Raw genomic sequence first — 57,671 nt, 5'->3', positions numbered from 1 at the left:
TACAAGGAGCTGGAGGAAAGGATCGGCTATTCGCCGTCGCCGCTCCAGCACATCGTCCGGTTCGGCCGCAAGCTGGGCTGGTTTGCGATCGCCGGACCGAACATTCTCTTGACAATTCTCGCAATGGTCGCCGTCTACGCCTTCGTCAGCCCGATGGAGATCCCAAACGGCGCCAAGCTGATCATGCTGCTGCTTTTCGCGTTGCCGGCTTCGGAAGGCGCGATGGGGCTTTTCAACACGCTGGTCACGCTCGTCGTCAAACCGTCGCGGCTCGTCGGCTACGAGTTCCTCAACGGCATCCCGGCGGATGCCCGCACACTTGTCGTCGTCCCGTGCCTGATCGCCAAGCGTGACCATGTCGACGAACTGGTGCGCAATCTGGAGGTGCACTATCTCGCCAACCCCCGCGGCGAGATCTATTTCGCCCTGCTCAGCGACTGGGCCGACAGCAAGTTCGAGGAAACGCCCACCGACATGGATGTCCTCGAATATGCGAAGCGTGAAATCGCCGGGCTCGCGGCCCGCTACGCCTATGACGGCAAGACGCGCTTCTTCCTGTTGCATCGCCGCCGGCTCTTCAACGAGGCCGAGGGCGTCTGGATGGGTTGGGAGCGCAAGCGCGGCAAGCTCCACGAGCTCAATCTCCTGCTGCGCGGCGACCGTGATACCTCGTTCCTGCCGGGCGCCAACATGGTTCCGGACGGCGTCCAATATGTGATGACGCTCGATTCCGACACCCGCCTGATGCGCGACGCTGCGACGAAGCTGGTCGGCAAGCTCTACCACCCGATCAACCGGCCGGTCGTGAACACCAAGACGCAGGAAGTGCTGACCGGCTACAGCCTGCTGCAGCCGCGTGTGACGCCATCGCTCACCACGGGCAGCGAGGCCTCCGCCTTCCAGCGCATCTTCTCGATACACCGCGGTATCGATCCCTATGTCTTCACGGTCTCGGACGTCTATCAGGACATCGTCGGCGAAGGCAGCTTCACCGGCAAGGGCCTCTACCATGTCGACGCATTCGAGGCGGCGCTGAAGAGCAGGATCGAGGAGAATGCCGTGCTCAGCCACGACCTGCTCGAAGGGTCCTATGCACGTTGTGCGCTCGTCACCGACATCGAGCTCGTCGAGGATTTCCCGACCCGCTACGAGGTGGAAATGTCGCGCCAGCATCGCTGGGCGCGTGGTGACTGGCAACTGCTGCCCTATATCTTCAATCCGTCGAACGGCCTGTCGATGCTCGGCCGCTGGAAGATGTACGACAACCTTCGCCGGTCACTCATCCCGGTCGCATGGCTCGTCGCTTCGGTCATGGGCTGGTACTACATGGAGCCGACCGAGGCCTTGATCTGGCAGCTCGTGCTGATCTTCAGCCTCTTCGTTGCACCGACCCTGTCGCTGATCAACGGGATCATGCCGCGCCGCAACGACATCGTCGCACGGGCGCATCTGCATACGGTGCTCTCGGATATCCGCGCCGCCAACGCCCAGGTGGCGCTCCGCATCGTCTTCATCGCTCACAATGCCGCAATGATGGCAGATGCGATCGTTCGTTCGCTCTACCGAACCTTCGTCAGCCGCAAGCTGATGCTCGAGTGGCGCACCGCCGCGCAGGTTCAGAGCGCCGGTCATGGCTCGATCGGTGATTATTTCGGCGCGATGTGGACGGCGCCGGCCTTGTCGGTCATTTCGTTGGCGCTTGCCGCGGTGTCCGATACCGGACTGCCCTACATCGGCATCCCCTTCGCGCTCATCTGGGCGACTTCGCCTCTGGTTGCGTGGTTTGTCAGTCAGTCGGCCGAGACCGAGGACCAGTTGGTCGTGTCGGATGATGCGATCGACGAGATGCGCAAGATCGCCCGGCGCACGTGGCGCTACTTCGAAACCTTCGTGACCGCCGAACAGAACTTCCTGCCGCCGGACAATTTCCAGGAAACGCCGCAGCCGGTGCTGGCGGAGCGTACGTCGCCCACCAATATCGGCGTCTATCTCCTGTCGGTGATGTCCGCGCGCGATTTCGGCTGGATCGGCTTCGAAGACACGATCACGCGGCTCGAGCAGACGATCGCGACGATCGACCGCATGCCGAAATATCGCGGCCATCTCTTCAACTGGTATCGGACGCGATCGCTCGAAACGATGGAGCCGCGCTATGTCTCGTCGGTCGACAGCGGCAACCTCGCCGGCCACCTGATCGCTGTTTCGTCCATGTGCCGGGAATGGGCCGAGGCTCCCTCCGCCCATGTACAGGGCAATCTCGATGGCATCGGCGACGTGGCCGGCATTCTCTCGGAGGTGCTCAACGAACTGCCGGACGATCGCAAGACCGTTCGGCCGTTGCGCCACCTGATCGAAGAGCGCATCGCCGGCTTCCAGAACGCGCTTGCCGCCGTCAAGCGCGAGCGCGAATTCGCATCGATCCGCGTGATCAATCTGGCGGTGCTTGCGCGTGACATGCACAAGCTTGCCGCCAACCTCGATCACGAAGTACGCACCGCCCAGAGCGCCGAGGTGGAGAAATGGGCGGGCTCGCTCGTCTCCACCTGCGAGGCGCATATCGCCGACGGCGTCTTCGATCTCGGCGCGATCGAGGCGCTGCGCCAGCGTCTCATGGTGCTCAAGGAGCGCGCGCGCGACATCGCCTTCTCTATGGATTTCGGCTTCCTGTTCCGGCCGGAGCGGCGGTTGCTGTCCATCGGCTACCGCGTCAATGCCAACGAACTCGACGAGGCGTGCTACGATCTGCTTGCCTCCGAAGCGCGGCTGACGAGCCTTTTTGCGATCGCCAAGGGCGATCTGCCGACGGAGCACTGGTACAAGCTCGGGCGCCCGATCGTGCCGATCGGCGCACGCGGCGCTCTGGTCTCGTGGTCCGGCTCGATGTTCGAGTATCTGATGCCGCCGCTGGTCATGCAGGAGCGGCAGGGCGGCATTCTCAACCAGACGAACAATCTGGTGGTTCAGGAGCAGATCAACCACGGCCGGCGCCTTGGGACCCCGTGGGGTATATCGGAAGCCGCCTTCAACGCGCGCGACCATGAGCTCACCTATCAGTACACGAACTTCGGTGTGCCGACGCTCGGCCTGAAGCGCGGTCTTGGCCAGAATGCGGTGATCGCGCCCTACGCGTCGATCCTCGCCTGCATGTACGATCCGAAGTCTGCGCTCGCCAACCTGGCGCGGCTCCGGGAGGTGGGTGCTCTCGGCGCCTACGGCTTCCATGACGCCGTCGATTTCACGCCGACGCGCGTTCCCGAAGGGCAGAAATGCGCCGTGGTGCGCAACTACTATGCCCACCACCACGGCATGTCGGTCGCGGCGGTCGCGAACGTCGTGTTCAACGGGCGCCTGCGCGAGTGGTTCCATGCCGATCCGGTGATCGAGGCGGCCGAACTGCTGCTGCAGGAGAAGGCACCGCGCGACATTCCGGTGATGAATGCCAAGCGCGAGCCGGAATCGCTCGGCAAGGGCCAGGCCGATCTCCTCAGGCCGGAAGTCCGCGTCATCGAGGATCCGCTGACGCAGGACCGCGAAACCGTCTTCCTGTCGAACGGGCACTATTCGATCATGCTGACCGCGACCGGCGCCGGCTATGCGCGCTGGAATGGCCAGTCGGTTACGCGGTGGAAACCGGATCCGGTCGAAGACCGGACGGGTACGTTCATCTTCCTGCGCGACACCGTCACCGGCGACTGGTGGTCGGCCACGGCCGAACCGCGCCGGGCGCCGGGCGAAAAGACCATGACCCGTTTCGGCGACGACAAGGCGGAGTTCGTCAAGACCGTCGGCGATCTGACAAGCGAAGTCGAATGCATCGTCGCGACCGAGCACGATGCGGAGGGCCGAAGGGTCATCCTGCTCAACACCGGCACAGAGGACCGCTTCATCGAAGTCACATCCTATGCGGAGCCGGTGCTTGCGACGGACGATGCCGACAGCGCCCATCTCGCCTTCTCCAAGATGTTCGTGCGCACCGAGATCAGCCGACAGGGCGACGTCATCCGTGTCTCGCGCAACAAGCGCGGCGCGGGCGATCCGGACATGGAGGTTGCGCACCTTATCACCGACAATGCCGGCAGCGACCGCCACACCCAGGTGGAAACCGACCGTCGGCGCTTCCTGGGGCAGGGCCGCACCCTCGCGGAGGCGGCGGCCTTCGACCCCGGCGTCACCCTTTCGGGAACGGAAGGCTTCACGCTCGACCCGATCATGTCGCTACGCCGCGTCGTGCGCGTTCCGGCGGGCAAGAAGGTGAGCGTCATCTTCTGGACGATTGCCGCACCCAACCGCGAGACCGTCGATCGGGCGATCGATCGCTACCGGCACCCGGAAACCTTCAACCACGAACTGATCCATGCCTGGACGCGCAGCCAGGTGCAGATGCGCCATGTCGGGGTGACGTCGCAGGAGGCGGCAAGCTTCCAGATGCTTGGCCGTTACCTTGTCTATCCGGACATGCACCTGCGTGCCGATACGGCGACCGTCAAATCCGGGCTCGCCTCTCAGTCGGCGCTATGGCCGCTGGCGATTTCCGGCGATTATCCGATCTTCTGCCTGAGGATCAACGACGACGGCGACCTCGGCATCGCGCGCGAGGCGCTGCGGGCGCAGGAATATCTGAGGGCGCGCGGCATCACCGCTGATCTCGTCGTCATCAACGAGCGGGCATCCTCCTATGCCCAGGACCTGCAGCACACGCTCGACTCGATGTGCGAAAACCTGCGGTTGCGTGGCCTTTCCGACGGTCCGCGGCAGCATATCTTCGCCGTACGCCGCGATCTGATGGAGCCTGAGACCTGGTCGACGCTGCTTTCGGCCTCGCGCGCCGTCTTCCATGCCCGCAACGGCACGATCTCCGACCAGATTGCCCGTGCCACGGCGCTCTACGCGAGGCCTGCCGCGAAAACCACCGAGAGCACACAGATGCTGTTGCCGGTGATCGAGGAGGCGGGCGAGCGTCCCGCAGCCGAAATCAGCGGCGACGGGCTGGAGTTCTGGAACGGCTTTGGCGGCTTTGCGGATGAAGGGCGCGAATATGTCGTGCGGCTGCGCGGCGGTGAAGCGACACCGCATCCGTGGATCAACGTCATTCCCAACGAGCACTTCGGCTTCCACGTTTCCGCCGAGGGCTCGGCGTTCTCCTGGAGCCGAAATTCGCGCGACTACCAGCTCACACCGTGGACCAACGATGTCGTGGTCAACCGGCCAGGCGAGGCGATCTTCGTCCGCGACATGGCGAGCGGCTCGGTGCTGACCCCCTATGCCGCGCTTTCGCGGCGCAAGTCGGCCGTGTTCGAAGCCCGTCACGGCCTCGGCTATTCGAGCTTTGCAAGCACGCAGGACGAGCTCGAAATCGAGGCGATCCATACCGTACACAGGACATTGCCGGCGAGACTCGTGCGGCTCTCGATCCGCAATCGCGGCGCCTCCGCGCGCCAGTTGCGGATCTACGGCTATGCCGAATGGGTGCTCGGCAACAACCGCGGCCGGACGGCTCCGTTTGTCCTGCCCGAATGGCGCGAGGAAGCCCAGGCGCTCGTCGCGACCAATCCGTACAGCCTCGACTATGCCGGCCGTTCGGCCTTCCTCGCGATCGACGCTGAGGTCGCCTCCTATACGGCGAGCCGGCGGGAATTCCTGGGGCAGGCCGGCGGAATTCTGGCGCCGCAAGCGGTCATCGCCGGTGCTGCACTGGCCGGCTTCACGGAGACCGATGGCGATGCCTGTGCGGCCCTTTCGTCCGATCTCGTTATCGAGCCCGGTGCGGAACGGCAGATCACCTTCTTCCTCGGCGACGCCGACAGCGGCGAACAGGTGCAGTCGATCCTCACCGAATTGCGAGGGACCGCCTTCGACACGACGCTCGAAGCGGCGAAGGCGTTCTGGAGCGAATTCACCGGCGTCGTGAAGGTCGAAACGCCCGACAGGGCCTTCAACCACATGGTCAACCATTGGCTGCCTTATCAGAGCCTCGGCTGCCGCATCATGGCGCGCTCCGCCTTCTACCAGGCAAGCGGGGCTTACGGTTTCCGCGACCAGTTGCAGGATACCCTCGCCTTCCTCTTGCATCGGCCGGAGCTTGCGCGCGCGCAGATCCTCAACGCGGCCGCCCGGCAGTTCGTCGAGGGTGACGTGCAGCACTGGTGGCTGCCCGGCACCGGTGCCGGCGTCCGCACGATGATTTCCGACGATGTCGTCTGGCTCGCCCACGCGGTCGCGCATTACTGCGCGGTCACCGGCACCACGGACATCCTCGCGGAGAAGGTGCCGTTCATTGTCGGACTCGCCCTCGAAGAGGGCCAGCACGACAGCTTCTTCACACCGGAGAGCGCGGACGAGACGGCCGATATCTACGAGCATTGCGCCCGCGCACTCGATCTCGCGATCAAGCGGACGGGGGCGAACGGTCTGCCGCTCATTCTCGGCGGCGACTGGAACGACGGCATGAACCGCGTTGGTATTGCCGGGGAGGGCACGAGCGTCTGGCTCGGCTGGTTCCTCGCCGGTGCGCTGCGCGCCTTCCTGCCCCATGCCCGCGAGCGGAAGGATAATGCGCGCGCCAAGCTTTGGGAGACGCATCTCGAGATGCTGAAAGCAGCGCTCGACGGGCCAGGCTGGGACGGTGATTACTATCGCCGCGGCTACTACGACGACGGCACGCCGCTCGGATCCGCCGAAAATGTCGAGTGCCGGATCGACTCCATCGCCCAATCGTGGAGCGCGCTCTCCGGCGAAGGCGAGGCCGAGCGCTCCAAGCGTGCGATGGACGCAGTGATGGCGGAACTCGTCGATCCGGAAAAGCGGATCGTGCGGCTCTTCACGCCGCCGCTCGAAAAGACGCAACATGACCCGGGCTACATCAAGGCCTACCCGCCGGGCGTGCGCGAAAACGGCGGCCAATATACGCATGCGGCCACCTGGGTTGTGCTCGCCTTTGCCGCTCAGGGACGGGCGGAAGAGGCGTGGCGGACCTTCCAGATGCTCAACCCCGTATCGCACGCGCTCAGCCGCGACGATGCCGAGCACTACAGGGTCGAGCCCTATGTTGTCGCCGCCGATGTCTATGGCGAAGGCGAGCTCGCCGGGCGTGGCGGCTGGACCTGGTACACAGGCTCTGCCGGCTGGCTCTATCGCGCGGGCGTCGAGGGCATACTCGGCATTCGCATGAAGGGAAAGAAGCTGGTGATTCGACCCGTGCTGCCCGCGGATTGGGCGGGCTATTCCGCCGAGGTCCGGCTGAACGGCGCGACGCATCGAATTTCCGTGGATCGCGATTCAAAAACCGGTGAACCGATCGTCAGCGTAAATAATAGTGTCACAAAAAACGCGCATGAAGGCATTTTGCTGTAACCGCCGGAATTGAGCATGGGAGGAAGCCGGCTTTGTACCAGACGGGCAAAGCCGGTTTTCGTTTGCCGCACAGTTTCAGCCGCGATCCCCTGTCGCACTTTGCAGTGTTCGGGATCGCGCTTCATCGACGGTGCCGAAAGCCACTCGGAGATCGCCTGGGCGCGTTTTCGGCATCCTGTTTTCAACAGGGGTAGGGCGGGGCGCCAAATCCCGGATACCAGACCGCATGCTGCAAATGACATTTGGCAAGGAACCGATCAAGGCTGCCGGCTCGGATCACCAAGATCCCGGCTCCAACCAGTCCAGGATCAGCGTTCCTCGCCCTGTGCCGGCTACCGAGCGCGACACACGCCTCGACGTCTTCCGCGCACTCTGCCTGCTGACGATCTTCATCAACCACGTCCCAGGCCAGTATCTCGAATATCTGACGCACAAGAACATCGGCTTCTCGGATTCCGCCGAGGCCTTCGTGCTGATCTCAGGGCTGGCGGTCGGTGCTGCCTATGGCGGAAAATTCGTCGCCGGCGCAAGACTGGCCCTGACCCTGAAAATGTGGCGGCGTGCGCTGACGCTCTATGTCGCCCATATCATGACGAGCGTCGTGACGCTGGCGATTTTCGCGGGCGGCGCGCTCTATTTCGGCCGCCAGGACCTAATCGGCGAAATCAACATCCGGCCGATCGTCGAGCAGGCCGAGCAGGGCATCGTCGCGATGGTCCTGCTTGGGCATCAACTCGGCTACAACAATATCCTGTCGCTCTATGCAGCACTGTTCCTGATGCTGCCGGGTATCCTGTGGCTGAATGTGGTGGGGCGCTGGCTGCTCCTTGCGCTATCGGCGGCGCTGTGGCTCGCCGCCGGCTGGTTCAAGCTGGTGCCGTCCAACTTCCTCGACGAGGGCTATTGGTTCCTCAATCCCTGGTCTTGGCAGTTCCTATTCGTCATCGGCATCCTCTCCATGAATCACGTCCGCGCCGGCGGGCGCCTGCCGCGACACTGGTTGCTGATCGGGGTTTCCGCCGCCTATCTCACCGTCTCCGCCTTCTGGGTCCTGTTCTCCTGGTGGAACATCGACTTCTCCTTCGGGCTGCCGGCGGTTCTGACCGGCTTCGACAAGACCTTCCTGTCGCTGACGCGGCTCCTGCATGTGCTTGCGCTCGCCTATCTGCTCGCGATCACCCCTGTCATCAGCCGGCTGACCAGACTTGAGAACAATCATCCGCTGGTGATGATCGGCCGGCATTCGCTGGCCGTCTTCATCTTCGGGACGATTCTTGCGATGGCAGGCCAGGTGCTTCTCTTCGTCACCGGCAAAAACCCGATCATCGGCTCGCTCTTTGTCATCGCCGGCATCGGGCTCCACTTCGTCTATGCCTATTACCTCGAATGGCTGAAGGACGTGGCGGTGGCAAAGCCGCTCAGAGCTGTGTAGCAGAGTTGTCAGCGGCGTAGCGCGGATCGCCACGATCCGCGTTAACATGCCCACGCGATCATTGATTCGCGTGCAATAGGGCATTTCGGTTGAAAGTAGCGACAGCACAGAGTGACGTCTCGCCGGAGATTGCGGTGAATGGAGCAGTGATACGCGAGCTGATCAACAGCGCCGCGCGTCAGGCCGCGCGTGTGATCAACTTCTGCGAAGGTGCGCTGTCGGGCTATGCGAAGCCGCAAATAGGAAGTCCTGATCGCTGGCGGGATTTCGATTGGGATCGACAGGAAGCCGAGCTTCGGTCCATAGCCGAGGTCTGCCGACAACTCCGCATCTTTGCCGTCGTCGGTGCTGCGCATCGGCTCTCGGGGGGTTATCCGCCCCACAACAGCCTCTACGTGTTTGCGGACGATGGAAGGCTGCTTACGAGATACGACAAGAGATATCTTTCGAACAGCGAACTCGGCGGCTGGTATACGCCGGGAGTACAGCCGATCACGTTCGAGGTCGATGGCCATCGTTTCGGCTGCGCGGTATGCATCGAGTGCCAGTTTCCGGAGGTATTCGCCGAATACGAGCGTCTCGGCGTCGATGCGGTTCTGTTTTCCTCCTATGGCATTCCACCGCACTTCCAAATCGCGCTGCAGGCACATGCGGGGCTGAACTGCCTTTGGATCGCCGCCGCGACACCAGCACAAAAAGCCCACAAGGGCGTCGGAGGCATGATCGGCCCCGATGGACAGTGGATCAATCGATGCTCGCAATCGCTTGAGCCCAGCCTAGCGATCGCGACGCTCGACCGGGCCGATCCGGCTTACGAAGTCCCGCTTCAAAAGGCCCGTCCCTGGCGGGCCAGGGCAAGGCAGGGAGAGATCTACCGGGAGAAAATGGTGAATGATCTCAGAAGCCTCAACAGAAGCAGATACTGAGTCCCATTGACTAAAAACAAGAATGCCCCGGCATGGCCGGGGCATTTAATCTGACGTCTACCGATATCACGCCGCCGTGAGGCTCTTGCGGACATCCTCGTCCGTGAGAATACCGCTGGCGCGCAGCAGCGCGGCGAAGCGGCCGTTGCTCTGGCTGAGCTCGTTGAAGCCGCCCATTTCGACGACCCGGCCCTGATCCATGAAGACGACGAGGTCGGCCTCGCGCACCGTCGACAGGCGGTGGGCGATGATGAAGGTGGTGCGATCCTTGCGCAGCATATCGATCGCGTCCTTCACGCGGGCCTCGGTCTCGACGTCGAGCGCGCTTGTCGCCTCGTCGAGTACCAGGATCGGCGAGTTCTTGAGGATCGCGCGGGCGATGGCAACGCGCTGGCGCTCGCCACCCGAGAGGCGGTTGCCGCGCTCGCCGACGAGGGTGTCGTAGCCGTTCATGCGGCTTTCGATGAAGTCGGCGGCGGCTGCGGCTTCGGCGGCGGCCATGACCTCGTCGAGCGAGGCGTCGTCGCGGCCGAGGCGGATGTTGTCGCCGATCGAGCGGTTCATGAGGCCCGCATCCTGGAAGACCGTGGCGATCGACCGGCGCAGCGACTTGCGGGTGACCGTCGAGATGTCGACGCCGTCGATCAGGATCTGGCCGTGCTTCGGATCATGGACCCGCTGCAGCAGGTTGACGAGCGTCGTCTTGCCGGCGCCGGTGGGGCCGACGATGGCGATCGTCTGGCCGGCCTTCGCCGTGAAGGAGACGTTATGTACGCCCTGGTTCGTATTGGCGAAGTCGAAGGACACGTCGCGGAATTCCACCTCGCCGACGACGCCGGTCAATTCCTTGGCGCCGGCCGGCTCTTCGCGTTCGCGGACCGAATCCTCGAGGTTATAGAAGTCCTCGAGCTTGGCGCGCGCCTCGAAGATCTGGGTGGCAAAGGCCTTCATCTGGTCGAGCCGGCCGATCAGGAGGTTGGCAAAGCCGATGAAGGCAACGACCTTGCCGACGCCGAGCTCGCCGCTCTGCACCAGAACCGTGCCGATGACGAGGATCGCCATCATCGAGATGGTCGAGGCCATGCGGTTGAGCGCGCTGGCGAGTGCCCACCAGTCGAGCACCGGATACTGCGCCGACAGCAGCCGCTCGGTGAACTTCTTCAGTTCGTGCGTTTCAGCCTCGATGCGGTTGTAGCTGTGCACCACGGAAACGTTGCTGATCGCATCGGAGACGTGGGAGAAAACCGTATGGTAGTGGTTCTCGACGGACGCCTGGCCGTCCTTCGTGCGGTCCATCACGACCTTGCTGATCGCCACATAGGCCACGCCGAGGATGACGAGGACGATCGACAGGCGGACGTCCATGGAGAAGGCGGTCGGCACCAGGAGCGCGAGTGCGACGACGGTCGACAGGTGCTGCCGCATGCCTTCGAGCCAGAGACCGAAGAGGGTCTCGCAGGCGCGAAGCAGCGTGTGCAGCGCGTTGGAGGTGCCGCGCTGGCTGTGCCAGGAGAGCGGCATGGAGATGATCCGCCCGAAGGCTTCGGTCAGGAGCGACGCCCGCCGGCCATGCGCAAGGCGGTCGGCCCCGCGGGAGACGAGCACGAAGGCGACGGTATTGAAGATGCCGAAACCCGCCCACAGGAAGAGCACCGGCGCGACTTCCTTTTGCGACGAGATCGCGTCGATGATTCGGCCAAAGAGAATCGGCTCGGCAATCGTGACGACGGCAAGCACGATGTTGGCGATGACGATCGCCCCGACGCGGAATTTGTGAACGGCAAGATACTGAAGCGCTCTTGCATACACCTGGAACAAAGACACTGTCTCACCCCTTCTGGGCATCGGATGTTGCGCCGCAGCAATGTTTCGATGCGGCAGTGCATTTGCGCCTTTGGCGATCCGGGGTGGGGGAATTCTTCCCACCGTGCCGGGCCGTCAAAGCCCCACTGGGCGGCCTGTGAAATTCCTGCCGAAAACGTGGAGGCAAAACTCTGCTGACTTGCGGGAAGATCCGGTGCCAAGGGAGGATTGGCGGGATAATCCATAGTCCGCTATCTTTGCCTCCATTCCGATATTTTGCAGGTTTCGTACAAGACCGGGCGTGATAAGAAGAATTATCGCGGTTGCAACATGAATGGCTTCTGAACGGCGCGTTCATGTGAGGTCCTCATGCGCTGCGACCCTCGCATTCTCGACCTGAAGGTGTTCCATGAATATCACGTTGCTCGTTCAGTTTCTGGCGCTCCTGGAGGAGATGAAGACGCGCGAGGAGATTCTGCCCGAGTTCGAACGGCTGCTCGATCGTTGCGGTTTCGACTTCTACGGTGTCGTGCGCCAGCCCAAACCCCATGAGAACCCACTGAGGCTGCTCCTTGCCGGCCGCTGGCCGGACGGCTGGCCGCAGATCTACATCCGCAAGAAATATGTCGTCATCGATCCGACGATCCGCTATCTCGGCCATGCCCAGCGCGGCTTCCGCTGGCGCGACACGCTTGCGGCCTTCCGCTCGGATCCGCATCGCAAGCGCATGGAAAGCATGATGGTCGAGGCCCGCAATCACGGCCTCTTCGACGGCTATATTTTCCCGGTGCACGGCCGGCGCGGCCTGATGGGCAATCTCACGGTCGGTGGCCGCGTGGTGGACCTCAGCCCGGTCGAATTGAGCCTTTTCGACGCGATCGCCAAGAGGCTCTTCTGGAAGCTGCTGGAGCTCACCGATCCGGAAATCATGGCCGAGCTTATCTCGCGCGTCGAAGTCCAGATGACGCGGCGCGAAATGGAGGCGCTGAACTATCTTGCCGACGGCATGACGTCGAACGACATCAGCAAGGTCCTCGACATATCGAGCCACACGGTCGACTGGTACATGAACGGCATTCAGGAAAAGCTCGAAGGCGAAGAACCGCCATCACGTCGTCGCCATCGCCTTCCGTCTGGGGCTGATTTCTTAGTCCGTTCTCAACCAGGCGCTGAGCCAGACCCCCTTTGGCCTGCCGGCCATCTCCCCCACAAGGGGGGAGAATACTTGCGGCCTGCTCCTCGCTCCAAACAATACGGTGCTGCAACTGGGAACAGTGCTGACGAAGCGCAAAGGGGTGCCACATCTGTTCTCCCCCTTATGGGGGAGATGGCCGGCAGGCCAGAGGCGGTGGCCTCCGGCCCCGGGTGGGAACTGTTCCGACCTGGAGCCGAGTGACCGAATGGGCCAGGTTCGGTGTCGCATCTGAAATTGCACTTCCTCAAGTGACTCGCTAAAACTTTATTTCGCGGGTGCAGCATTCCCGCGTTTCAAGTCTTGAGGAGACCGACTTGCCCATCTCTAAGATCCTTGTTGCCAACCGTTCCGAAATTGCCATCCGCGTCTTCCGCGCGGCCAACGAACTGGGACTTAAAACGGTCGCGATATGGGCTGAGGAGGACAAACTGGCGCTGCACCGCTTCAAGGCGGACGAGAGCTATCAGGTCGGACGCGGCCCGCATCTTGCCCGCGATCTCGGCCCGATCGAAAGCTATCTGTCGATCGACGAGGTGATCCGCGTCGCGAAACTGTCCGGCGCCGACGCCATTCATCCGGGCTACGGTCTCTTGTCCGAAAGTCCGGAGTTTGCGGAAGCCTGCGCCGCCAACGGCATCACCTTCATCGGCCCGAAGCCGGAGACGATGCGCCAGCTCGGCAACAAGGTGGCGGCGCGCAACCTGGCGATCTCGATCGGCGTGCCGGTCGTGCCGGCGACCGAGCCGCTGCCGGACGATCCGGAGGAGGTGAAGCGGCTCGCCGCCGAGATCGGCTATCCGGTGATGCTGAAGGCTTCCTGGGGCGGCGGCGGCCGCGGCATGCGGGCGATCCGCGACCCGAAAGACCTGATCCGCGAAGTGACCGAGGCCAAGCGCGAGGCGAAGGCCGCCTTCGGCAAGGATGAGGTCTATCTCGAAAAGCTGGTCGAGCGTGCCCGCCACGTCGAAAGCCAAGTCCTGGGCGACACCCACGGCAACGTCGTGCATCTCTTCGAGCGCGACTGCTCGATCCAGCGGCGCAACCAGAAGGTCGTCGAGCGTGCGCCGGCGCCCTATTTGACCGACGCGCAGCGGCAGGAACTCGCCGACTATTCGCTGAAGATCGCCAAGGCCACCAATTATATCGGCGCCGGCACGGTCGAATATCTGATGGACGCCGACACGGGCAAATTCTACTTCATCGAGGTCAATCCGCGCATTCAGGTCGAGCACACCGTAACCGAGGTCGTCACCGGCATCGACATCGTGAAAGCCCAGATCCACATCCTCGACGGCTTTGCCATCGGCGCGCCGGAATCGGGCGTGCCGCGCCAGGAGGACATCCGCCTCAACGGCCACGCGCTGCAGTGCCGTATCACGACTGAAGATCCCGAACAGAACTTCATCCCCGACTACGGCCGCATCACCGCCTATCGCGGCGCCACCGGTTTCGGCATCCGGCTTGACGGCGGGACGGCCTATTCCGGCGCGGTGATCACCCGCTACTACGATCCGCTGCTCGAAAAGGTGACCGCCTGGGCGCCGAACCCGGACGAGGCGATCAAGCGGATGATCCGCGCGCTCAGGGAATTCCGCATCCGCGGCGTGGCGACCAACCTCACCTTCCTCGAAGCGATCATCAGCCATCCGAATTTCCAGGACAACAGCTACACGACGCGCTTTATCGACACGACGCCGGAGCTGTTCCAGCAGGTGAAGCGTCAGGACCGCGCCACCAAGCTACTCACCTATCTCGCCGACGTCACGGTCAACGGTCATCCGGAAGCCAAGGGCCGGCCGAAGCCCAATGACGACATCGCCGCGCCGGTAGTGCCGTTCATCAATGGCGAGGCGAAGCCGGGCACGAAGCAACTGCTCGACCAGCTCGGACCGAAGAAGTTCGCCGAATGGGTGAAGGCGCAGCCTCAGGTACTCCTGACCGATACGACGATGCGCGACGGCCACCAGTCGCTGCTCGCCACCCGCATGCGCACCTATGACATCGCCCGCATCGCCGGCACCTATGCCCGGGCGCTGCCCAATCTGTTTTCGCTCGAATGCTGGGGTGGCGCGACCTTCGACGTGTCGATGCGCTTTCTCACCGAGGATCCGTGGGAGCGGCTGGCAATGGTGCGCGAGGGTGCGCCGAACCTGCTCCTACAGATGCTTCTGCGCGGCGCCAACGGCGTCGGCTACAAGAACTATCCCGACAATGTCGTCAAATACTTCGTCGCGCAGGCGGCGAAGGGCGGCATCGACGTCTTCCGCGTCTTCGACTGCCTGAACTGGGTGGAGAACATGCGCGTCGCGATGGACGCGGTGGCGGCGGAGAACAAGATCTGCGAGGCAGCGATCTGCTATACCGGCGACATTCTGAATTCCGCCCGGCCGAAGTACGACCTGAAGTACTACACGGCGCTTGCCGCCGAACTGGAGAAGGCCGGCGCCCACATCATCGCCGTCAAGGACATGGCGGGACTTCTGAAGCCGGCCGCCGCTCGCGTGCTGTTCAAGGCGCTGAAGGAAGCGACCGGCCTGCCGATCCATTTCCACACGCACGACACTTCGGGCATTGCCGCCGCGACCGTGCTTGCGGCGGTCGAATCGGGTGTCGATATCGTCGATGCGGCAATGGATGCACTCTCCGGCAACACCTCGCAGCCCTGCCTCGGCTCGATCGTCGAGGCACTGGCCGGTTCCGAGCGCGATCCGGGCCTCAATCCGGAATGGATCCGCCGCATTTCCTTCTACTGGGAGGCGGTGCGCCACCAGTACGCGGCCTTCGAAAGCGACCTCAAGGGGCCGGCCTCGGAAGTCTACCTGCACGAAATGCCGGGTGGGCAGTTCACCAACCTCAAAGAACAGGCCCGGTCGCTCGGGCTGGAGGCCCGCTGGCACGAAGTGGCGCAGGCCTACGCCGACGCCAACCAGATGTTCGGCGACATCGTCAAGGTGACGCCGTCGTCGAAGGTCGTCGGCGACATGGCGCTGATGATGGTTTCCCAGGACCTGACGGTGGCCGACGTCGAGAACCCGGCGAAGGACATTGCCTTCCCGGAATCGGTCGTCTCGATGCTCAAGGGCGATCTCGGCCAGCCCCCGGGCGGCTGGCCGGAAGCGCTTCAGAAGAAGGTGCTGAAGGGCGAAGAGCCCTACACCGCCGTGCCGGGCTCATTGCTGCCGCCTGCCGATCTCGACGCGGAGCGCAAAAGCATCGAAGAGAAGCTCGGGCGCGAGGTCACCGACTTCGAATTCGCCTCTTATCTGATGTATCCGAAGGTCTTCACCGACTATGCGCTCGCCGCCGAGACCTATGGCCCAGTCAGCGTGCTGCCGACCCCGGCCTATTTTTACGGCATGGCGCCGGGAGAGGAGCTCTTCGCCGACATCGAGAAGGGCAAGACACTGGTCATCCTCAACCAGGCGCAGGGCGAGATCGACGAGAAGGGCATGGTCAAGATGTTCTTCGAACTGAACGGTCAGCCGCGCTCGATCAAGGTGCCGGACCGCAACCGCGGCGCTTCCGCGGCCATCCGCCGCAAGGCGGAGGCCGGCAATGCCGCCCATCTCGGCGCGCCGATGCCGGGTGTCATCTCGACCGTCGCCGTCATCACCGGCCAGCCGGTCAAGGCCGGCGACGTGCTGCTCTCGATTGAGGCGATGAAGATGGAGACGGCGCTGCATGCCGAAAAGGACGGCGTGATCGCCGAGGTGCTGGTCAGGGCCGGCGACCAGATCGACGCCAAGGATTTGTTGATCGTGTTTGGCGGATGAGGCTGCTCACCTTGTTGGATTGAAGGGCCGGCGTTCCAGGTGCCATTCTGCTGTGGATGTCGGCGTCGGGTTCCAGCCTGGACTTTGCCGGCCAAGTGCTTCTGAAGCTGCCTCTCAATGCCCCTTCGCACGCGAATTATGTTATTGTTGTGCGTTCCACGGAGCCTTTGAGGGGGGAACCGATGTCAAATGCATCCGCACTTCTTGGAACCTGGCGTATGCTGTCCTGGAAACGGAAGGCCGTCGCCACCGGCGAGGTCAGCGACGCCATGGGCGCGGACCCTGTTGGATACCTTTCGTACCACGCGGACGGTCGCATGATGGCGTTCGTGGCCAGTCGCGGACGTCCCATGCCCAAAGGCGCGAAGCCAACGGATGGCGAAAAGATCACTCTTTTCGATTCCATGCTGGCCTATTGTGGCTCTTACACCGTGGAGGGTGGCAGAGTCATCCATCATGTCGATGCAAGCTGGAATCCGGCGTGGGGAATATCCGATCTGGTCCGGCCGTACTCGGTCGATGGTGACAGGCTCGTCATCAGCGATGCTCCGGGGGTAGACCCTGGGACGGGCGAGGAAGTGCTTTACCGGATAGAGTTCCAAAAGGTCTGAGAAACTTTTATGTAGGTCCGCCTCGGCCGGCCTCGGGCGGCTGGGAGATGCTCCAGCCGCACGACGTGCGAGTCCGGCCAAGCGCGTCGCGTTCAATCGGACTCATGCGACGCGATTTAGGTCATTACTTTTATGCATGTCGTTGTCCCAAAACCGCTGCACACTTTTGGGCGACATGCATTAGATCAAATATCATAGCTCATCGGCGCGCTGAGCGAGGCGATGAACTTCTTCGTACGCTCGCGCTCGGGCGTCGAGAAGATCTTGCGCGGCGGACCGCTTTCGACCACGACACCGCCATCGAGGAAGATCACGTGATCAGCGACGCGAGAGGCGAGGCGAAGGTCGTGAGTCGCCATGATCATCGTCGTGCCTTCGCGGGCGAGGCGGCTCAAGACTTCCACAACCTCCTCGGCGAGTTCCGGATCGAGCGCGGAGGTCGGCTCGTCGCAGAGAAGGACGCGCGGTGAGGGCGCAAGCGCACGGGCGATCGCCACGCGCTGCTGCTGGCCTCCGGAAAGCGTCGAGGGCCAGGCATCCGCCTTGTGCGCCATGCCGACCTTTTCCAGGAGTTCGAGCGCGCGGGCGCGGGCGCGGTCGGCCGGCCATTTGAGGACGGTCACGAGACCTTCCATCACGTTGCCGAGCGCGGTCTGGTGGGGGAAGAGCTGAAAATTCTGGAACACCATGCCGGTTTGCCGGCGCAGCTTTTGGATCGCTCTCCAGCCGACCGTGCGGTGAGGTGCGAACTCCAGCCGTTCGTCGCCAAGCCGGATCGTCCCGTGTGTCGGGATCTCCAGCAGGTTCACGCATCTGAGCAGCGTGCTCTTGCCGCCGCCGGATGGGCCGACAAGCGCGGTTACCGAGCCTTCGGCCATCGTCACGCTGATTCCCTTGAGCACCAGGTTGGTGCCGAAGCGCTTTTCGATATCGGTGAGTTCGATCATGCGCGCGCCTCCAGGAAACCGCCATAACGGGCGAAGCGGTGCTCAAGCCTGACCTGCAGGGCCGACAGTACGGAGCTCATGGCAAGGTAGATCAGCGCCGCCTCGATATAAAGGATCAGTGGTTCATAAGTGGTCGCGACGATGCGCTGCGCCGTTTGAAAGAGCTCGGGCACGGTAATGGCTGCGGCGAGCGAAGTGTCCTTCACCAGCGAGATGAACGTGTTCGAGAGCGGCGGGATTGCGACCCGGGTCGCCTGCGGCAGGATCGTGCGTCGCATGACCTGGCTCCAGCTCATGCCGATCGAATAGGCCGCTTCCCACTGGCCGCGCGGCACGGAGGAGATCGTTGCGCGGATGATTTCGGATGTATAGGCGCCGATGTTGAGCGTGAAGCCGATCAGCGCGGCGGGGAATGCATCGAGCAATATGTTCATGCTCGGCAGGCCGTAGAAAATGACGAAGAGCTGGACGAGGAGCGGCGTTCCGCGGATCACCCAGACATAGAACCGCGCCACGGCGACGAAGGGGGCCGGCGCGAAGAGACGGACGAGTGCAGTGACGAGGCCCAGCAAAAGCCCGAGGGCGAAGGAAAGCAGGGTCAGCGGGACCGTGAAGATCAGCCCGGCCCAAAGCAGGGTCGGCAGCGATTCCGCCATCAGGTGAAGCCAGTTGGGCAAGGGAAAGCCTTTCAAAAAAGCGCGATCCGCTCCGGGGCCGGAACGGACCACGATTCATAAAGCAGGTTGGGGAAGGGTGTGAAGCCCGCATTCTCTGCAACTGCCCGTCGGGACCCCGGCCCTGCGGGCTGCCGCTCACCCTAGCCCTCTCCCCGCACGCGGGGAGAGGGGAATCTGGAGCGAGCCGCTTGTCCCTTCGCCCCGCTTGCGGGGAGAAGGTGCTGGCAGGCCGATGAGGGGCGGACGCGGCGCGTTCCCCAAGCTATTTTGAGACGTCGGCGCCGAAATACTTCTGCGATATCTTGTCGTAGGTGCCGTCGGCCTTGATTTCGGCAAGCGCCTTGTTGATCGCGGCCAAAAGGTCCGGCTCGTTCTTGCGGATGATGATGCCGGAATAATCGGCGTCGGCCTGTTCGGCGGCGATCTTCACGTTGGCGTCCGGCTTCTGCTTCTTGAAGTCGAGGAAGGATAGGCTGTCATTGATCGTCGCGTCGGCGCGCCCGGTCAGCACGAGCTGGATCGACTGGTCGAAGCCGTCGGTGCCGACGAGCTCGGCCCCGGAGGCCTGAGCGAGCTTGCCGAAGTTGCTGGTCAGCGACTGGGCGGATTTCTTGCCCTTGAGATCGGCGAAGCCCTTGATCTCCTCGTTGTCGCCCTTGACGATCAGCACGGCCTTGGAGGCGATATAGGGTTCGGAGAAATCGTATTTCTTCTTGCGCTCTTCGGTGATGCCGACCTGGTTGATGACCGTGTCATAGCGGTTGGCGTCGAGGCCGGCGATCAGACCGTCCCACTTGCCTTCGAGGAATTCGGCCTTGACGCCAAGACGCTTGGCAACTTCCTGGCCGATTTCGACGTCGAAGCCCACCAGCGTTCCGCCGGCATCATGATAGGTGAAGGGGGCGTAGGTGCCCTCGGTGCCGATTTTGAGAACACCGGCAGACTTGATCTGATCGAGGTTCGATTCCGCATGGGCAGGAGCGAAGGCGGCGACTTGCAGGAGCGCGGCGGCGAAAAGCGTCGGAAAGAGTTTCATTGTCTTGTTTTCCATCTCTTGTTCTCCGGCCCGTCGTCCGGATTGCGGCGACATTCGCACAAATCCGGGCGCGCCTGAGCGCATAAAACACCAATTCATCCGGCTTTCGATGAAGATTTTTCCTCAAACAGCCTCGAAATCCCAGCGAAAACACTCCGTTGGGGAATGTGTTGAGGCAATTGAAGTTCCACGAGCGGGCGAAGTTCCACGTGCGGGGCAATTGAATTCTTCGCGAAAGACTGCTATTCACGTTTTGACCGATTCATGCACGTTTATGCACGATTTGAGATATGGCGACCGACCTGCTGCTGCGCGAGAGGAAATTCCTGATCCAGGAACGGCTGAAAACCGACGGCCGGGTGCTGGCCGCCGATCTCGCGCGCGAATTCGGAGTCTCGGAAGACACGATCCGTCGCGACCTGCGCGAGATGGCTGCGGCTGGCCTCTGTGAGCGTGTCTATGGCGGAGCCCTGCCGCTCGCGCCGATGGCCGGCTCGCTCAGCCAGCGCGCCTCTCTGGCGCCGGAGCGCAAGGCGGCGCTTGCCCGCGCCGCGGTCGGCTTTATCCGTGAGGGCATGACGGTTTTCCTCGACGCCGGTTCAGCCAATCTGGCGATTGCCGAGGCGATCGAGCCGAACCTTTCGGTGACGATCGTCACCAACACGCCGCTTATTGCGGCTGCATTGATGGACAAAGCGGGCGTGGAACTTATCCTTGTCGGTGGTCCGCTCGATCGCGCGGTCGGGGCTGCGGTCGGCGCGCGGGCGCAACGCGATGCCGAGCTTCTGCGCCCCGATCTTTGCGTTCTCGGTGCCTGTGGCGCCGACCCGGAGGCGGGACTGACAGCCTTCCATTTCGAGGACGCGGCGTTCAAGCGTCTCATCGCCTCGCGAAGCCGCGCGGTTCTTGCCGCTATAACGAGCGACAAGCTTGGAACTGCCGCTCCCCATGCGGTGATCGGCATCGAGGCAGTGGCGACGCTGGTGCTCGAGGCCGACGCCCCCGAAGCCGCGATTGCCGCCCTCCGCGCGCGCGGCGCTGACGTCATCCTGGCGAAGGAGCCTGCCCGATGAACATCGCGCATGTCGCTCTTTGGACAAAAGATATCGACCGGATCGCCGCCTTCTGGACCGACTTCTTCGACGCCAGTGTCGGCGAGATCTATGAAAGCCGCCGCCGTCCCGGCTTCCGTTCGCGTTTCCTGACGCTTGGGAGCGGGCCGTCGATCGAGGTGATGGAGGGGCCGTGGCTTGCTCCCCATGACGAGGCGACGGTGGAACGCGTCGGCTATGCGCATATCGCCCTTTCGCTGGGCAGCGGCGAGAAAGTGGACGACATGGCGGAGCGGGCCGGGAAGAAGGGCATTCTCGTTTCCGGGGTGCGATGGACGGGTGACGGCTTCTACGAGGCCGTGATCCGCGATCCCGACGGCAATCTCATCGAAATCACCATTTGAGCCGGACGGTTCCGGCTGCGGGAAGGTTACTCATGGATCAGCGCATGGATCAGCGCACGCAAACCGCCTCTCAAGGCCTCGTCCGACAGGGTTACATGTCGAAGAACCGGCTTGCCGTATCGCTCCTGTTCCTGATGAACGGCTTCGTCACCGGCAGCTGGGCGCCGAAAATTCCGGAATTCAAGGACCGGCTCGGGATCGGCGAGAGCGTGCTCGGCCTGCTGATCCTGGTGTTCGGCATCGGCTCGCTGGTGCTGATGCCGATTGCCGGCGGCTTCATCGCCCGCGCCGGTTCGCAAAAGGTGGTCAAGGTCACAGCCGTCATTCTGTCGCCGCTGCTCCTGCTCCTGACGCTGGCCCCGAATGTCTGGACGGCGGCGATCGGCATGTTCCTCCTCGGCGGCTTTGTCGGCGCGATGGACGTGGCGATGAACGCCAATGCGGTCGAGGTCGAAAAGTCGATGCGGCGCGCCATCATGTCCTCCTGCCATGCCTATTGGAGTCTCGGCGGGCTGATCGGCGCCGGCATCGGCGGCGTCCTGATGGCGCGCGTCGGCGTCCTGCCGCACGTGCTTGTCGTCACGGTCCTTAGCCTTGTGTTTCTTGCTGTCGCCTGGCCGATGATCCTTGCCGACCAGCCTCATCCGGCAGCGGCGAAGGAGAAAGTGCGCCTGCCGCTCACGCCCCTGCCCTGGCTGATCGGCATTATGGCCTTGTTCTCGATGGTGCCGGAAGGTGCTGTCCTCGACTGGGGCGCGCTTTACCTCAAGAACGAACTCGGTGCCTCGGTCGAGCTTTCGGGCTTCGGCTTTGCCGCCTTCTCGGCGACCATGGCAACCATGCGCTTTGCCGGCGACCACGTGCGCGATCTGCTCGGCGCGAAGCGGACCTTGCGCATCTGCACGGTCACCGCGCTCGTCGGCATGGTCTTCGCCGGGCTTGCGCCAAATGCGTTCGTCGCGATCCTCGGCTTCGCCATCGCCGGGATCGGTATTTCCAACATGGTGCCGATCGCCTTCTCGGCCGCCGGCAACATGCCGGGGCTGCAGCCGGGCATCGGGCTCGCCGTCGCGACCACGATGGGCTATTCCGGCATGCTCTTTGCGCCGTCACTAATCGGCTTCATCGCGGAGCACAGCGGCTTCGCGATCATCTTCACCTCCGTCCCCGTGCTCTTCATTGTCGTGCTCTTGCTCTCGCATCACGCCGTTCATGCGGATCATGGCAAGGGGCATTAGATCACGCGGGATGCGGACAGGCCGCTATTCTCGTCCCGCTCAGAAGCGGAATGCCCCTCATCCCGCTGCCGCGACCTTCTCCCCGCAGGCGGGGAGAAGGGGCGTTCCGTCGGCGCCTCGCTTCTTGTTTTCTCGCAGCGTACCGCTACCTGCAGGCGCCAAAAGAAGCGAAGGAGCTGGGTGTGTGCCGCTTGTCCCCTTCGCCCCGTTTACGGGGAGAAGGTGGCCGGCAGGCCGGTTGAGGGGCCAATCGCCTGCCTTTACGAATCCCGCCATCAATTCGCCGTCAGCACATGATGTTGCCGTTGACAAGCGCGGATTCGTCCTCCACCTCAGGAGGCGAAAAGCGCGGAGCTTTTCTCAGTGCGTTTCCGCTCCGCTATGATGGGATAAAGAAGAGGCCTTCATGTCTTCTGCCTTCGATTTCGAGCCACAGCCACGCCGCGCCTCGGTCGCCGTCGATGTCGGCGGCGTGATCGTAGGTGGCGGTGCGCCGGTCGTCGTCCAGTCGATGACGAACACGGATACGGCCGATATCGACGCGACGGTTGCCCAGGTGGCGGCCCTCCACAAAGCGGGGTCCGAACTGGTGCGAATCACCGTCGATCGCGACGAAAGCGCTGCAGCGGTGCCGAAGATCCGCGAGCGCCTGCTGCGCCTCGGCATGGACGTGCCTCTTGTCGGCGATTTCCACTATATCGGCCATAAGCTCTTGGCCGATCACCCGGCCTGCGCCGAAGCGCTGGCGAAATATCGCATCAACCCGGGTAATGTCGGCTTCAAGGACAAGAAGGACAAGCAGTTCGCCGAGATCATCGAGATGGCGATGCGCTACGACAAGCCGGTGCGCATCGGCGTCAACTGGGGTTCGCTTGATCAAGAGCTGCTAACCCGGCTGATGGACGAGAACCAGGCCAAGGGCTCGCCGCTGACGGCACAGCAGGTCACGCGCGAGACGATCGTGCAGTCGGCACTTCTCTCGGCGGAACTGGCTGAAGAGCTCGGCCTGCCGCGCAACCGTATCATCCTTTCTGCCAAGGTTTCGGGCGTGCAGGACCTGATCGCCGTCTATGCGATGCTGGCCGCCCGTTCCGATCATGCGTTGCATCTCGGGCTTACCGAAGCCGGCATGGGAACGAAAGGCATCGTCGCATCCTCCGCCTCGCTCGGCATCCTGATGCAGCAGGGCATCGGCGATACGATCCGCATCTCGCTGACGCCGGAACCGGGCGGCGACCGCACACGCGAAGTGCAGGTGGCGCAGGAATTGTTGCAGGTCATGGGATTCCGGCAGTTCATTCCGGTGGTTGCCGCCTGTCCCGGTTGCGGCCGCACGACATCAACGGTCTTTCAGGAGCTGGCCCAGAAGATTCAGGAGGATATCCGCGCGAGCATGCCGGTCTGGCGCGAGAAATATCCGGGCGTGGAAGCGCTGAAGGTTGCCGTCATGGGCTGCATCGTCAACGGCCCCGGCGAAAGCAAGCACGCCGATATCGGCATCTCGCTTCCCGGCACCGGCGAGACGCCGGCGGCCCCCGTCTTCATCGATGGCCAGAAGGCGATGACGCTGCGCGGGCCGAAAATCGCCGAGGAATTCCAGCTTCTCGTCGCAGATTATATCGAGAAGCGCTACGGTCGCGGCCAGGCGGCCGCGGAATAGTCGGATCTATTCCAATAAGTGGAGCGGGATGCGAGCGGAAAGCCGCACAAACTTTTCCTCATCCCGCGCTAAAGTCGCGCGGTCAGCAGCTTCAGGCCGGCAAAGGCGAAGAAGCCTGCCATCAGGCTTTCGATCATGCGCCGCGATTTGAGATAGGCGCGGTGGACCGGCGAGAGCGAGAAGACGATCGCGAAGCCGCAGAAGCACACGAGTCCGATCAGCATGCAGCCGCCGATGAAAGCGGCGGTAACGCCGGCCGGCGCCCCTTGCGGCATGCCGAGCGAGACCAGCATGATCCAGGCGAAGATCGCCTTGGGATTAGTCAGGTGGATCCCGAGTCCCTTGAGGTAGAGCTTCTTCAACGGCATCTGCAGCGGAACGCGAAGCGCCGCCCGTGACGCCTCGCCGCGCATCGCGGCCTTCAATGCATTATAGGCGAGCCAGAAAAGATAGCAGGCACCGGCGATCTTCAGGAAGATGATCGCCTGGCCATAGGTCCGGATGAGCGCCGAGAGGCCCGAGGCCGTCAGCATCGCCCAGGTATAGCTGCCGCTCAGCACGCCGAAGGCGAGCGCGAGGCCCGCCTTTCGCCCCTGGGTGACGGATGTCGCGATGATCGCCAGCACCGCCGGCCCCGGCGACACGACCGCGATGATATAGGCGGTCCAGGCGACGAAAAGCTGTGGCAGATGGGGCGTGAGGTCGAGCATGGCGGCGTCCGGCGATGATTGCGGAGGGGACAGTAGCCGAGGCTTTCGGCGGTGCCAATGGGAGGCGGTGTGCGGGCCTCACGCCGCTTCGACTTACCGCTCGGGCTGGGGGCGGGGAAAGGAGAGGTGCTGTGCCATCGGATCCCCCTCATCCGGCTTGCCGGCCACCTTCTCCCCGCAAGCGGGGCGAAGGGACAAGTGGCGCCCGCGCCACTCCCTCTCTCCCTGCAGGCGCCTGGAGAGGGCAGTTCGGCGGCCCAGTACCCTCTCCCCGCGGTACTGGGTGAGGGGCAAAACGAGCCGTTCGCCTGTTGGCGCTGTCCCGTCCAATCCGGGGCCAGCCTCAGAGAATCTCGTCGAGCGCCGCGACCAGTCTCGCGCATTCCTCGTAGGTGCCGATGGTGATGCGCAGGAAATCCGAGATCCGCGGCTTGGCGAAGTGGCGGACGATCACCGCGCGTTCACGCAGTTTCGCTGCCAGCGCTTGGCCCGCGTGGTCCGGGTGACGGGCGAAGACGAAATTTGCCTGGGATGGAAGGACCTCGAAGCCGCGCTTCTTGAGGTCGCTTGTCAGCTTCTCCCGCGACGCAATGATCTTGCCGCGCGTCGCCTCGAACCAGGCCTCGTCCTTGATTGCGGCGATCGCGCCGGCCTGGGCTGCCCGTCCGAGCGGATAGGAGTTGAAGCTGTCTTTGACGCGTTCCAGCGCCTCGATCAGATGCCGCTGGCCAATCGCGAAGCCGACCCGCAATCCGGCAAGTGCCCTCGACTTCGAAAAAGTCTGCACGACGAGCAGGTTTTCGTATTTCGGAACCAGAGCGGACGCTGATTCGCCGCCGAAATCGACATAGGCCTCGTCGATTACCACGGGCTGGTCGGGGTGCTCGGCGACGAGCGCCTCGATCTCGGCGAGCGGCAGGCCGATGCCGGTGGGCGCATTGGGGTTGGGAAGAATGATTGCGCCGGCGGGACGACGGTAGTCGGGGATGTCGATGCCGAAGGCGTCGTTGAGCGGTACCTCTACCGCGTCGATGCCGAAAAGCCCCGCATAGGTCGGATAGAAGCTGTAGGAGATATCCGGATAGAGCAGCGGCCGATCGTGTTTCAGGAGCGCGGCAAAACTGTGCGCCAGCACTTCGTCGGAACCATTGCCGACGAAGACTTCCTCCGGTTCGATGCCGTATCTCGCGGCGACCGCTTTCCGAAGGTCGAGCGCGAGCGGATCCGGATAGAGTCTGAGGTCGGCGCTTGCCGCGGCCCGGATCGCCTCGATCACCTTGTCGGAAGGCGCGTACGGATTTTCGTTGGTGTTCAGCTTGACGAGGTTCGCCATGCGCGGCTGTTCGCCCGGCACATAGGGTTTCAGCGCGGAGACGATAGGCGACCAGTATTTGCTCACGGGGCTCTAACTCCTGCGGTTGGCGATGAAGCGGGCGGTCTCGACGAGGATGGCCGAGCGGGCGCCATAGGGCTGGAGCAGATTTTCCGCCTGCGCCACCAGTTCCTCCAGTTCGCGCTCGGCCCAGGCCTGGCCGTGAAGCGCCACGAGCGTGCCCTTGCCACGCGCGGCGTCCTTGCCGGTGGCCTTGCCCATCGCCTGAGCATCCGCCGTCAGGTCGAGCAGATCGTCGGCGAGCTGGAAGGCGAGGCCGATCTTTTCGCCGAAGGCGCGCAGCCGTCGCCGGTCCTCGTCCGACGCATCGGCGATGATCGCACCCGCCTCGCAGGCGAAACGGATGAGCGCGCCGGTCTTCATTGCCTGCAGCGTGACAATGCCGGCCTCGCCGGGCGCCGATTTCTCGGCGGCGAGGTCGAGCGCCTGCCCGCCAGCCATGCCGCCGTGTCCGGACGCGCGCGCAAGCGCCAAAATCAGCGCCGTCTTTTGCCGGTCCGGAAGCGGCGTTTCCGGTGCGGCGATGATATCGAAGGCGAAAGTCAGCAGGCTGTCACCCGCCAGAATGGCAGTCGCCTCGTCGAAGGCGATGTGCACCGTCGGCTGCCCGCGTCTCAAATCGTCATCGTCCATCGCCGGCAGGTCGTCGTGGACGAGCGAATAGCAATGCACGCATTCGAGCGCGGCGCCGATCCTGAGTGCCGCATCGGCGTCGCCCCCGAGGAGCGCGGTAGATGCGCTCACAAGAAAGGGCCGCAGCCGCTTGCCGCCGTTGAGCACGCCATGGCGCATCGCGGCGAGCAGGTTTCGTGGCCGCGCGATTTCATCCATGCCGACGACCGGCCCCAGAAGGTCGGAAAGCAGTTCTTCCACGGCCAACGCATTGGCCTTCAGGTGTGCGGAAAAGGATGACGTCTCTTTCATGCTGCGCTCTTTGGCATGCGAGAGAGAGGCTTTCAACGGGCATTCGCGTCGCAGCTGCCTGCTTTATATGGGATGAGCGTGCAAGCGTCTTGCCTTTTGTAAGAAACGCCATTCAACTTTGCTCACCCATGAAATAAGAGAGGCGGATGGACAAAGAGGTGGACAGTCAAAGCGTGGACGTCGTTCCGGAAGCGTTGGAGGAGGGCCAGATGTCCGCCAACCGCTGGCCTGCCGCGTGGCAGGCGAGGTTCCGCCGCCTCGTTCTTGCCGTCCTTGCCCTCTTCGTGCTGCCCTATGTGCTGATCGTCTTCTATGCCCTGGACTTCGTTCGGCCGATCTCGACGCTGATGCTGCGCGACCTCGTGCTGCTGCGCGGCTTCGACCGGCAATGGGTTGAGTTCGACGACATCGACCCGGTGCTCGTCCAGTCGGTGATGATGTCGGAGGATGGCCAGTTCTGCTCGCATGCCGGCATCGACTGGAACCAGATGCGCGGCGTCGTCGAGGATGCGCTCGACGGCGAACAGACACGCGGCGCAAGCACGATCCCGATGCAGACGGTCAAGAACCTGTTCCTCTGGAACGGCCGTTCCTTCGTCCGCAAGGCGCTGGAGCTGCCGCTCGCGATCGTCGCCGATTTCGTCTGGAGCAAGCGCCGGATGATGGAGATCTACCTGAATGTCGCCGAGTGGGGCGACGGCATCTACGGCATCGAGGCCGCCGCGCGGCACCACTTCGGCGTTTCGGCCGCCAAATTATCGCGCCGACAGGCTGCCCTGCTCGCCGTATCGCTGCCCAACCCGATAGACCGCAACGCCGGCAAGCCCGGCCGGGGCTTGAGGCGTCTTGCATCGCTCATCGAGCGACGCGCCAGCCGGTCCGGCGGTTACATCACATGCCTTTATGATTGAGATGACAGCAATTCATTGGCCTCGCCGTCATTGATGTGGCAAGCCTGCGCCTCACAACGCAGGTGGGAGACACGCGCATGACGAAGCTCGTCCTTTATGTCGGCAACAAGAACTATTCCTCCTGGTCGCTTCGACCGTGGCTGGCGCTGGAAGCCTGCGGGGTTCCGTTCGAGGATGTCGTCATTCCCTTCGATTTCCCCGCTGGGAATCCGCGCTTCCGCGAGATCTCGCCGACGGGACGCGTGCCGGTGCTCCATCATGGCGATGTCCGTGTCTGGGAATCGCTGGCGATCATCGAATATGTGGCGGAGCTCTTCCCCGAGGCCGGGCTCTGGCCCGAAAACCGCGAGGATCGCGCCCGCGCCCGCAGCTATTCGGCGGAGATGCTCTCAGGCTTCCGGGCGCTGCGCGGCGCCTGCCCGATGAACATTCGCCGGCCGCGCCGGGCAATCGCGCTGCCGGACGATGTCCGGGCCGACGTCGCTCGCATCGAAGAGATCTGGCGGGAATCGATCGCCCGCTCCGGCGGACCGTTTCTCTTCGGTCGCTTTACGGCGGCGGACGCGATGTTTGCCCCGGTTGTCAACCGCTTTGACGTCTACGAGCTGGTGACAGAGCCCGACACGCTTGCCTATATGGATGCCGTCAAGACGCACCCGGCCTTCCGCAAGTGGGAGGAGGCGGCGAGGGCCGAGCCCTGGATCGTTCCGGAGGACGAGGCGTGAAGCTTCCTCGCGCCGCGCCGAGTCGAAAAAATATAGCGGGGGACTGGTCAAACCGTGGTTGGCCATGTATAAGCGCGCGAAATTTCCGAGATCGACATCTGTTTGACCCGGCCATTTTCGGCTGCTGAACAGTGTTTTGCCCGATAAGTGGAGAATGAAATGGCTGTACCGAAAAGAAAAACGAGCCCGTCCAAGCGTGGCATGCGCCGTTCCGCTGACGCCCTCAAGGCTCCGACCTACATCGAAGACAAGAACTCCGGCGAACTGCGCCGTCCGCACCACATCGACCTGAAGACCGGCATGTACCGCGGTCGCCAGGTGCTGACGCCGAAGGAAAGCGCATAAGCGCTGCCGTTCGCAGATGAAGTTCAAGGGCTGGCTTTGCCGGCCCTTTTTCTTTTGTGGCGGCAGGTGTGGTTGGATTTTTGAGTGGCGCTCGCGCCTTGTCCTGGCCCCTCATCCGGCCTGCCGGCCACCTTCTCCCCGCGAGCGGGGCGAAGGAGACTCGCGGCAAGCGCCAGCCCGAAGTCCCCTCTCCCCGCCTGCGGGGAGAGGGGACGGGTGCAGGCACATGCAAAATCGGTGCGATCGCTGGAGCCACTTCAGCCCAGATTGTCGAGCTTTGTCTGCAGGGCGCGCAACTGTTCCTTGAGCTCGTCGATGTCCTTGGCCTCAGCCTTCTTCGTTTCCTTGGCCGGCGGGGAGGCCATGAAGGGCGAGAACATCTGCATGGCCTGGTGGAACATTTCGGTGTTGCGCCGCACCTGCTCCTCGACCAGTTGCAGCGGCACCTGCAGGTTCTTGCCAAGCGGGGTGTCGCCAAATGCCTTGTTGATCTGCTCGCGCATCTGCGCCTGCTGTTCGGTGAACGCCTGCATCGAATGTTCGAGGTAGCTCGGCACCACCATCTGCATCTGGTCGCCGTAGAAAGAGATCAGCTGGCGTAGAAAGGAAATCGGCAAGAGCGTGTTGCCGGTCTTCGATTCCTGCTCGAAAATGATCTGCGTCAAGACGGAGTGGGTGATGTCTTCGCCGGACTTCGCGTCCTGCACCACGAACTCTTCACCCTTCTTTACCATCACGGCCAGGTCGTCGAGCGTTACATAGGTGCTGGTCCCGGTATTGTAGAGGCGCCGGTTCGCATATTTTTTGATAACGATCTGGCCTTCGTTCTTCGCCATCAGGGTCTCCTCTTACCCATCGTCCCGTCTTTATTGTATTTTTTAGAGTATCCGCAAAATCGAGGCTCTGACAATCTCTTTGTGCAATGCGGCGACGCACGTGCGAAATATGGTAACCGCGCGAATCGTGAAGCTTTTGCGGCGGTGCATCAATGGGTTTGACTTGCGCTCACGGCTTTGCCAGTCTGGGTACATCAGGCAAACGAAATATGAGGAAACGTCCCATGAACAATCCCTCCGTCGTGATCGCCAGCGCGGCTCGCACCGCCGTCGGATCCTTTAACGGTGCCTTCGGCAACACTCCTGCGCACGAGTTGGGCGCCGGCGTCATCAAGGCGGTGCTCGAGCGGGCGGGCGTCGACGCTGGGGAAGTGGACGAGGTGATCCTCGGCCAGGTTCTTCCTGCGGGCGAAGGGCAGAACCCGGCCCGCCAGGCAGCGATGAAGGCCGGCCTCCCGCAGGAAAAGACGGCTTGGGGCATGAACCAGCTTTGCGGTTCGGGCCTGCGCGCCGTGGCGCTCGGCATGCAGCAGATCGTGGTTGGCGATGCGGATATCGTCGTGGCCGGCGGTATGGAATCGATGTCGATGGCACCGCATTGCGCGCATCTTCGCGGCGGCGTGAAGATGGGCGACTTCAAGATGATCGACACGATGATCAAGGACGGCCTGACCGACGCCTTCTACGGCTACCACATGGGCATCACCGCCGAGAACGTCGCCCGCAAGTGGCAGCTTACCCGTGAAGAGCAGGATGAATTCGCGCTCGCTTCGCAGAACAAGGCTGAAGCCGCGCAGAAGGCCGGCCGTTTTGCCGACGAGATCGTGCCCTTTATCGTAAAGACCCGTAAGGGCGATGTGACCGTCGACCAAGACGAATATATCCGCCACGGCGCAACGCTCGATTCCATGGCGAAGCTCCGCCCCGCATTCGACAAGGACGGAACGGTGACCGCCGCAAACGCCTCCGGGCTGAACGATGGTGCAGCCGCGACATTGTTGATGACCGAAGCGCAGGCGGAAAAGCGCGGCATCCAGCCGCTCGCCCGCATCGTTTCCTGGGCGACGGCCGGCGTCGATCCGCAGATCATGGGGACCGGGCCGATTCCGGCCTCGCGCAAGGCGCTGGAGAAGGCGGGCTGGTCTGTCGGTGACGTCGAACTCGTCGAGGCCAACGAGGCCTTCGCGGCACAGGCTTGCGCCGTCAACAAGGACCTCGGCTGGGATCCGTCGATCGTCAACGTCAATGGCGGCGCGATCGCGATCGGCCATCCGATCGGCGCTTCCGGTGCCCGCGTTCTCAACACCCTGCTGTTCGAGATGAAGCGGCGCGGCGTTTCCAAGGGGCTTGCCACCTTGTGCATCGGCGGCGGCATGGGCGTAGCCATGTGCGTCGAGCGCCTGTAGCCCGGCCGCAATCCAATGCAGCAGGCCGGCCGAACAGTTTTCCGGTGCATTCGCCGGTCCGCTGGCCTGCTGTCCCTATATGACATCGGCGAAATTGATCGAGCAATTGATCGAGTAGCTGTGGCCCGTTTATGCCGGGGCACATGCCGATCACCTATGCAAAATTGAAATCAACCTTGTGGGAGGCGAACATGAGCAGGGTAGCGTTGGTTACAGGTGGATCCCGCGGCATCGGTGCGGCCATTTCGGTGGCTCTCAAAGCGGCGGGCTATGCGGTCGCCGCAAACTATGCCGGCAACGACGAGAAGGCCCAGGCCTTCAAGCAGGAAACCGGCATCCCCGTCTACAAGTGGGATGTCTCCAACTACCAGGCCTGCGCCGAGGGCATCGCCAAGGTGGAGGCCGATCTCGGGCCGGTCGACGTCCTCGTCAACAATGCCGGCATCACGCGTGACGCGATGTTTCACAAGATGACGCCAGAACAATGGGGCGAAGTGATCAGCACCAATCTGACCGGCCTCTTCAACATGACCCATCCGCTCTGGTCGGGCATGCGCGACCGCGGCTTCGGACGCGTGATCAACATCTCCTCGATCAACGGTCAGAAAGGGCAGATGGGCCAGGCGAATTATTCGGCGGCAAAGGCGGGCGATCTCGGTTTCACAAAGGCACTCGCCCAGGAAGGCGCGGCAAAAGGCATTACCGTCAACGCGATCTGCCCCGGCTATATCGGCACCGAGATGGTAAGGGCGGTGCCGGAAAAGGTGCTCAACGAACGAATCATCCCGCAGATTCCGGTCGGGCGCCTCGGTGAACCGGAAGAAGTTGCGCGTTGCGTCGTATTCCTCGCATCCGACGATGCCGGCTTCATCACCGGCTCGACGATTTCGGCCAACGGCGGTCAGTTCTTCGTCTGAACCTGGCAAACGCCAGGACATTGTCATCTCTCGCGGCGCCTTTCGGGGCGCCGCTTGTGTTTCACGTCAGCGAAATTTGCCGGCTCGATGCAATGGTTAACGACGCAGCCTTGCGGCGTGCCGATCGGAAAAATCGGAACGCAATTCTATTGATCTGCGAGTACGAGGGCCACTATATGTTGTGGTGAACAAAACGAGAAAGCTGGCGCGTCAGCGATTCGTCGCCGATTCGTTCCGGCTTTGATCGAAAGGTTAATGCGGCGATTCTTATTCCTCGACTCGCCGAGTCCGAAAACGAATCCGGGTTAAAATTTTCTAAACTTTCCAGAGTCTTGGATTCGGAATCCTTGATGGCAATTAATGCTCTGGAAGGGAAAGTTAACGGCGCCGGCGGCATTCGTTTGCACGATGTTCCGGCAGATTCAGCATGTGGTGCGACTCATGCCGCGGCAATCTATATATAGCCGTGAACATACAGTGAATCGAGGCGAGTCAGCGATTCGTCGCTGATTCGTTCCACGGCTGTTCCGAGTGTTAATGCGGACGGCACCAAATGTGGCTCGGGGAGGAGGCCGCAAACGGTTTTAATTGCCCGCGCCCCTTGCGTTTGGCCCTGCGCGTGGGCATGTGTTCCCCGCCGGCACGCGAAAGCGCGCGGGCTCGTTGAGAATGCCAGGATCGGTGAAGTGTCCTTTCAATCCATGATCCTGAGTGGTCGCGGCGTGACCGCGGTGCTCGGGCCAACCAACACCGGCAAGACCCACTATGCGATCGAGCGCATGGTAGCCCATGAGAGCGGCGTCATCGGCCTGCCGCTGCGGCTGCTTGCGCGCGAGGTTTACACGCGTCTCGTCGAGAAGGTGGGCCACCACAATGTCGCGCTGATCACGGGTGAGGAGAAGATCGCGCCGCATCGGGCGCGCTATTCCGTCTGCACCGTCGAAGCCATGCCGCGCGAAACGACGGCGTCGTTCGTGGCGATCGACGAGGTGCAGCTGGCCGCCGACCTGGAGCGAGGCCATATCTTTACCGACAGGCTGCTGCATCTGCGCGGCCGCGACGAAACGCTGCTGCTCGGTGCCGCGACGATGCGGCCCATTCTCCAGCAGTTGCTGCCGGGGATCACCTTCATCGAGCGTCCGCGCTTGTCGCAGCTTCTCTATGCCGGATCGAAGAAGATTACCCGGCTTCCGCACCGTTCCGCGATCGTCGCTTTCTCGGCCGACGAGGTCTATGCCATCGCCGAGCTCATCCGACGCCAGCGCGGCGGTGCCGCCGTCGTGCTTGGGGCGCTGTCGCCTCGCACCCGCAACGCGCAGGTTGCGCTTTACCAGGAGGGCGACGTCGAGTACCTTGTGGCGACCGATGCCATCGGCATGGGGCTTAATCTCGACGTCGACCATGTCGCGTTTGCGCAGGACCGCAAGTTCGACGGTTACCAGTTCCGCAATCTCAATCCGGCAGAGCTTGCCCAGGTGGCAGGACGGGCGGGCCGGCATGTGCGGGACGGGACGTTCGGCGTCACCGGACGCGTCGATCCGTTCGAGAATGAGCTCGTGCATCGCGTCGAGTCGCACGAATTCGATCCGGTCAAAGTCTTGCAGTGGCGTTCGAAGGCAGTCGACTATTCTTCGTTGAAGGCGCTCAGGAAAAGTCTCGAGGCAGCGCCGGCCGTTGCCGGCCTGACCCGTGCCCTTCCGGCCGTCGACCAGCAGGCGTTGGAGCATCTGATGCGTTATCCCGAAATCGTGGACGTCGCCACCACGTCCGAGCGGGTCGAGACGCTGTGGGAGGCCTGCGCCCTGCCCGACTATCGGCGCATAACGCCGGCGCAGCACGCCGACCTGATTTCGACGATCTACGCCGATCTCGTCCGCGATGGCACGGTCAACGAAGACTTCATGGCCGAGCAGGTCCGCCGCGCGGATCACACAGATGGCGAGATTGACACACTTTCGGCGCGAATTGCGCAGATCAGGACTTGGACCTATGTGTCTAATCGGCCCGGATGGCTTGCCGATCCGACACACTGGCAAGAAAAGACGCGGGAAATCGAAGATCGATTGTCCGACGCGCTACATGAAAGGTTGACGAAACGCTTTGTTGATCGCAGGACATCTGTGCTCATGAAGCGCCTGAGAGAGAATGCGATGCTGGAAGCTGAAATCAGTGTGAATGGTGATGTCTTCGTCGAGGGGCACCACGTAGGCCAATTAACCGGTTTCCGGTTCACTTTGGCGGCCGGTGGTGAAGGGTCTGATGCGAAGGCCGTGCAGGGTGCTGCCCAGAAGGCGCTCGCGCTGGAATTCGAGGCGCGCGCCGCACGCCTGCATGCGGCCGGCAATGGTGATCTTGCGCTTTCGTCGGATGGCCTCGTACGCTGGCTCGGCGATCCTGTGGCACGGCTCGCCGCGAGCGATCACGTCATGCGTCCGCGCGTCATCCTGCTCGCCGACGAGCAGCTCCAGGCCAATGCCCGCGAGCATGTGCTCGCCCGGATCGAACGCTTCGTGAACCACCATATCGGCACGATATTGAAGCCGCTTGACGATATCTCCCGTGCGGAGGACCTCGAAGGTCTCGCCAAGGGCCTGGCTTTCCAGCTCGTCGAGAATCTCGGTGTGCTCTTCCGCCGCGACGTCGCCGAGGAGGTGAAGTCGCTCGACCAGGACGGTCGCGCTTCCATCCGCAAATACGGCGTTCGCTTCGGCGCCTATCACATCTTCCTGCCGGCTCTTCTGAAACCGGCGCCAGCGGAGCTCATCACGCTGCTTTGGGCACTGAAGAACGACGGACTCGACAAGCCCGGCTATGGCGAACTCATTCCGATGCTTGCCGCCGGCCGTACCTCCGTCGTCACCGATCCGTCTTTCGAACGGACATTCTACAAGCTCGCGGGCTTCCGCTTCCTCGGCAAACGCGCCGTGCGGATCGATATCCTCGAGCGGCTCGCCGATCTCATCCGTCCGCTCCTGCAGTGGAAGCCGGGCGCAGAGCCGCGTCCTGATGGCGCCTATGACGGCCGCCGCTTCATGGCGACGACCGCGATGCTGTCCATTCTCGGTGCAACGCCCGACGACATGGAGGAAATCCTGAAGGGCCTTGGCTATCGCGCCGACAGCGTGACCGCCGAAGAGGCGGCCGCTTTCCTCGCAAGCCAGAACGGCGATGCGACCCCGGCGGAGACGCCGGTCGAAACTGTGGCAACCGAGAACGCAGATACGGATGTGAAGGGCGAGATTGAGCCGGCCGGTGTGGCGCAGACGGACGCGGCCGCGGCCGAAGCAACCGACGACGCGCCGGCGGAAGCAAGCCCGGCGGAAGAGCCTGCCGAAGTAAGGCCCGTGCTCCTCTGGCGTCCCGGCACGCGCCAGGACAACCAGCGCCAGGGCGGCCGCCACCAGGGTGACCATCGCCGTGGTGGCCAGCGGCATGGCCAGGGTGAAGGCAGAGAGGGTGGCCGCAAGGGCGGCGCGCCCATGCGCGGCAAGGCACAGGAGAGCAGACCGGGCGGCGGCCAGCGCAAGGATCGGCCCGATCGCCACGACCGGGGCGCCAAGCCCGGCGGCCAGAAGTTCGAGGGACGCCCGCCACGCAAGGAAAAGCCGCTGGATCCGGATTCGCCCTTTGCGAAACTTGCCGCGCTCAAGGAGCAACTGAAAAAGTAGGAAGGCAATGGAGAAACAGCCAGCGTCTGCGCCCGCACCTCGTCAGCGGCTCGACAAGTGGCTGTTCTTCGCGCGGCTGATCAAATCGCGCTCGCTTGCCCAAAAGGCGATCGAGGCCGGTCATGTCGCGATCAACGGCGCGCGGGTGACGCAATCGTCCGCTCAGGTAAAGGCCGGAGATACGCTTGAATTGGCACTCGAGCGGCGGGATCTCGTTCTTCGCGTGCTCTTGCCCGGAACACGGCGGGGGCCCTACGAAGAGGCCCGCCTGCTCTACGAGGACCTGACCCCGCCGGCCTCGTCCCGGAGGCTCACGGCTTTTGAGCAGGCGACGCGTGAGCGAGGTGCCGGGCGACCGACGAAGCGGGAGCGGCGCGATACGGATCGCCTTAAGCCCGATTTCGGCGAGGACGATTGAGCCGCGGGCGGCGGTCACCATGCCGCCTGGCCCGTGAAAAATCGGCGAAATCAACGATTTTGGATCGAAGCGATCGAAAATCATTCCACTCTGGAAAACTCTGCCTGCTTCCCGGCAAACGGCGCATGGATTATTCTTGCAAAGGGCCCTCAAAGCCGTTACCTGACAAACCACGTTGAATGGCATTCGGGGTCTGCTTCGGCAGCTATGCGCGCCGGACATTCCTAGCATGCACGGACGATGGGCATCACCATTGGTTGCCGTCTGCCATCAAATGTGAGCTTGGCTGGAGTACCTCATGACGTATGTCGTGACCGACAATTGCATTCGCTGCAAGTATACGGACTGCGTGGAAGTCTGCCCGGTGGATTGCTTCTATGAAGGGGAGAATTTCCTCGTCATCCACCCGGACGAGTGTATCGATTGCGGGGTGTGTGAGCCGGAATGTCCGGCCAATGCGATCAAGCCGGATACCGAGCCGGGGCTCGACATGTGGTTGAAATTGAACGCTGATTTTGCGACGAAGTGGCCGAATATCACGGTCAAGCGGGATCCTCTGCCCGAGGCGAAGGAGATGGACGGCGTCGAGGGCAAATACGACAAGTATTTCTCTGCCGAGCCGGGACAGGGTGACTGAAGCAATCGTCCGTGCTTGGTTCGCCGGCGCTGACGAACGGATACAAAGCGAGGGCCGAAATCTGGGGAAATCCGGCCTCAGCCTCACAATTGTGTGCGTGGTGGCTTGATCGCTGCCATGCAGCAAATTATTGATTTGCGCACTTTTTTGTGATAGCTTCCTGTTACTGATCCACCGAGGGTGTTTTTGCGCGCCCGAAAACCATCACGAAAGCAAACGATCTCCACGGCGCGGCTCTTTCCCAAATAAGCAACGTTCCGTTGCCTGTGACCGCGTTCCATGAGGCCATTTGCGTTCCGTTGGACGGACCAGGATTGACCCCACCCGGCGGTATCCCCGTCTATCCCGGGCCTGACCGACCCGGCCCCGGCCTTTGAGAGGCCGGGTGCGCAATAGGGAGTTTTTGAAACGAATGACGACCCAGCAGAAAAAATCTTCAACGCGCCAAGGCTTCAAGACCGGTGAATCGATCGTATATCCGGCTCACGGTGTTGGCCAGATCGTTGCGATTGAGGAGCAGGAAGTCGCTGGCATGAAGCTCGAGCTTTTTGTCATCGATTTCGAGAAGGACAAGATGCGTCTCAAGGTGCCGGTGGCGAAAGCCGTCAGCATCGGCATGCGCAAGCTGTCCGAAACCGATTTCGTCGATCGTGCGCTGAAGGTCGTGCAGGGCAAGGCACGCGTGAAGCGGACCATGTGGTCCCGTCGTGCCCAGGAATACGATGCCAAGATCAATTCCGGCGATCTCATCTCCATCGCGGAAGTGGTGCGCGATCTCTATCGCGCGGAAAACCAGCCGGAACAGTCCTATTCCGAACGCCAGCTTTATGAGGCCGCTCTTGACCGCATGGCGCGCGAAATCGCTGCCGTCAACAAGATGTCGGAAACGGAGGCGGTACGTCTCGTCGAAGCCAACCTGAACAAGGGGCCGAAGCGCGGCAAGGCCATCGAAGAAGAGGATACCCAGGACGAGGCCGCTTAAGCCGCAGTCTCGGAAACAGAAGCCACGACCAAGAAGCCCGGCCCTCGCGTCGGGCTTTTTTTTGCTCGCATGGCTACTCTATGTTTCCATTGAGGATGGAAGCATGCAGAACTTCAAACGTGCGACAGCGGCCCTTGCGCGTCTGATAGGACGCGCGGCTGCATGCCTTGGCCGCAATGCAGAAACACCCATCCCGAAATCATTGCAGGCAAGGGAACCTTTTGCGCCGGCGCGCGTTGGGAAAGGCCGGTGCGAAGGTGTTCGCCTTTGCGGCCCGGACGATCTTGGTTCTGTGATCTCTCACCGTGTCAGGTTCGGATCTTCGATTTAGGGCGCTGCACCGGTTCTTCAAGTACGACCTGGCGCTCACCGTTTCCTGTCGCCGGATGCTCCGACAAGCGTTTGGCCCTTCGTGTTCAATCGTTAACGGCGCCCGGGCGCCAGCTACGGAGCGATCGATGAAGACCCTTACAGCAGACAGGCGCATGATCAAGATTGCCATGGACGCGCCCTATCTCGAACGCGACGAGGAGCATGCCCTGGCGCAGGCCTGGAGGGACAACAACGATCAGGAGGCGCGCAACAAGATTGCCATGGCGCACATGCGCCTGGTGATCGCCATGGCGGCGAAATTCCGCAGCTTCGGGTTGCCTATGAGCGATCTTGTCCAGGAGGGGCATGTCGGCCTGCTGGAGGCGGCGGCACGCTTCGAGCCAAGCCGGGACGTTCGCTTCTCCACCTATGCCACCTGGTGGATCCGCGCGTCGATGCAGGACTATGTGCTGCGCAACTGGTCGATCGTGCGCGGAGGCACAAGCTCGGCGCAAAAGGCGCTGTTCTTCAATCTCAGGAGACTGCGGGCGCGTCTTGCCCAAGGCGACCGGCAGCTGACCTCGCAGGCGATGCACGAGGAGATAGCCGCCGCGCTGGGCGTCAGCCTCGCCGATGTGCAGACGATGGATGCGCGCCTGTCCGGAAGCGACGCGTCTCTGCAGGCCCCGGTTGGCCACGGAGATTCGGATGGCGGCGAGCGTCTCGACTTTCTTGCGAGCGAAGCGCCGCTGCCCGATGAACAGGTCAGCGACATGATCGACGGCGAACGCGCGCGTCGCTGGCTTCATATCGCCCTTGGAGAGTTGAGCGAGCGCGAGATGAAGATCATCCGCGCCCGGCGATTGTCGGAAGACGGCGCGACGCTGGAGGAGCTTGGCGTCGATCTCGGCATCTCGAAGGAGCGCGTCAGGCAGATCGAGACCCGGGCGCTGGAAAAGCTGCGTGCCGCGCTCGCCGCCAAGGCGCCGGCATTGACGGCCGGCATGCACTGACTACGGCCATCGTGGCGCTCTACAGCGCCGCGCGTCCAATCGGACGCGCAAAGATCGTTGTAGTACTTTGATTTGCTGCATGATTCCTTAAATCGATTCCGATTTAAGGAATCATGCAGTAGTGCCGTTCAGGCCAAACCAATCAATGAATCGTCGGTAGGTTACCGCAGACTACTCCGCGATGATCTTCACCTTGTCGCCGGGTTTGACGGTGGAGGTGATCTGCATCGCGTTGATCAGGCGGAAGAGATCGAGCTTGCGGTCCGTCCCCATCATCCGGGCGGCAAGCGTCGCCATGGTGTCGCCGGATCTCACCGTAACCACGCGAATGCGCAGCGGCTTCAGCGATTGAACCTCCGCTTGCGTCATCCGGCGGAAAGAGCCGCGCAACTGGCTCGCCGTGGCTTCGAGCGCGCGCGATCCCTTGGGTACCGCGGTCAGGAACCGGTAGATGCGGTTGTCGATGCGGATCACGGTGACATCGAAGTCCCACCGGTCGGCGGACGCGCGTGCCGTTGCCGCCTCGAGGCCATTGACCGAGATCGGACGGATGGTATCCGGCTGCAGACCGGTGACCCAGCCGCTGGCGATATAATCCGTGAGGCTGCGCCCTCCGGTGTCGGCGACGCCATCGAAACGGATCGCGATGTCACCCGGGCCGGTCGCGAGCACCGCCTCGGCCTTGTTGTCGATCTGGAAGCCGAACGGCACGTCGAAGCGGATGCCGAGCTGGCCGTGCAGGAATGTCTGGCCGCGGACATACCCTTCCTGCGGGCTGTCGCCATAGAGGATGCCGTCGATACCGGCGAGATAATAGTCGCGTCCGCGATCGCCGATCGTGCCTTCGGCGCCGAAGGCACGCGCGTGCCGGCGCGCCAGTTCGACGCGCTGCGGCGCGTTGGGGTGGCTTGACAGGAAGTCGAGGCTCTGGTCGGTTTCCGGGTCGACCGCCGTGAAGCGGGCGTAGGCCGCCATCGAATCGAGGAAGCGGGCGGCGGCATAGGGGTCGTATCCCGCCTCGCCGAGCATGCGCACGCCGATCACGTCGGCCTGGAGCTCCTGATTGCGCGAGAAGGCGGCAAGCCGCAGCTTGCCGCGGGCGAGCGCCTGTTTTCCGGCCAGATTGGAGGAAAGCACCTCGGAGACGACCCGGCTCGCGATCACCTCGGCCTCTTCGCGCTGCTGGCGCTCGATGCCGTGGTTAGCGGTGACGTGCGCCATCTCGTGCGAGAGCACGGCAGCGACCTCCGAGGCATCGTTCGCGAGCGCCAGAAGACCGCGCGTGACGTAGAGATAGCCGCCCGGGAGTGCAAAGGCGTTGATCGCAGGGGAATTCAAGATGGTAATGCGATAGGACTGCTGCGGATTTTCCGAAACCGCCGTCAGCGCGCCGGTGATGCGCGCCACCAGCCGTTCGGTCTTGGCGTCCTTGTATTCGCCACCGTAGCTCGCAACGATCCGCGGGTGTTCGCGTGCGCCGAGCTGGGCGCGCGGATCGTTCTTCTGCACTTCCTCGACGATCTGCGGATTTGACGAGGGGGAAACGGTCGGCTCGTAGGTCTGTTCGATCAGCGACTGGCAGGCCGACAGCAACGTAGTCGCCAGGAATGCAACCATTAATCGTGCATTCTTGCCGCCGCGTCGCGTCGGATTCCGGCCGTCGATGACTGTATGCCTAACCATGCCTCAGCCCGTTCCCCTCGCCGGCGCCTGCCACAACTTAAGCGCCGACGTTGAAAAATCCTACTTTTTCAGCCGGATACCGTGTTCCAGCCTGGGTGTTTCAGCCATGACCGTGCTGTAACGATTTCAGCGCAGTCTGCCTACTGATCCCCGCAGAAATAGTTGCCCCGTGGTATCACAGCAACGGATGCGCGAACATCGCGCCAACCGTCGGATATTCCGCGCGTCGCACAGCGCGGCGGTCAAATTGTGGCGAACGGTAATTTAGCGAAAAATTCCCACGGACGCCTTGCGTGTCTTCCGACGCGCCAGGGTCGCCGGAGCGCTTTGACTTGCTGCATGATTTCGTCCTCAAATCGGCGACGGCAAGCCTCATTCGCGGCCGAGGAAGCGGTTGATCGCCGTGACGTCGCGCCGTTCGACAAACCGATCGACAGGGTCGTGAGCGATGATACGTCCCCGGTCGAGAAAGAGCACGCTGTCGGCGAGCAGTCTCACGTCATCGGGGTGATGCGTGATCATCAGGATCGTATTGCCTTCCTCGTTGTGGAGGTCGCGCAAAAGTTCGCGCATTTCCGCTCTCATGCCCGGATCGAGCGCGGCAAAGGGTTCGTCAAGCAAGAGCAGCGGCCGGTGGCGGACGAGCGCGCGGGCGAGCGCGACCCTCTGACGCTCGCCGCCTGAAAGCGTCGGCGGCAGGCGTCCGCCGAAGCCATCGAGGCCGACGCGCTTCAATGCATCGGTCACCTTGGCCCGGTCGATATCGGTCAGGCGCAAGGCCGGGCTGATGCCGAAACCGACATTGGTTGCGGCGTCGAGATGAGCAAAGAGGTTGTGCTCCTGGAAGATGACCGACACCGGGCGCTCGGCCGGCAGGCGGCCCGCCATGTCCTCTCCGAGAACATCGACCGCACCCTGCTCCGGCTCTTCAAATCCGGCGATGACGTTAAACAGTGTCGATTTGCCCGACCCCGACGCACCGACGACCGCGACGATCTGCCCGGCCGGAATCACGCAGTCGAACGTGAGCTTCGTCGTTTTGAAACGGACTTCGACGTCCTTGAGTGAAACGGCCGCGGAAGCGGAGGCTGGCGAATTCATGCGTCTCTTCCTTCGCGCACGCCGTCCTCTCCCGCCGTGCCGAGCACCGTGAGGATCAGGCAGATGAGCCCGAGCAGCAATGAAAGTCCCGCGGCGTCGGCGGTGCGATAGCTTCCCATGCGGCTGTAAAGCAGCCACGGCAATGTCGTCATGTCCTGCGATCCGAAGAGCGCCACCGCTCCAAGATCGCCAAGCGACAATGCCATGGCGAAGGAAAAGGCCATGAGGAACGGTTTGCGCAACGGCGGCCAGTCGATCCATCGCAGACGATGAAAGCCCGCGATACCGAGGCTCGCCGCCAGCCGATCCGTGCGTGCCGCATGAGTGGCCATTGCCGGAGCGAGCACGCGATGGACGAAGGGAAGCGCCATCAGCGCATTGATGGCGATCACGACGGCCGGTGCAAAACGCGCGACATCGCCGAAGGGACGCAACAGCAGGAACCAGCCCGCGCCGAGAACGACCGGCGGCACCAGCAGGACGAGAGAGGTACTGGCGCCGATCATGCCGGAAAACCCGCGTGCGGCCGCTCCAACCTGCCGTCGCCTCAAGGTAACCTGCTGCGCGCGAATCATCATGGCGGTCGCGCCAACGGAGATCGCGGCCGAAAGCAGGGCAATCGCACCGCTGGTGGCGAACGCACGGTGGACAGCCGCATCGCGGGCGAGCCTCGGCAAATCCGCCTGCAGGCCGGAATAGGCGATCGCGGCGAACGGCAGTCCGACGAAGACGAGCGCAAGAACGAGCCAGAGGCCGTCGGCTAGTCGTGACCGTCCGCTCAAGCCATCGAACCGCCGCATTGCCTTGCCGGTCGTCTCGCTTTCAGGCGGTGGCGGCGCTAGGACCTTCAGAACGAGCAGCAGCGCACCCGTGAGCGCGATCTGAAGGCCGGAAAGGGCGATCGCGCGCGGCGGGTCGAAATCGAAACGCAGCGCCTGATAGATCGCCACTTCGATCGTGCTTGCGGCAGGTCCCCCGCCGAGCGTCAGCACGAGCGTGAAACTGGTGGCGCAGAGCATGAAGATAAGACCGGCGATGCCCGGCAATAGCCCGCGGATCGCCGGCCATTCGATGAAGCGGAAGATTGCGGCCGAAGGCATGCCGAGATTGGCGACAGTGCGCCAGTATTCCCCCGGAATCCGTTCGATTCCGGCAAGCATCAACCGCGCGGCAAGCGGCATGTTGAAGAAGACGTGGGCGAGAAGAATGCCGACGAGGCCGTAGATGCTGATCGGACCGTTGAGCCCGATCGCGACGAGAGCGCTATTGAGAAAGCCCTGCCGGCCCCAAACCTCAATGAGGCCAAGCGCCGCGACGAGCGCGGGCAGGCCAAGCGGCAGCGCCATCAGCCGCAGCAACCAGATGCGGCCGGGAAAGCGCGCCTGGCGGGCGAGCGCACGCGCCACCGGCACTGCGAACAGGATGGAGAGAATCGTCGAGAGGCTCGCCTGAAGCAGCGTGAAGCGGGTGACGCGCCAGACATAGGCGTCGAACGGGGCACCGGTATAACCGCCGCCCGACTGGGCGAGGAGGGCGACCACGGCGAGGGCGACAAAGAGCAGAATGCCGCCAAGGCCGAAGGCCCCCGCGGCAATCGTCATCCGTTTTTCGGCCGCAGCGGACAAGCTGGCCTCAGTTCTTGCTCATGGCCGCCAGCCATTCGTCGATCCAGGCCTTGCGGTTGGCGGCGACCTCCTCGGAAGACATCAGGAATGTCTTTTGCGGGGTGACGAGCTTGCCGAAGGCGTCCGGCAGGGGTTCCTTGGTCGCCGCAACCGGCATCATCCAGTTGGTCGTAGGAATGATCGACTGGAATTCCGGGCCGGTCATGTAGGCCAGAAACTTCTTGGCGAGTTCCGGCTCCTTGGCGTTCTTCGTCACGCCGGCCACTTCGATCTGGATGTAGTGACCCTCGGCGAAGGGAGCGGCCTGATAGCGTTCAGTGTTTTCCGCCACCATGTGGTAGGCCGGTGAGGTGGTGTAGGACAGCACCATCGGTGCTTCGCCCTTGGTGAAGAGGCCGTAGGCTTCCGACCAGCCGGGGGTCACGGTCAGCACCCGGTCCTTGAGCTTGGCCCAGGCGGCGGCCGCCTCATCGCCGTAAACCGATTTCACCCAGAGCAGCAGCCCGAGGCCCGGTGTCGAGGTGCGCGGATCCTCGATGACGATCTTTTGCGAAGGATCGCCCTCTACCAGTTCCTTCAAGCTCTTCGGCGGGTTCTTCAAGGTTTCGGTATCGTAGATCACGGCGAAATGGCCGTAGTCATAGGGAACGAAGGTGTCGTCCGAGAAGCCGCCCGGAACTTTCAAAGCTGCGGTGTCGAGACCGTGCGGGACGAAGAAGCCGGTCGCCTTGGCTTCCGCAACGAGGTTGGTGTCGAGGCCGAGCACGATGTCCGCCTTCGACTGCTCGCCTTCGAGCTTCAATCGTGTCAGAAGCTCGACGCCGTCGGCGACGCCGACATAGTTGACGTCGCAGCCGCAGGTTTTCTCGAAAGCCTCGGCGACTTTCGCGCCAGGCCCCCATTCACTGATGAAACTCTCATAGGTATAGATCGTCAGAGTCTTTTCGGCGGCATGAGCGGCGAACGGCAAAGCCGCGGCCATCGCCGTAATCGCCAGCCGGCGAAGCAACTTGGTGTAATTGGGCATGACGGGCACCTCTCTCCCTGTTGTTGATGTTGCGGGAAAAGGGCGCATCGGTCCGATCGCTTCTAATCCCTCCGCCGGTATGAGCCGGATCAGGTTCCGCGGGTTGGCTTGAGCCTCTCAGCCTTGGTTCCATGAAGCGGACCGAAGGCACCCCGTTAGAGCTGCAAAAGATTTAGCTTTCAGCGGCAGGTCTTGCAAGCCGGGTCTCGGCGGAAACATTTGCCGTCCGAGACATCTGCGCTATTAGACCAAACAATTGTCGGCGGCGTTTGTTCGCCAACCGCATGTTTCCTCAAGTCTTGGCCGGTTTGAGGGTAACCACATGCCGCAAGTCAAAGTGCGAAGGCGCGTCTGATTGAACGCTGCGCCGTAGCGGGGAGGTATTCTCATGCCAGACATGCTCGTCCGTCTCTACGCCTTGCCGGAAAGGCGTGCTTCCCGGCTCGGTCCCGGCATCAGCATTCGCCGGGCGATGGCTGCGGAACGCAGGATCGTCCTCACGTGGATCGAACAACGGTTCGGTGCCGGTTGGGCGGGCGAGGCGGAGGCCGCCTTCTCGTCGACTCCGACGCGGATTCATGTCGCCGTTCACGAGGAGCGGATCGTCGGCTTCGCCTGCCACGACGTCACCGCGCTTGGCTTCTTCGGGCCGACAGGCGTCGACGAGGCGATGCGCGGTCAGGGGATCGGCGAGGCGCTGCTTATCGAAAGCCTGATGGCGATGCGCGCCGCCGGCTACGGCTATGCTGTCATAGGCGGTGTCGGGCCTGCGGATTTTTACGTCCGCACCGTCGGCGCGGTGGAGATAGCGGATTCGACGCCCGGCATTTATGCCGGTATGCTTTTTCCCGGCGAAACGCTGTCGGAAGGCTGATCGCGAGCGATCGAGCTGCCGAAAAGCGCGACCCTTGCTGCCGCAAAATGGTTTTCGGCCTTTTCCTTAGAGCGGGATGAGGAAAAGTGCGCGCGGTTTTCCGCCCGCATCCCGCTCTAATCCATTGGAATCGATCACGATGATTTTGGGTCGAATCGACCCAAAATCATCGTGATCTGGTCGTTTGTTTGCGCTATGCGCTTCTGCCATGGCCCAACAGACCTTCACCATCCTTCTCGGCGGCTCGCTCACCCGGACCGAGCGGCTTGCAAGCCAGCTCTCCGGCAGTCGCTTCATCGCGGCCGACGGCGGCATGCGTCATGCAAAGACGCTTGGTATCGTTCCCGAGCTCTGGGTCGGCGATTTCGATTCGACCGACGACGCGTTGCTGGCCGCATATGCGGAGGTGCCGCGCGAGCGCTATCCTGCGGCCAAGAGCGCGACCGACGGCGAGATCGGGGTCGATGCGGCGCTCGCGCGGGGCGCAACGTCGCTGATCTTCGTCGGTGCCCTCGGCGGCACCAGAAGCGACCATGCCTTCCTGCATCTTTTGCGCGCCGTGGCAATCGCCGAAGAGGGGTTGCCGGTGCTGATGACCTCCGGCGAGGAGGAAGCCTATCCCTTGCTGGTAGGATCTCAGGAGATCGACCTTCCCAAGGGCAGCCTCTTCTCGATTCTCGGGCTCAGCGCACTGTCCGGCCTCTCCATCGGAAATGCGCGTTATCCGCTCGACGATTTCGCTCTGCCCTTCGGTTCGTCACGGACCATTTCCAACGTTGCGGAGGGGGCGGTCCGCTTTTCCTTGAAATCCGGCCGGGCGGTCATTCTTGCCCGGCCCCATGATCTTTCCGGAGCCTGAAACCTTGGCGCCACCCATTCTGAAGCTTGATGACATCTTTCTGACCTTCGGCGGTGCACCGCTTCTCGCGGGCGCCAACCTGCAGGTCGAGCCCGGCGACCGCATCTGCCTCGTTGGGCGCAACGGTTCCGGCAAGTCGACGCTGATGAAGATGGCCGCCGGTCTTGTCGAGCCGCAATCGGGCGAGATCTTTCGTCATCCCTCGGCGACGGTGCGCTACCTGCACCAGGCGCCAGACTTCGAGGGCTTCGACACGGTCCAGGCCTATGCGGAAGCGGGGCTTGGCCCGAGTGACGATCCCTACCGCGTCGCCTATCTGCTGCAGCATCTGGGGCTGACGGGGCAAGAGGATCCGCGGCAGCTTTCGGGCGGCGAGGCGCGGCGCGCAGCGCTTGCGCGCGTACTGGCACCGGAGCCCGACATCCTGCTCCTCGACGAGCCGACCAACCATCTCGATCTTCCGACGATCGAATGGCTGGAAGACGAGCTCGTCCGCAGCCGCTCGGCACTGGTGCTCATCTCGCACGACCGGCGCTTCCTCGAAAAGGTTTCGACGGCGACCGTCTGGCTCGACCGCGGCCAGTCGCGCCGGCTCGATCGCGGCTTTGGCCATTTCGAGGCTTGGCGCGACGAGGTGCTTGAGGCCGAGGAACTGGAGCAGCACAAGCTCGGCAAGGCGATCGAGCGCGAGGAGCACTGGCTGCGCTATGGTGTTACTGCCCGGCGCAAGCGCAACATGCGCCGTCTTGGCGAACTGCAGGACATGCGGGCGCGCTATCGCGGCCACAAGGGGCCGCAGGGCACGGTGCAAGCGACGGCCGCCGACGCGAAGGAATCCGGCAAGCTGGTCATCGAGGCGGAAAAAATCACCAAGGCCTATGGCGATCGCATGATCGTCGCGCCGTTCTCGATCCGCGTACACCGCGGCGACCGGATCGGCCTCGTTGGCCCGAACGGCGCCGGCAAGACGACATTGCTCAAGTTGCTGACCGGCCAGATCGAGCCGGACTCCGGAACCGTCAAGCTTGGCACCAATCTTGAGATGGCGACGCTCGACCAGAAGCGCGAGGGCCTGAATCTCGACGAGACGCTGGCGCACTACCTGACCGATGGCCGTGGCGACAACCTCCTCGTCAATGGCGAGCAGCGCCACGTCACCGGCTACATGAAGGACTTTCTCTTCCAGCCGGAGCAGGCCCGTACGCCGATCCGTGAGCTTTCGGGCGGCGAGCGGGCGCGGCTTATGCTGGCGCGTATTCTAGCGCGCGCCACCAATCTGCTGATCCTCGACGAGCCGACCAACGATCTCGACATCGAAACGCTCGACCTCCTGCAGGAGATCGTCGCCGGCTTCGCCGGAACGGTCATTCTCGTCAGCCACGACCGCGATTTCCTCGACCGCACCGTGACGTCGACGATCGCGCCGGCCAATCCGGAGGCGCCGGACGGCCGCTGGATCGAATATGCCGGCGGTTATTCCGACATGATGGCGCAGCGCAAGGGCGCGATTGAAGACAGGCGGAAGGCCGAAAAGTCGGAAAAGGCCAAAGCGAACGATGCTCCGGCGGCTGCATCCGAAGCGCCGAAGGCCAAGGGTAAGCTCTCCTACAAGCAGAAGTTCGCGCTGGAAAATCTGCCGAAGGAGATTGCCAAGGCCGAAGCCGAGATCGCCAGGCGCGAAGAGAAGATGGCCGACCCCAATCTGTTTTCGAAGGACCCGAACGGCTTTGCCAAAATTGCCGCCGAGTTGGAAAAGCTCAAGGAAGGGCTCGCGCGGATGGAAGAGGAATGGCTGGAGTTGGAGATGCTGCGCGAAGAGCTCGAGGGCTGAGTTGTTCTCCAGATTACGACAAGACCCCTCCCAACCCCTCCCCACAAGGGGGAGGGGCTTTCGATGCCGCGCCCACATCCCTCTCGTGCCGAACGCTTGCGCGAGCTCAGAAGATAGAATGGCAACTATGCTGGCCGCGGCCGCCAAGCCCCTCGCCCTTGTGGGGAGGGGTCTTGGGCCTTTGGTACTGACGTTTCATCGCCCTGCGTTGAACGCATCCAGGGAATATGATAAGTAAAACTTACTATTCCCTATGAACGATTGAAATGCCGAGAAAACTTGAATCCGAAACGACCGGGATGCTGCTCAACGACGTCTCCCGCCTGCTCCGCGCCGCCTTCGACCGCAAGGTCAATGCGATGCAGCTCGGGATCACGCCGGGCGAGGCGCGCACGCTGATCCAGGTCGCCACGACGGAAGGCATCAAGCAGGCGGAAATCGCCACCCGCATGGGTATCGAGCCGATGACGCTCTCGGCCTATCTCGATCGCCTGGAAGCGCTGGGGCTCGTCGTGCGGGTGCCCGACCCGGCCGACCGGCGCGCCAAGAACGTCGTCGTCAGCGACCGGGCCGATCCGCTCATCGACGAGATGATGGCGGGTTTGCGTGAAATGATGGGCGCCTATACCGAGGGTCTCGGCGAGGGGGGGCTGGAATTGTTGCGCGGCAATCTCCGGATCCTGCGCGACAACCTTCGCCGGCTTGATCCCTGCCTTGCCGGCAAGGAAGGCAATCGGGAAAAAGGGGCGGCCGAATGACGCTCAGGATGAGCGAGCGACGCACGAGCATCATCGGTGCGTTCCTGGTGGCGCTCGGCCCGGTTTCCATGGCGCTCTACACGCCGGCGATGCCGGAGCTCGTACGCGCCTTCGCCACCAGCGAGGCGGCGATCAAGATGACGCTATCGCTCTATTTCGGCGGCTTCGCCTTTGCCCAGCTCGTCTCGGGCACGCTCTCCGACGTTATCGGCCGCCGCTCGTCGACGCTGATCTTCATGGCGATCTATCTCGCCGGCAGCCTGATGGCCGCCTTCGCTCCCTCGATCGGCGTCTTGCTGGCCGGACGTCTGGTGCAGGGGGTCGGCGCCTCCGTCGGCATGACGGTGGCGCGCGCCATCGTGCGCGACCAGTTCACCGGCACCCCCGCTGCCCGCATCATGAACATGATCGGCATGATGCTGGCGCTCGGTCCGGCGGTTTCGCCAACGCTCGGCGGCATCGCGCTCGGCCTCTTCGGCTGGCAGTCGATCTTCTTCCTGATGGTGGGCTTCGCCCTGATGGCTTGCTTCACCGTGCAGTTCTTCATGGTGGAAACGGTGACGCCGGACCGCAGCAAGGGGCGCTTGCGGCCGATCCTCAGGGCTTATGGCGAACTGCTGACGGACAGTCGCTTCGTGTCCTCGACGTTTGTGATCGCCGGTGCTGTCGGCGCGCTTTACGCATGGGCGACGATGCTGCCCTTCGTGCTGATCGGGCAAGTGGGCCTGACACCGACCGAATTCGGGGTCGGCATGCTCATGCAATCCGGCCTCTTCTTCTCCGGCACCGTCACGGTGCGGCTGCTGATGCGGCGTTTCACGCCGCAGGCGCTCGTGCCCGCTGGCCTCGCCTTCATCGGTATGGCCAGCCTTGCCCTCTCCTTCACGATGCATGCGCTCCAGCCCACCTTCCTCTCGGTGATGGCGCCGGTCGGCATCTACGCTTTCGGCATTGCTTTTGTGATGCCCTATATGATGACAGCCTGCATGGTACCCTTCCCGCATATCGCCGGCACGGCATCGGCCATGATGGGCTTCATCCAGATGAGCTCGGGGCTCATCGGCGGGGCGCTCGCCGCTCTCGTCGGCGCCCCGGCGCTGGCGCTTGGCACGATCATTCCGGGTTTCGGTCTCATCTCGATAGCGAGCTATTTCTGGTATCGAAGGACCGTACGTTTGAGGCCGCTCATCGCGCCGACGGCCGCGGAGACGCCGTTTCGCAAAGCGGCGGAATAGCGCAGGATCAAACGGCGGTGTTGTAGTCACGAAAGAGCCGCGGCAGATTGCTCCGCCGCGGGTTTCGTCTGAAATGCCAGTTCTTAACGGTTACGCGCCGCCAGCGTGCGCAGGCGCAAGGCGTTGAGCTTGATGAAGCCGGCGGCGTCCTTCTGGTCGTAGGCGCCCTGGTCGTCCTCGAAGGTGACGAGCTTGTCGGAATAGAGCGACTTCGCGCTCTCGCGGCCGGTGACCATTACGTTGCCCTTGTAGAGCTTCAGCGTCACTTCGCCCTCGACATGCTCCTGGCTCTTGTCGATCGCCGCCTGCAGCATCTCGCGTTCCGGCGAGAACCAGAAGCCGTAATAGATGAGCTCGGCATAGCGCGGCATCAGCTCGTCCTTCAAGTGCGCGGCGCCGCGGTCGAGCGTGATGCTTTCGATCGCGCGATGCGCCGCCAGCAGGATGGTGCCGCCGGGCGTTTCGTAGACGCCGCGCGACTTCATGCCGACGAAGCGGTTTTCGACGAGGTCGATGCGGCCGATGCCGTTGTCGCGGCCATACTCATTGAGCTTCGCGAGCAGCGTCGCCGGCGACATGCGCACGCCGTTGATCGAAACCGCGTCGCCGCGCTCGAAGCCGATCTTGATGACGGTGGCCTTGTCCGGCGCGGCTTCCGGCGAGATCGTGCGCATATGCACGTATTCCGGGGCTTCCTGTGCCGGGTCCTCCAGCACCTTGCCCTCGGAGGAGGAGTGCAGGAGATTGGCGTCGACGGAGAAGGGCGCTTCGCCCTTCTTGTCCTTGGCGACCGGGATCTGGTGCTTCTCGGCGAATTCGAGCAGCTCGGTGCGGCTCTTGAACGACCAGTCGCGCCAGGGAGCGATGATCTTGATGTCCGGGTTCAAGGCATAGGCCGAGAGCTCGAAGCGGACCTGGTCGTTGCCCTTGCCGGTCGCGCCATGGGCGATCGCGTCGGCGTCGGTCTTTTTGGCGATGTCGATCAGGTGCTTGGAGATCAGGGGGCGGGCGATCGAGGTGCCGAGCAGGTAGATACCCTCATAGACGGCATTGGCGCGGAACATCGGGAAGACGAAGTCGCGCACGAACTCCTCGCGCACGTCCTCGATGTAGATTTCCTTGATGCCGAGCATTTCGGCTTTCTTGCGCGCCGGCTCCAGTTCTTCGCCCTGGCCGAGATCGGCGGTGAAGGTCACCACTTCGGCGCCGAGTTCCGTCTGCAGCCACTTGAGGATGATCGAGGTGTCGAGACCGCCGGAATAGGCGAGAACGACCTTTTTCACGTCTTTATGCGATGCCATGGTTTCTGTCCGTCTGCTCGGGGGCGGCGATGCCGCATCGAAATCTGCGGCACTTTAGCCAGAACTTGAAGGGATACAAGCACTACAGTACCCCGCGTCGAAATTTGACGCGTCGGGAGTTGCCGCCGCAGGTGGTATCGCCAGCGGACATACGAAAACCGCTGGCAAAAGAGCCTGTCCGACGATATCACCGGCAATCGGCTCATCGAGGAATTCGCCATGGACTTCGTCCCCAGCCTGCCAACGCTGCTCACCTTTGCCGCCGCCAGCCTGCTTCTTGCGGCAACGCCCGGACCGGACATGACGCTTTCGATCAGCCGATCCCTGGCGCAGGGAAGAAAGGCGGCGCTCTTCGTCGTCCTCGGCACGGGGCTCGGCATCGTCGTTCATACGATGCTCGTCGCCTTCGGCATCTCGGCACTGATCACCGCGTCGCCGACGGCCTTTCTGGTGCTGAAGACAGGTGGTGCTGCCTATCTCTTCTGGCTCGCCGTCCAAGCAATCCGCCACGGCTCGACGCTCTCGGTGAAGAAGATCGAGGGAGCGAAGGGAACGGTCCTTTCGAACGTTGCGACCGGCTTCTGGGTGAACATTCTCAACCCCAAGGTCGTAATTTTCTTCATGACCTTCCTGCCGCAGTTCGTCAGCGCACACGATCCGTCGGTCACCGGCAAACTCCTGTTCCTCGGCTTCTTCTTCATCGTCATCGGCATGCCGGTGAATGCGATGGTGGTGCTTGCCGCCGATTGGCTTGCGGCCTGGCTGCAGAAGAACAGGCGCTTCATGCGTGCGCTTGACTTCAGCTTCGCCGGCGTCTTCTCGGTCTTTGCGGTCAAGATCTTCGTGACGCAGGCAAGGTGAGCCGATCGGGCTCACCCAATCAGCAGCGCGTCGTCGTCGAGCGTCTGGCCGCGGATGCGGCGGAACATGGCGATGAGGTCCTCGACCTGCAGGGTCTTGCGGCTGTCGCCGGCGACATCGAGCACGATCTCGCCGCCGTGAAGCATGATCGTGCGATGGCCATAGTCGAGTGCCTGCCGCATTGAATGGGTGACCATCATCGTCGTCAGCTTGCGCTCGGTGACGATCTTCTGCGTGAGGTTCATGACGAATTCCGCCATGCCCGGATCGAGTGCCGCGGTGTGCTCGTCGAGAAGCAGAACTTCCGAGCCCGCGAGCGTCGCCATCACCAGCGATACGGCCTGCCTCTGGCCGCCTGACAGGAGATCCATGCGGTCGCCCAGGCGGTTTTCCAGTCCAAGGTTGAGCTCGGCAATACGCTCGCGAAAATGCTCGCGACGTTTCGCGCCAAGCGCCGGCGTCAAGCCGCGGCTTTCGCCACGCCTGGCGGCAAGCGCCAGGTTCTCCTCGATCGAAAGCGCGCCACAGCTACCGGCGAGCGGATCCTGGAACACGCGCGCAACGAGGCCCGCGCGCGCAGCCGTTCCCTTGCGGGTGACGTCCGTGTGCCCGATCGTCACCTCGCCCTCGCTCGGCAGGACGTCTCCGGCGAGCACGCCGAGCAGCGTCGACTTGCCGGCGCCGTTCGAGCCGATCACGGTGACGAACGAGCCCTGCTCGATCGTCAGGCTTACGCCGTTCAGCGCCTGCTTCTGCAAGGGGGTGCCCTTGCCGAAAACGACCTTGATGTTCTTGACGCTGATCATGCGGCACCTCCGCGACGCAGGCGAGGAAGGACGAGCGCCACGGTGACGAGCGCCGCGGTCACGAAGTTGAGGTCGGAGGCCTGCAGACCGAGCATATCCGTCGAAAGCGCGAGCTGAATGGCGATGCGGTAGAGGATCGAGCCGAGCACGCAGCCGGCGAGCGCGATCAGAATGCCGCGGGCGCCGAACAGCGTTTCACCAACGATGACGGCCGCAAGCCCGACGACGATCGTGCCGACGCCGGAGGTCACGTCGGCAAAGCCGTTGGTCTGGGCGAAGAGCGCGCCGCCGAAGGCAACGAGCGCGTTGGAGATCGCCATGCCGAGATAGATCTGGCGGCTGGTATCGACCCCTTGGGCGCGCGCCATGCGGGCATTGGCGCCGGTCGCCCGCATCGCGAGGCCGGCGTCGCTCTCAAGGAAGCGCCAGACGATGACGACGGCGACCAGCACGAGAATGCCGACGAAGAGCGGGCGAACGTAGAAGTCCCTGAGGCCCAGCCCGTAGAATGGCGACAGCATGGTGTCGGCATTGATCAGCGCGACATTCGGCTTGCCCATGACACGCAGGTTCACCGAGAAGAGCGCGATCATCGTCAGGATCGAGGCGAGCAGGTTGAGGATGCGGAAGCGCACGTTGAGGAGCGCCGTGACGATGCCGGCTGCAGCTCCGGCGACCATCGCGACGGCTGCGGCGAGCCACGGGTTGACGCCCGCAATGATCAGGACCGCGGTGACTGCGGCACCAAGCGGAAACGATCCGTCGACCGTCAGGTCGGGAAAGTCGAGCACACGGAAGGCGAGGAAGACGCCGACGGCGACAAAGGCATAGACGAGCCCCAGTTCCACGGCTCCCCAAAAAGCGATTTGACTCAACGTCGCTGGTCCTTCTCTTCGATGTCCGCGGGCTCACCGCAACGCGCGCGAACTGCTGTTCCAATGTCAGGGCGAGGGACGGAACGCCGCGCGGGCTTTCTCGTCCTGCTCTATAAGCGAACCGCCCCCGTATGGAACGAGGGCGGCAAAAAGGCAACAATTCCGGTCCGAACGTATCGGGATTTGTTACTCGACCGTGCGGGTTGCGCGGCTGACGACGCTTTCCGGCAGCGTGACGCCCATCCTGGTTGCGGCCCCCTTGTTGATGACGAGGTCGGTGCCGGCAGCGACTTTGACGGCGATGTCGCCGGGGTTTTCGCCCTTGAGAACACGAACGACCACTTCGCCCGTCTGCTTGCCGACATCGTAGTAGTTGAAGCCGAGTGCGGCGATCGCGCCGCGCGAAACGGAGTCCGTATCGGCGGTGAAGAGCGGCAGCTTGCTTTCCTCGGCGACGGCAACGGCGCCTTCGAGCGCCGAGATGATCGTGTTGTCGGTCGGGATGTAGATTGCGTCGGCACGGCCGACGAGCGCGCGGGCGGCACCCTGGACTTCGGCCGATTTCGTCGCGGCGGACTCGACTACGGTCAGACCAGCCTTTTCGGCTTCGGCCTTGAGTGCTGCGAGGAGCGAAACGGAGTTCGCTTCACCGGAATTGTAGAGGTAGCCAATCGACTTCACGTTCGGCAGGATCTCCTTGATCAGCTTCACATGCTCGGCAACCGGCGACATGTCGGAAAGGCCGGTTACGTTGCCGCCGGGCTTCTCCATGTCCTTGACGAGTTGGGCGCCGAGCGGATCGGAGACAGCGGTGAAGACCACCGGAATGTCGCGCGTCGAGGAAACCACGGCCTGGGCCGAGGGCGTGGAGATCGGCACGATGACGCTCGGCGCTTCACCGGCGAACTGGCGGGCGATCTGTGCGGCGGTCGCCGGGTTGCCCTGGGCCGACTCGTAGATGAACTTGAGGTTCTCGCCTTCCTTGTAGCCGGCAGCAGCGAGCGCGTCCTTGACGCCGTCGCGGGCGGCATCGAGGGCGGGATGTTCGACGATTGCCGTCACGGCAACCGTAACCTCGTCGGCGCGCGCCGGGAGCGAGAGCGCCACGGTGGCGGCAAGAGCGATGAGAAGTGAGCGCATGGATGTCCTCCGTTTGGCGAACGGGATGCCGGCGGCTGAACCGCTTCGCATGTTTCTCATCCCGCTCCAGATGAATTCGCCGCCTTCTTAGGAAAGCGAAGCGGTGAAATCAATCGATGGAAAGAGCTTCATCCATCAAACTTCTTCATCGATCGAGATTGCGCATCGCGCTTCGGTTCTGCCCCTCACCCTAACCCTCTCCCCGCTCGCGGGGAGAGGGGACTGGAACGGCGCGGCATCCTCCCTTCTCCCCGCCTGCGGGGAGAAGGTGGCCGGCAGGCCGGATGAGGGGCGAACCTGAGCGCAACCCGCCCCGCGCATCTCCTTGCCCGGCCTCAGTCCTCGCCGTGATTGGCGATCATCATTGCCTCGAAGGCAAGGCGGTCGACCTTGCGCATGCGTTCCGATTCCGACTTGAGCTGACCGCAGGCGGCGAGAATGTCGCGGCCGCGCGGGGTGCGGATCGGCGAAGCGTAGCCGGCCTGGTTGATGAAATCGGCAAAAGCCTCAATCTGCTCCCAGTCCGAGCACTGGTAGTTGGTTCCCGGCCAGGGATTGAAGGGGATGAGGTTGATCTTGGCCGGAATGCCCTTCAACAGCTTCACCAGTTCCTTGGCGTCCTCGAGGCTGTCGTTGACATCCTTCAGCATCACGTATTCGAAGGTAATGCGGCGCGCGTTCGACAGGCCCGGATAGGCGCGGCAGGCTTCCATCAGCTCCTTCAGCGGATACTTCTTGTTGATCGGCACAAGCATGTCGCGTAGGTCGTCGCGCACGGCATGCAGCGAGATTGCCAGCATGACGCCGATCTCCTCGCCGGTGCGGTAGATCTCGGGCACGATGCCGGAGGTCGAGAGCGTGATGCGGCGCTTCGAGAGCGAAAGACCGTCGCCGTCGGACGCGATCAGGAGCGCGGTCTTGACGTTCTCGAAATTGTAGAGCGGCTCGCCCATGCCCATCATTACGATATTGGTGATCTTGCGGCCTTCGGCAGGCACGATGGCGCCTTGCGGCGTATCGCGTTCGGGGAAGTCGCCGAGGCGGTCGCGGGCGAGCAGCAGCTGGGCGAGGATTTCTTCTGCCGTCAGGTTGCGCACCAGCTTCTGGGTGCCGGTGTGACAGAAGGAACAGGTGAGCGTGCAGCCGACCTGGCTCGAGATGCAGAGCGTGCCGCGGCCTTCCTCGGGGATATAGACGGTCTCGATCTCGACCGGCCGGCCGGCACCACGCGGCGGGAAGCGCAAGAGCCACTTGCGCGTGCCGTCGTTGGAAATCTGCTCCTCGACGATCTCCGGCCGGGCGATGGTGAAATGCTGCTTGAGCATCTCGCGCATGTCCTTGGAGACGTTCGACATCTGATCGAAATCGGAAACGCCGCGGACATAGAGCCAATGCCAGAGCTGGCTCACGCGCATCTTGACCTGGCGCTCGGGCACGCCTCGTTCGACAAGCAGCTTGGCCATGTCTTCGCGCACAAGGCCGATCAGCGATGGCTTCTCGGCCTCAGGCATCCGGCGCACTTGCGGCGCCTTGACGATGTCCGCCCTGTTCAAGATCTCAGTGGCTGCCATGCTTGCGATGTCCTGTCATACAGCGAAGGTCCGTCCGGAGAAGGTTCCGGATCATGTTCCGATGCTCGAATTGAAACTGGCGAGCCTTCGGGCGCGGCAACGGGGCGCGGGGCTCTGAATTTGGCGGCGCTTTAGCATTCTTTTCGCCGTGAGTCGACATGAGCGGGCTTGCGATGGAGAAAAGTGTCGGTCTTCGTGCGGAGTTGCCCCTCATCCGGCCTGCCGGCCACCTTCTCCCCGCAAGCGGGGCGAAGCGGACTCCCCGCACCCGCCCAAGTCCCCTCGCCCCGCTTGGGGGAGAGGGCTAGAGTCGGTCAGCGTTAAGCTGAATCGAAACAGGATTCCCTTTTTGTTGGGATTGTGATTCAAGATCATTGCTGGTGAGGAGGCCAGCAATGATGGCGCGACCTCTTTCTTTTGATTTACGCCAGCGCGTCGCCGCCGCTTTGGCCGGAGGCATGACCGTGCGGGCGGCCGCCTTGCGCTTTGGGATATCGGCGGCGACGGCGGTGCGGATCGGCCAGCTCGACCGGTCCGGCCGCGGTTTGGCGCCGGCCAAGATGGGGGGCCATGTCAAACCCATGCTGCGGGGCGCGGCGGCCGATGAGGTTCACCGCCGACTGGCGGCCAAAACCGATTGGACGGTGCGGGCGCTTGCCGCCGATCTGAAGGCGGCCGGGATCGATGTCTCGCATGACACCGTTTGGCGGTTCCTGCGCCGCGAAGGCAAGACATTTAAAAAAAACGCTGATCGCCAGCGAGCAGGACAGGCCGAAGGTGGCGCGCTTCCGAAGCCGCTGGAAGACCCATCAACATCGACTTG

The 57,671-nt window shown here is 63.0% G+C and carries 43 protein-coding genes, 1 pseudogene and 1 riboswitch (2 of these 45 running past the window's edge); of the genes and pseudogenes, 27 read left to right on the top strand and 17 right to left on the bottom strand.

Features of this window, described 5'->3' with window-relative positions:
* The 3 genes from ndvB to QA637_RS16410 all read left to right on the top strand — a co-directional run.
* Window positions 1–7,350 carry the 3' portion of a cyclic beta-(1,2)-glucan synthase gene (gene ndvB, locus QA637_RS16420; RefSeq protein WP_153436831.1) on the top strand. It extends 1,263 nt beyond the left edge of the window, so 7,350 of the gene's 8,613 nt are visible here — the last part of the coding sequence; the start codon falls outside the window, past its left edge; the stop codon is at window positions 7,348–7,350.
* A 226-nt stretch (window positions 7,351–7,576) separates the two neighbouring features.
* A complete protein-coding gene (locus tag QA637_RS16415) occupies window positions 7,577–8,782 on the top strand; it encodes an OpgC family protein (protein WP_234886745.1) in 1,206 nt (401 codons plus the stop codon).
* A gap of 134 nt (window positions 8,783–8,916) precedes the next feature.
* Window positions 8,917–9,708 carry a carbon-nitrogen hydrolase family protein gene (locus tag QA637_RS16410; RefSeq protein ID WP_283062356.1) on the top strand — a complete coding sequence of 264 codons (792 nt, stop codon included), beginning with the start codon at window positions 8,917–8,919 and terminating at the stop codon, window positions 9,706–9,708.
* A 66-nt stretch (window positions 9,709–9,774) separates the two neighbouring features.
* On the opposite strand, the gene QA637_RS16405 is transcribed toward QA637_RS16410, so the two are convergent.
* Window positions 9,775–11,532 (bottom strand): glucan ABC transporter ATP-binding protein/ permease, encoded by a 1,758-nt coding sequence (locus tag QA637_RS16405; protein ID WP_184108633.1) that lies wholly within the window; start codon window positions 11,530–11,532, stop codon window positions 9,775–9,777.
* 388 nt (window positions 11,533–11,920) lie between these two features.
* Between QA637_RS16405 and QA637_RS16400 the strand changes: the two are divergent.
* From QA637_RS16400 to QA637_RS16390, 3 genes and pseudogenes are all read left to right on the top strand, one after another.
* Window positions 11,921–12,662: pseudogene (locus QA637_RS16400) on the top strand (LuxR family transcriptional regulator).
* Between the two features lie 358 nt (window positions 12,663–13,020).
* Complete coding sequence (gene pyc / locus QA637_RS16395; RefSeq protein ID WP_153436827.1) at window positions 13,021–16,479, top strand: pyruvate carboxylase; 3,459 nt, start codon at window positions 13,021–13,023, stop codon at window positions 16,477–16,479.
* Between the two features lie 182 nt (window positions 16,480–16,661).
* Window positions 16,662–17,090 carry a lipocalin-like domain-containing protein gene (locus QA637_RS16390; RefSeq protein WP_153436826.1) on the top strand — a complete coding sequence of 143 codons (429 nt, stop codon included), beginning with the start codon at window positions 16,662–16,664 and terminating at the stop codon, window positions 17,088–17,090.
* A gap of 185 nt (window positions 17,091–17,275) precedes the next feature.
* On the opposite strand, the gene QA637_RS16385 is transcribed toward QA637_RS16390, so the two are convergent.
* The 3 genes from QA637_RS16385 to QA637_RS16375 all read right to left on the bottom strand — a co-directional run bounded on the left by QA637_RS16385 (window position 17,276) and on the right by QA637_RS16375 (window position 19,750).
* On the bottom strand, window positions 17,276–18,037 hold the full coding sequence (locus tag QA637_RS16385) for an amino acid ABC transporter ATP-binding protein (RefSeq protein WP_153436825.1): 762 nt from the start codon (window positions 18,035–18,037) through the stop codon (window positions 17,276–17,278).
* Window positions 18,034–18,714, bottom strand: a complete 681-nt coding sequence (locus QA637_RS16380) for an ABC transporter permease subunit (RefSeq protein WP_136505321.1) — start codon at window positions 18,712–18,714, stop codon at window positions 18,034–18,036. Before QA637_RS16380 ends, QA637_RS16385 begins: the two co-directional genes overlap by 4 nt.
* Before the next feature lie 262 nt (window positions 18,715–18,976).
* On the bottom strand, window positions 18,977–19,750 hold the full coding sequence (locus QA637_RS16375; RefSeq protein ID WP_153436871.1) for an amino acid ABC transporter substrate-binding protein: 774 nt from the start codon (window positions 19,748–19,750) through the stop codon (window positions 18,977–18,979).
* 290 nt (window positions 19,751–20,040) lie between these two features.
* Between QA637_RS16375 and QA637_RS16370 the strand changes: the two genes are divergently transcribed.
* The 4 genes from QA637_RS16370 (at window position 20,041) to ispG (ending at window position 24,104) form a co-directional block, all read left to right on the top strand.
* The gene (locus tag QA637_RS16370) at window positions 20,041–20,823 is read left to right on the top strand and encodes a DeoR/GlpR family DNA-binding transcription regulator (protein ID WP_153436824.1); all 783 of its coding nucleotides are present in this window, start codon (window positions 20,041–20,043) and stop codon (window positions 20,821–20,823) included.
* On the top strand, window positions 20,820–21,206 hold the full coding sequence (locus tag QA637_RS16365; protein ID WP_153436823.1) for a VOC family protein: 387 nt from the start codon (window positions 20,820–20,822) through the stop codon (window positions 21,204–21,206). Before QA637_RS16370 ends, QA637_RS16365 begins: the two co-directional genes overlap by 4 nt.
* Window positions 21,207–21,250: 44 nt before the next feature.
* The gene (locus QA637_RS16360; RefSeq protein ID WP_167528133.1) at window positions 21,251–22,444 is read left to right on the top strand and encodes an MFS transporter; all 1,194 of its coding nucleotides are present in this window, start codon (window positions 21,251–21,253) and stop codon (window positions 22,442–22,444) included.
* Between the two features lie 406 nt (window positions 22,445–22,850).
* Window positions 22,851–24,104 carry a flavodoxin-dependent (E)-4-hydroxy-3-methylbut-2-enyl-diphosphate synthase gene (gene ispG / locus QA637_RS16355; RefSeq protein ID WP_153436822.1) on the top strand — a complete coding sequence of 418 codons (1,254 nt, stop codon included), beginning with the start codon at window positions 22,851–22,853 and terminating at the stop codon, window positions 24,102–24,104.
* A gap of 68 nt (window positions 24,105–24,172) precedes the next feature.
* Here the strand turns inward: ispG and QA637_RS16350 are convergent, their stop codons facing one another.
* From QA637_RS16350 to QA637_RS16340, 3 genes are all read right to left on the bottom strand, one after another.
* Complete coding sequence (locus tag QA637_RS16350; protein ID WP_283062349.1) at window positions 24,173–24,814, bottom strand: LysE family translocator; 642 nt, start codon at window positions 24,812–24,814, stop codon at window positions 24,173–24,175.
* A 343-nt stretch (window positions 24,815–25,157) separates the two neighbouring features.
* Window positions 25,158–26,213 (bottom strand): histidinol-phosphate transaminase, encoded by a 1,056-nt coding sequence (gene hisC / locus QA637_RS16345; protein ID WP_283062347.1) that lies wholly within the window; start codon window positions 26,211–26,213, stop codon window positions 25,158–25,160.
* 6 nt (window positions 26,214–26,219) lie between these two features.
* Window positions 26,220–27,131, bottom strand: a complete 912-nt coding sequence (locus tag QA637_RS16340; RefSeq protein ID WP_153436821.1) for a polyprenyl synthetase family protein — start codon at window positions 27,129–27,131, stop codon at window positions 26,220–26,222.
* A gap of 209 nt (window positions 27,132–27,340) precedes the next feature.
* On the opposite strand from QA637_RS16340, the gene mtgA reads away from it, so the two are divergent.
* From mtgA to rpmF, 3 genes are all read left to right on the top strand, one after another.
* Entirely contained in the window at window positions 27,341–28,042 is a 702-nt protein-coding gene (mtgA, locus tag QA637_RS16335) for a monofunctional biosynthetic peptidoglycan transglycosylase (RefSeq protein ID WP_283064988.1), read from the top strand.
* 77 nt (window positions 28,043–28,119) lie between these two features.
* Window positions 28,120–28,767 carry a glutathione S-transferase family protein gene (locus QA637_RS16330; RefSeq protein WP_153436819.1) on the top strand — a complete coding sequence of 216 codons (648 nt, stop codon included), beginning with the start codon at window positions 28,120–28,122 and terminating at the stop codon, window positions 28,765–28,767.
* Window positions 28,768–28,926: 159 nt separating this feature from the next.
* Entirely contained in the window at window positions 28,927–29,112 is a 186-nt protein-coding gene (gene rpmF / locus QA637_RS16325; protein WP_012067326.1) for a 50S ribosomal protein L32, read from the top strand.
* Between the two features lie 257 nt (window positions 29,113–29,369).
* On the opposite strand, the gene phaR is transcribed toward rpmF, so the two are convergent.
* Window positions 29,370–29,948, bottom strand: a complete 579-nt coding sequence (phaR, locus tag QA637_RS16320) for a polyhydroxyalkanoate synthesis repressor PhaR (RefSeq protein ID WP_153436818.1) — start codon at window positions 29,946–29,948, stop codon at window positions 29,370–29,372.
* Window positions 29,949–30,172: 224 nt separating this feature from the next.
* Here phaR and QA637_RS16315 point away from each other — a divergent pair, with 224 nt between their 5' ends.
* The 7 genes from QA637_RS16315 (at window position 30,173) to QA637_RS16285 (ending at window position 39,301) form a co-directional block, all read left to right on the top strand.
* Entirely contained in the window at window positions 30,173–31,354 is a 1,182-nt protein-coding gene (locus QA637_RS16315) for an acetyl-CoA C-acetyltransferase (RefSeq protein WP_153436817.1), read from the top strand.
* Window positions 31,355–31,545: 191 nt separating this feature from the next.
* Window positions 31,546–32,271: a beta-ketoacyl-ACP reductase gene (gene phbB / locus QA637_RS16310; RefSeq protein ID WP_153436816.1), complete on the top strand. Its 726-nt coding sequence runs from the start codon at window positions 31,546–31,548 to the stop codon at window positions 32,269–32,271.
* 701 nt (window positions 32,272–32,972) lie between these two features.
* Window positions 32,973–35,939, top strand: coding sequence for a helicase-related protein (locus tag QA637_RS16305; RefSeq protein WP_153436868.1), 2,967 nt, complete (start codon window positions 32,973–32,975; stop codon window positions 35,937–35,939).
* 7 nt (window positions 35,940–35,946) lie between these two features.
* Window positions 35,947–36,357: an RNA-binding S4 domain-containing protein gene (locus QA637_RS16300; RefSeq protein WP_153436815.1), complete on the top strand. Its 411-nt coding sequence runs from the start codon at window positions 35,947–35,949 to the stop codon at window positions 36,355–36,357.
* A 298-nt stretch (window positions 36,358–36,655) separates the two neighbouring features.
* Window positions 36,656–36,994 carry a ferredoxin FdxA gene (gene fdxA / locus QA637_RS16295; protein ID WP_153436814.1) on the top strand — a complete coding sequence of 113 codons (339 nt, stop codon included), beginning with the start codon at window positions 36,656–36,658 and terminating at the stop codon, window positions 36,992–36,994.
* A 412-nt stretch (window positions 36,995–37,406) separates the two neighbouring features.
* Window positions 37,407–37,976, top strand: a complete 570-nt coding sequence (locus QA637_RS16290) for a CarD family transcriptional regulator (RefSeq protein WP_136505337.1) — start codon at window positions 37,407–37,409, stop codon at window positions 37,974–37,976.
* Between the two features lie 458 nt (window positions 37,977–38,434).
* A complete protein-coding gene (locus QA637_RS16285) occupies window positions 38,435–39,301 on the top strand; it encodes an RNA polymerase factor sigma-32 (protein ID WP_153436813.1) in 867 nt (288 codons plus the stop codon).
* Window positions 39,302–39,472: 171 nt separating this feature from the next.
* Here the strand turns inward: QA637_RS16285 and QA637_RS16280 are convergent, their stop codons facing one another.
* The 4 genes from QA637_RS16280 to thiB all read right to left on the bottom strand — a co-directional run bounded on the left by QA637_RS16280 (window position 39,473) and on the right by thiB (window position 44,737).
* Entirely contained in the window at window positions 39,473–40,984 is a 1,512-nt protein-coding gene (locus tag QA637_RS16280) for a M48 family metalloprotease (protein ID WP_153436812.1), read from the bottom strand.
* Between the two features lie 372 nt (window positions 40,985–41,356).
* A complete protein-coding gene (locus QA637_RS16275) occupies window positions 41,357–42,085 on the bottom strand; it encodes a thiamine ABC transporter ATP-binding protein (RefSeq protein WP_153436811.1) in 729 nt (242 codons plus the stop codon).
* Window positions 42,082–43,686 carry a thiamine/thiamine pyrophosphate ABC transporter permease ThiP gene (gene thiP / locus QA637_RS16270; RefSeq protein WP_234886743.1) on the bottom strand — a complete coding sequence of 535 codons (1,605 nt, stop codon included), beginning with the start codon at window positions 43,684–43,686 and terminating at the stop codon, window positions 42,082–42,084. Before thiP ends, QA637_RS16275 begins: the two co-directional genes overlap by 4 nt.
* Window positions 43,687–43,717: 31 nt before the next feature.
* On the bottom strand, window positions 43,718–44,737 hold the full coding sequence (thiB, locus tag QA637_RS16265; protein ID WP_153436809.1) for a thiamine ABC transporter substrate binding subunit: 1,020 nt from the start codon (window positions 44,735–44,737) through the stop codon (window positions 43,718–43,720).
* Between the two features lie 49 nt (window positions 44,738–44,786).
* Window positions 44,787–44,902: riboswitch (TPP riboswitch) on the bottom strand.
* Window positions 44,903–45,125: 223 nt separating this feature from the next.
* Here thiB and QA637_RS16260 point away from each other — a divergent pair.
* The 5 genes from QA637_RS16260 (at window position 45,126) to QA637_RS16240 (ending at window position 50,294) form a co-directional block, all read left to right on the top strand.
* Entirely contained in the window at window positions 45,126–45,611 is a 486-nt protein-coding gene (locus QA637_RS16260; protein ID WP_153436808.1) for a GNAT family N-acetyltransferase, read from the top strand.
* Between the two features lie 208 nt (window positions 45,612–45,819).
* Window positions 45,820–46,470 carry a thiamine diphosphokinase gene (locus QA637_RS16255; RefSeq protein ID WP_153436807.1) on the top strand — a complete coding sequence of 217 codons (651 nt, stop codon included), beginning with the start codon at window positions 45,820–45,822 and terminating at the stop codon, window positions 46,468–46,470.
* Between the two features lie 4 nt (window positions 46,471–46,474).
* Window positions 46,475–48,301, top strand: a complete 1,827-nt coding sequence (locus QA637_RS16250; protein ID WP_153436806.1) for an ABC-F family ATP-binding cassette domain-containing protein — start codon at window positions 46,475–46,477, stop codon at window positions 48,299–48,301.
* A gap of 266 nt (window positions 48,302–48,567) precedes the next feature.
* Entirely contained in the window at window positions 48,568–49,059 is a 492-nt protein-coding gene (locus tag QA637_RS16245) for a MarR family winged helix-turn-helix transcriptional regulator (protein ID WP_153436805.1), read from the top strand.
* Entirely contained in the window at window positions 49,056–50,294 is a 1,239-nt protein-coding gene (locus QA637_RS16240) for a multidrug effflux MFS transporter (protein ID WP_153436804.1), read from the top strand. The genes QA637_RS16245 and QA637_RS16240 overlap by 4 nt, the downstream gene beginning before the upstream one ends.
* 83 nt (window positions 50,295–50,377) lie before the next feature.
* On the opposite strand, the gene QA637_RS16235 is transcribed toward QA637_RS16240, so the two are convergent.
* Window positions 50,378–51,595 (bottom strand): argininosuccinate synthase, encoded by a 1,218-nt coding sequence (locus QA637_RS16235; RefSeq protein WP_153436803.1) that lies wholly within the window; start codon window positions 51,593–51,595, stop codon window positions 50,378–50,380.
* A gap of 219 nt (window positions 51,596–51,814) precedes the next feature.
* Here QA637_RS16235 and QA637_RS16230 point away from each other — a divergent pair, with 219 nt between their 5' ends.
* Window positions 51,815–52,456, top strand: a complete 642-nt coding sequence (locus QA637_RS16230) for a LysE family translocator (RefSeq protein ID WP_153436802.1) — start codon at window positions 51,815–51,817, stop codon at window positions 52,454–52,456.
* 11 nt (window positions 52,457–52,467) lie between these two features.
* Here QA637_RS16230 and QA637_RS16225 read toward each other — a convergent pair whose 3' ends face one another.
* The 4 genes from QA637_RS16225 to rlmN all read right to left on the bottom strand — a co-directional run bounded on the left by QA637_RS16225 (window position 52,468) and on the right by rlmN (window position 56,788).
* Window positions 52,468–53,262, bottom strand: a complete 795-nt coding sequence (locus QA637_RS16225; RefSeq protein ID WP_153436801.1) for an ABC transporter ATP-binding protein — start codon at window positions 53,260–53,262, stop codon at window positions 52,468–52,470.
* A complete protein-coding gene (locus QA637_RS16220) occupies window positions 53,259–54,137 on the bottom strand; it encodes an ABC transporter permease (protein WP_153436800.1) in 879 nt (292 codons plus the stop codon). The genes QA637_RS16225 and QA637_RS16220 overlap by 4 nt, the downstream gene beginning before the upstream one ends.
* 186 nt (window positions 54,138–54,323) lie before the next feature.
* The gene (locus QA637_RS16215; protein WP_153436799.1) at window positions 54,324–55,277 is read right to left on the bottom strand and encodes an ABC transporter substrate-binding protein; all 954 of its coding nucleotides are present in this window, start codon (window positions 55,275–55,277) and stop codon (window positions 54,324–54,326) included.
* Window positions 55,278–55,612: 335 nt separating this feature from the next.
* Entirely contained in the window at window positions 55,613–56,788 is a 1,176-nt protein-coding gene (gene rlmN, locus QA637_RS16210) for a dual-specificity RNA methyltransferase RlmN (protein WP_380785596.1), read from the bottom strand.
* Window positions 56,789–57,246: 458 nt separating this feature from the next.
* Between rlmN and QA637_RS16205 the strand changes: the two genes are divergently transcribed.
* Window positions 57,247–57,671, top strand: a protein-coding gene (locus QA637_RS16205) for an IS630 family transposase (RefSeq protein WP_283064986.1) whose coding sequence is annotated in 2 segments (ribosomal slippage) — window positions 57,247–57,585 and window positions 57,587–57,671 — 945 coding nt in all; it runs 521 nt beyond the window's last position. Because the reading frame shifts where the segments join, the coding sequence is not laid out codon by codon here.

The organism is Sinorhizobium terangae (assembly GCF_029714365.1).
GTDB classification, from domain to species: domain Bacteria; phylum Pseudomonadota; class Alphaproteobacteria; order Rhizobiales; family Rhizobiaceae; genus Sinorhizobium; species Sinorhizobium terangae.
The sequence above is the reverse complement of the archived record's forward strand: the minus strand, read 5'-3'. Positions and strand labels throughout refer to the sequence as shown.

Coding starts and splice junctions, on each gene's coding strand:
- QA637_RS16415 (WP_234886745.1), top strand. CDS start 7,577: ATGCTGCAAATGACATTTGGCAAGGAACCGATCAAGGCTGCCGGCTCG.
- QA637_RS16390 (WP_153436826.1), top strand. CDS start 16,662: ATGTCAAATGCATCCGCACTTCTTGGAACCTGGCGTATGCTGTCCTGG.
- QA637_RS16385 (WP_153436825.1), bottom strand. CDS start 18,037: ATGATCGAACTCACCGATATCGAAAAGCGCTTCGGCACCAACCTGGTG.
- QA637_RS16375 (WP_153436871.1), bottom strand. CDS start 19,750: ATGAAACTCTTTCCGACGCTTTTCGCCGCCGCGCTCCTGCAAGTCGCC.
- QA637_RS16370 (WP_153436824.1), top strand. CDS start 20,041: ATGGCGACCGACCTGCTGCTGCGCGAGAGGAAATTCCTGATCCAGGAA.
- QA637_RS16365 (WP_153436823.1), top strand. CDS start 20,820: ATGAACATCGCGCATGTCGCTCTTTGGACAAAAGATATCGACCGGATC.
- QA637_RS16360 (WP_167528133.1), top strand. CDS start 21,251: ATGGATCAGCGCACGCAAACCGCCTCTCAAGGCCTCGTCCGACAGGGT.
- ispG (WP_153436822.1), top strand. CDS start 22,851: ATGTCTTCTGCCTTCGATTTCGAGCCACAGCCACGCCGCGCCTCGGTC.
- QA637_RS16350 (WP_283062349.1), bottom strand. CDS start 24,814: ATGCTCGACCTCACGCCCCATCTGCCACAGCTTTTCGTCGCCTGGACC.
- QA637_RS16340 (WP_153436821.1), bottom strand. CDS start 27,131: ATGAAAGAGACGTCATCCTTTTCCGCACACCTGAAGGCCAATGCGTTG.
- mtgA (WP_283064988.1), top strand. CDS start 27,341: ATGTCCGCCAACCGCTGGCCTGCCGCGTGGCAGGCGAGGTTCCGCCGC.
- QA637_RS16330 (WP_153436819.1), top strand. CDS start 28,120: ATGACGAAGCTCGTCCTTTATGTCGGCAACAAGAACTATTCCTCCTGG.
- rpmF (WP_012067326.1), top strand. CDS start 28,927: ATGGCTGTACCGAAAAGAAAAACGAGCCCGTCCAAGCGTGGCATGCGC.
- phaR (WP_153436818.1), bottom strand. CDS start 29,948: ATGGCGAAGAACGAAGGCCAGATCGTTATCAAAAAATATGCGAACCGG.
- QA637_RS16315 (WP_153436817.1), top strand. CDS start 30,173: ATGAACAATCCCTCCGTCGTGATCGCCAGCGCGGCTCGCACCGCCGTC.
- phbB (WP_153436816.1), top strand. CDS start 31,546: ATGAGCAGGGTAGCGTTGGTTACAGGTGGATCCCGCGGCATCGGTGCG.
- QA637_RS16305 (WP_153436868.1), top strand. CDS start 32,973: ATGATCCTGAGTGGTCGCGGCGTGACCGCGGTGCTCGGGCCAACCAAC.
- QA637_RS16300 (WP_153436815.1), top strand. CDS start 35,947: ATGGAGAAACAGCCAGCGTCTGCGCCCGCACCTCGTCAGCGGCTCGAC.
- fdxA (WP_153436814.1), top strand. CDS start 36,656: ATGACGTATGTCGTGACCGACAATTGCATTCGCTGCAAGTATACGGAC.
- QA637_RS16290 (WP_136505337.1), top strand. CDS start 37,407: ATGACGACCCAGCAGAAAAAATCTTCAACGCGCCAAGGCTTCAAGACC.
- QA637_RS16285 (WP_153436813.1), top strand. CDS start 38,435: ATGAAGACCCTTACAGCAGACAGGCGCATGATCAAGATTGCCATGGAC.
- QA637_RS16280 (WP_153436812.1), bottom strand. CDS start 40,984: ATGGTTAGGCATACAGTCATCGACGGCCGGAATCCGACGCGACGCGGC.
- QA637_RS16275 (WP_153436811.1), bottom strand. CDS start 42,085: ATGAATTCGCCAGCCTCCGCTTCCGCGGCCGTTTCACTCAAGGACGTC.
- thiP (WP_234886743.1), bottom strand. CDS start 43,686: ATGACGATTGCCGCGGGGGCCTTCGGCCTTGGCGGCATTCTGCTCTTT.
- thiB (WP_153436809.1), bottom strand. CDS start 44,737: ATGCCCAATTACACCAAGTTGCTTCGCCGGCTGGCGATTACGGCGATG.
- QA637_RS16260 (WP_153436808.1), top strand. CDS start 45,126: ATGCCAGACATGCTCGTCCGTCTCTACGCCTTGCCGGAAAGGCGTGCT.
- QA637_RS16255 (WP_153436807.1), top strand. CDS start 45,820: ATGGCCCAACAGACCTTCACCATCCTTCTCGGCGGCTCGCTCACCCGG.
- QA637_RS16245 (WP_153436805.1), top strand. CDS start 48,568: ATGCCGAGAAAACTTGAATCCGAAACGACCGGGATGCTGCTCAACGAC.
- QA637_RS16240 (WP_153436804.1), top strand. CDS start 49,056: ATGACGCTCAGGATGAGCGAGCGACGCACGAGCATCATCGGTGCGTTC.
- QA637_RS16235 (WP_153436803.1), bottom strand. CDS start 51,595: ATGGCATCGCATAAAGACGTGAAAAAGGTCGTTCTCGCCTATTCCGGC.
- QA637_RS16230 (WP_153436802.1), top strand. CDS start 51,815: ATGGACTTCGTCCCCAGCCTGCCAACGCTGCTCACCTTTGCCGCCGCC.
- QA637_RS16225 (WP_153436801.1), bottom strand. CDS start 53,262: ATGATCAGCGTCAAGAACATCAAGGTCGTTTTCGGCAAGGGCACCCCC.
- QA637_RS16215 (WP_153436799.1), bottom strand. CDS start 55,277: ATGCGCTCACTTCTCATCGCTCTTGCCGCCACCGTGGCGCTCTCGCTC.
- rlmN (WP_380785596.1), bottom strand. CDS start 56,788: ATGCCTGAGGCCGAGAAGCCATCGCTGATCGGCCTTGTGCGCGAAGAC.